General features: G+C 37.7%; 58 protein-coding genes (2 of these 58 cut by a window edge). 44 read left to right on the top strand and 14 right to left on the bottom strand.

What is annotated here, in order from left to right; translation table 11 throughout:
• The 9 genes from BV906_RS12440 to BV906_RS12400 form a co-directional block, all read left to right on the top strand.
• Positions 1–352 carry the 3' portion of a quaternary amine ABC transporter ATP-binding protein gene (locus BV906_RS12440; protein WP_087973894.1) on the top strand. It extends 848 nt beyond the left edge of the window, so 352 of the gene's 1200 nt are visible here — the last part of the coding sequence; its start codon lies beyond the left edge, outside the window; the stop codon is at positions 350–352.
• Complete coding sequence (locus BV906_RS12435) at positions 345–1202, top strand: ABC transporter permease (protein WP_087973892.1); 858 nt, start codon at positions 345–347, stop codon at positions 1200–1202. The genes BV906_RS12440 and BV906_RS12435 overlap by 8 nt, the downstream gene beginning before the upstream one ends.
• A gap of 154 nt (positions 1203–1356) precedes the next feature.
• Positions 1357–2280 (top strand): glycine betaine ABC transporter substrate-binding protein, encoded by a 924-nt coding sequence (locus tag BV906_RS12430; protein WP_087973890.1) that lies wholly within the window; start codon positions 1357–1359, stop codon positions 2278–2280.
• Between the two features lie 495 nt (positions 2281–2775).
• On the top strand, positions 2776–3477 hold the full coding sequence (yycF, locus tag BV906_RS12425) for a response regulator YycF (protein WP_087974082.1): 702 nt from the start codon (positions 2776–2778) through the stop codon (positions 3475–3477).
• A gap of 5 nt (positions 3478–3482) precedes the next feature.
• Entirely contained in the window at positions 3483–5318 is a 1836-nt protein-coding gene (walK, locus tag BV906_RS12420) for a cell wall metabolism sensor histidine kinase WalK (RefSeq protein ID WP_087973889.1), read from the top strand.
• Entirely contained in the window at positions 5315–6622 is a 1308-nt protein-coding gene (locus tag BV906_RS12415) for a YycH family regulatory protein (RefSeq protein ID WP_087973887.1), read from the top strand. Before walK ends, BV906_RS12415 begins: the two co-directional genes overlap by 4 nt.
• A gap of 2 nt (positions 6623–6624) precedes the next feature.
• Positions 6625–7554, top strand: coding sequence for a two-component system regulatory protein YycI (locus tag BV906_RS12410; RefSeq protein WP_087973885.1), 930 nt, complete (start codon positions 6625–6627; stop codon positions 7552–7554).
• Positions 7551–8336 carry an MBL fold metallo-hydrolase gene (locus tag BV906_RS12405; RefSeq protein WP_087973883.1) on the top strand — a complete coding sequence of 262 codons (786 nt, stop codon included), beginning with the start codon at positions 7551–7553 and terminating at the stop codon, positions 8334–8336. Before BV906_RS12410 ends, BV906_RS12405 begins: the two co-directional genes overlap by 4 nt.
• A gap of 155 nt (positions 8337–8491) precedes the next feature.
• Positions 8492–9691, top strand: coding sequence for a S1C family serine protease (locus tag BV906_RS12400; RefSeq protein ID WP_087973881.1), 1200 nt, complete (start codon positions 8492–8494; stop codon positions 9689–9691).
• 251 nt (positions 9692–9942) lie between these two features.
• On the opposite strand, the gene BV906_RS12395 is transcribed toward BV906_RS12400, so the two are convergent.
• Positions 9943–10314, bottom strand: a complete 372-nt coding sequence (locus BV906_RS12395) for a DoxX family protein (RefSeq protein WP_087974080.1) — start codon at positions 10312–10314, stop codon at positions 9943–9945.
• Between the two features lie 198 nt (positions 10315–10512).
• Here BV906_RS12395 and BV906_RS12390 point away from each other — a divergent pair, with 198 nt between their 5' ends.
• The 3 genes from BV906_RS12390 (at position 10513) to BV906_RS12380 (ending at position 13748) form a co-directional block, all read left to right on the top strand.
• Positions 10513–12228, top strand: a complete 1716-nt coding sequence (locus BV906_RS12390; RefSeq protein ID WP_087973879.1) for an ABC transporter ATP-binding protein — start codon at positions 10513–10515, stop codon at positions 12226–12228.
• Positions 12229–12243: 15 nt separating this feature from the next.
• Positions 12244–13008, top strand: a complete 765-nt coding sequence (gene aroD, locus BV906_RS12385; protein ID WP_087973877.1) for a type I 3-dehydroquinate dehydratase — start codon at positions 12244–12246, stop codon at positions 13006–13008.
• 386 nt (positions 13009–13394) lie between these two features.
• Entirely contained in the window at positions 13395–13748 is a 354-nt protein-coding gene (locus BV906_RS12380; protein WP_087973876.1) for a DUF3889 domain-containing protein, read from the top strand.
• Positions 13749–13799: 51 nt separating this feature from the next.
• Here BV906_RS12380 and BV906_RS12375 read toward each other — a convergent pair whose 3' ends face one another.
• A complete protein-coding gene (locus BV906_RS12375; protein ID WP_087973874.1) occupies positions 13800–14345 on the bottom strand; it encodes a GNAT family N-acetyltransferase in 546 nt (181 codons plus the stop codon).
• A gap of 665 nt (positions 14346–15010) precedes the next feature.
• Between BV906_RS12375 and BV906_RS12370 the strand changes: the two genes are divergently transcribed.
• From BV906_RS12370 to rlmH, 3 genes are all read left to right on the top strand, one after another.
• Entirely contained in the window at positions 15011–16180 is a 1170-nt protein-coding gene (locus BV906_RS12370; protein WP_087973873.1) for a TraB/GumN family protein, read from the top strand.
• A gap of 243 nt (positions 16181–16423) precedes the next feature.
• Positions 16424–17644, top strand: a complete 1221-nt coding sequence (locus BV906_RS12365; protein WP_087973871.1) for a hemolysin family protein — start codon at positions 16424–16426, stop codon at positions 17642–17644.
• An 86-nt stretch (positions 17645–17730) separates the two neighbouring features.
• Positions 17731–18210, top strand: coding sequence for a 23S rRNA (pseudouridine(1915)-N(3))-methyltransferase RlmH (rlmH, locus tag BV906_RS12360; RefSeq protein WP_087973869.1), 480 nt, complete (start codon positions 17731–17733; stop codon positions 18208–18210).
• A 606-nt stretch (positions 18211–18816) separates the two neighbouring features.
• On the opposite strand, the gene BV906_RS12355 is transcribed toward rlmH, so the two are convergent.
• Complete coding sequence (locus BV906_RS12355) at positions 18817–19143, bottom strand: DUF779 domain-containing protein (protein ID WP_087973868.1); 327 nt, start codon at positions 19141–19143, stop codon at positions 18817–18819.
• A 21-nt stretch (positions 19144–19164) separates the two neighbouring features.
• Entirely contained in the window at positions 19165–20685 is a 1521-nt protein-coding gene (gene exaC / locus BV906_RS12350; protein WP_087973866.1) for an acetaldehyde dehydrogenase ExaC, read from the bottom strand.
• A gap of 266 nt (positions 20686–20951) precedes the next feature.
• On the opposite strand from exaC, the gene BV906_RS12345 reads away from it, so the two are divergent.
• The 6 genes from BV906_RS12345 (at position 20952) to BV906_RS12320 (ending at position 26602) form a co-directional block, all read left to right on the top strand.
• Positions 20952–21731 (top strand): enoyl-CoA hydratase/isomerase family protein, encoded by a 780-nt coding sequence (locus BV906_RS12345; RefSeq protein ID WP_087973864.1) that lies wholly within the window; start codon positions 20952–20954, stop codon positions 21729–21731.
• Between the two features lie 350 nt (positions 21732–22081).
• Complete coding sequence (locus BV906_RS12340; RefSeq protein ID WP_087973863.1) at positions 22082–23422, top strand: cyclic 2,3-diphosphoglycerate synthase; 1341 nt, start codon at positions 22082–22084, stop codon at positions 23420–23422.
• A 223-nt stretch (positions 23423–23645) separates the two neighbouring features.
• On the top strand, positions 23646–24302 hold the full coding sequence (locus BV906_RS12335) for a LiaF transmembrane domain-containing protein (protein ID WP_087973862.1): 657 nt from the start codon (positions 23646–23648) through the stop codon (positions 24300–24302).
• A 257-nt stretch (positions 24303–24559) separates the two neighbouring features.
• A complete protein-coding gene (locus tag BV906_RS19505; RefSeq protein WP_087973860.1) occupies positions 24560–24742 on the top strand; it encodes a hypothetical protein in 183 nt (60 codons plus the stop codon).
• Positions 24727–25428, top strand: a complete 702-nt coding sequence (locus BV906_RS12325) for an SND2/TMEM208 family protein (RefSeq protein WP_087973859.1) — start codon at positions 24727–24729, stop codon at positions 25426–25428. Before BV906_RS19505 ends, BV906_RS12325 begins: the two co-directional genes overlap by 16 nt.
• Positions 25429–25660: 232 nt before the next feature.
• On the top strand, positions 25661–26602 hold the full coding sequence (locus BV906_RS12320; protein ID WP_342744387.1) for a tellurite resistance/C4-dicarboxylate transporter family protein: 942 nt from the start codon (positions 25661–25663) through the stop codon (positions 26600–26602).
• Positions 26603–26726: 124 nt separating this feature from the next.
• Here the strand turns inward: BV906_RS12320 and BV906_RS12315 are convergent, their stop codons facing one another.
• The gene (locus BV906_RS12315) at positions 26727–26951 is read right to left on the bottom strand and encodes a hexameric tyrosine-coordinated heme protein (RefSeq protein ID WP_176330340.1); all 225 of its coding nucleotides are present in this window, start codon (positions 26949–26951) and stop codon (positions 26727–26729) included.
• Between the two features lie 207 nt (positions 26952–27158).
• Between BV906_RS12315 and BV906_RS12310 the strand changes: the two genes are divergently transcribed.
• The 4 genes from BV906_RS12310 to BV906_RS19500 all read left to right on the top strand — a co-directional run bounded on the left by BV906_RS12310 (position 27159) and on the right by BV906_RS19500 (position 31280).
• Positions 27159–27881, top strand: coding sequence for a sulfite exporter TauE/SafE family protein (locus tag BV906_RS12310; RefSeq protein ID WP_087973856.1), 723 nt, complete (start codon positions 27159–27161; stop codon positions 27879–27881).
• A 176-nt stretch (positions 27882–28057) separates the two neighbouring features.
• Complete coding sequence (locus BV906_RS12305) at positions 28058–29503, top strand: DEAD/DEAH box helicase (RefSeq protein WP_087973854.1); 1446 nt, start codon at positions 28058–28060, stop codon at positions 29501–29503.
• A gap of 535 nt (positions 29504–30038) precedes the next feature.
• Positions 30039–31022, top strand: coding sequence for a N(5)-(carboxyethyl)ornithine synthase (locus BV906_RS12300; RefSeq protein WP_087973852.1), 984 nt, complete (start codon positions 30039–30041; stop codon positions 31020–31022).
• Positions 31023–31118: 96 nt separating this feature from the next.
• Positions 31119–31280 (top strand): hypothetical protein, encoded by a 162-nt coding sequence (locus BV906_RS19500; RefSeq protein WP_176330339.1) that lies wholly within the window; start codon positions 31119–31121, stop codon positions 31278–31280.
• 164 nt (positions 31281–31444) lie between these two features.
• On the opposite strand, the gene BV906_RS12295 is transcribed toward BV906_RS19500, so the two are convergent.
• Together BV906_RS12295 and BV906_RS12290 are read right to left on the bottom strand one after the other, a co-directional pair.
• Positions 31445–32005 carry a sugar O-acetyltransferase gene (locus BV906_RS12295; protein WP_087973850.1) on the bottom strand — a complete coding sequence of 187 codons (561 nt, stop codon included), beginning with the start codon at positions 32003–32005 and terminating at the stop codon, positions 31445–31447.
• A 354-nt stretch (positions 32006–32359) separates the two neighbouring features.
• Positions 32360–33166: a YitT family protein gene (locus tag BV906_RS12290; RefSeq protein WP_087973848.1), complete on the bottom strand. Its 807-nt coding sequence runs from the start codon at positions 33164–33166 to the stop codon at positions 32360–32362.
• Between the two features lie 248 nt (positions 33167–33414).
• On the opposite strand from BV906_RS12290, the gene BV906_RS12285 reads away from it, so the two are divergent.
• Positions 33415–33966, top strand: coding sequence for a hypothetical protein (locus BV906_RS12285; protein WP_087973846.1), 552 nt, complete (start codon positions 33415–33417; stop codon positions 33964–33966).
• A 64-nt stretch (positions 33967–34030) separates the two neighbouring features.
• Here BV906_RS12285 and BV906_RS12280 read toward each other — a convergent pair whose 3' ends face one another.
• The 5 genes from BV906_RS12280 to BV906_RS12260 form a co-directional block, all read right to left on the bottom strand.
• The gene (locus BV906_RS12280; RefSeq protein ID WP_087974078.1) at positions 34031–34750 is read right to left on the bottom strand and encodes a YebC/PmpR family DNA-binding transcriptional regulator; all 720 of its coding nucleotides are present in this window, start codon (positions 34748–34750) and stop codon (positions 34031–34033) included.
• A gap of 122 nt (positions 34751–34872) precedes the next feature.
• Entirely contained in the window at positions 34873–35883 is a 1011-nt protein-coding gene (locus tag BV906_RS12275) for a FecCD family ABC transporter permease (RefSeq protein WP_087973845.1), read from the bottom strand.
• On the bottom strand, positions 35880–36890 hold the full coding sequence (locus tag BV906_RS12270; RefSeq protein WP_087973843.1) for a FecCD family ABC transporter permease: 1011 nt from the start codon (positions 36888–36890) through the stop codon (positions 35880–35882). Before BV906_RS12270 ends, BV906_RS12275 begins: the two co-directional genes overlap by 4 nt.
• A 40-nt stretch (positions 36891–36930) precedes the next feature.
• Positions 36931–37857: an iron-hydroxamate ABC transporter substrate-binding protein gene (locus BV906_RS12265; RefSeq protein WP_087973841.1), complete on the bottom strand. Its 927-nt coding sequence runs from the start codon at positions 37855–37857 to the stop codon at positions 36931–36933.
• A complete protein-coding gene (locus BV906_RS12260; protein ID WP_087973840.1) occupies positions 37854–38654 on the bottom strand; it encodes an ABC transporter ATP-binding protein in 801 nt (266 codons plus the stop codon). The genes BV906_RS12265 and BV906_RS12260 overlap by 4 nt, the downstream gene beginning before the upstream one ends.
• A gap of 220 nt (positions 38655–38874) precedes the next feature.
• On the opposite strand from BV906_RS12260, the gene BV906_RS12255 reads away from it, so the two are divergent.
• A complete protein-coding gene (locus BV906_RS12255; protein ID WP_425435196.1) occupies positions 38875–39927 on the top strand; it encodes an NAD(P)/FAD-dependent oxidoreductase in 1053 nt (350 codons plus the stop codon).
• 229 nt (positions 39928–40156) lie between these two features.
• Here BV906_RS12255 and BV906_RS12250 read toward each other — a convergent pair whose 3' ends face one another.
• A complete protein-coding gene (locus tag BV906_RS12250; protein WP_087973838.1) occupies positions 40157–40375 on the bottom strand; it encodes a hypothetical protein in 219 nt (72 codons plus the stop codon).
• A 279-nt stretch (positions 40376–40654) separates the two neighbouring features.
• Here BV906_RS12250 and BV906_RS12245 point away from each other — a divergent pair, with 279 nt between their 5' ends.
• From BV906_RS12245 to BV906_RS12180, 14 genes are all read left to right on the top strand, one after another.
• Positions 40655–41377, top strand: coding sequence for a GntR family transcriptional regulator (locus BV906_RS12245; protein WP_342744386.1), 723 nt, complete (start codon positions 40655–40657; stop codon positions 41375–41377).
• Between the two features lie 149 nt (positions 41378–41526).
• A complete protein-coding gene (gene phnG, locus BV906_RS12240; RefSeq protein WP_087973834.1) occupies positions 41527–41949 on the top strand; it encodes a phosphonate C-P lyase system protein PhnG in 423 nt (140 codons plus the stop codon).
• A 25-nt stretch (positions 41950–41974) separates the two neighbouring features.
• A complete protein-coding gene (gene phnH / locus BV906_RS12235) occupies positions 41975–42571 on the top strand; it encodes a phosphonate C-P lyase system protein PhnH (RefSeq protein ID WP_087973832.1) in 597 nt (198 codons plus the stop codon).
• Entirely contained in the window at positions 42571–43686 is a 1116-nt protein-coding gene (locus tag BV906_RS12230; protein ID WP_087973831.1) for a carbon-phosphorus lyase complex subunit PhnI, read from the top strand. Before phnH ends, BV906_RS12230 begins: the two co-directional genes overlap by 1 nt.
• The gene (locus BV906_RS12225; RefSeq protein WP_087973829.1) at positions 43676–44542 is read left to right on the top strand and encodes an alpha-D-ribose 1-methylphosphonate 5-phosphate C-P-lyase PhnJ; all 867 of its coding nucleotides are present in this window, start codon (positions 43676–43678) and stop codon (positions 44540–44542) included. Before BV906_RS12230 ends, BV906_RS12225 begins: the two co-directional genes overlap by 11 nt.
• Complete coding sequence (locus BV906_RS12220; protein WP_087973827.1) at positions 44535–45377, top strand: ATP-binding cassette domain-containing protein; 843 nt, start codon at positions 44535–44537, stop codon at positions 45375–45377. The genes BV906_RS12225 and BV906_RS12220 overlap by 8 nt, the downstream gene beginning before the upstream one ends.
• Before the next feature lie 14 nt (positions 45378–45391).
• A complete protein-coding gene (gene phnM, locus BV906_RS12215) occupies positions 45392–46573 on the top strand; it encodes a phosphonate metabolism protein PhnM (RefSeq protein ID WP_087973825.1) in 1182 nt (393 codons plus the stop codon).
• Between the two features lie 15 nt (positions 46574–46588).
• Positions 46589–47308 carry a phosphonate C-P lyase system protein PhnL gene (gene phnL / locus BV906_RS12210; protein WP_087973824.1) on the top strand — a complete coding sequence of 240 codons (720 nt, stop codon included), beginning with the start codon at positions 46589–46591 and terminating at the stop codon, positions 47306–47308.
• Positions 47298–48119 (top strand): PHP domain-containing protein, encoded by an 822-nt coding sequence (locus BV906_RS12205; protein ID WP_087973822.1) that lies wholly within the window; start codon positions 47298–47300, stop codon positions 48117–48119. Before phnL ends, BV906_RS12205 begins: the two co-directional genes overlap by 11 nt.
• A 163-nt stretch (positions 48120–48282) precedes the next feature.
• Positions 48283–49326, top strand: coding sequence for a PhnD/SsuA/transferrin family substrate-binding protein (locus BV906_RS12200; RefSeq protein WP_425435195.1), 1044 nt, complete (start codon positions 48283–48285; stop codon positions 49324–49326).
• Between the two features lie 479 nt (positions 49327–49805).
• A complete protein-coding gene (gene phnC / locus BV906_RS12195; protein WP_087973819.1) occupies positions 49806–50570 on the top strand; it encodes a phosphonate ABC transporter ATP-binding protein in 765 nt (254 codons plus the stop codon).
• A 217-nt stretch (positions 50571–50787) separates the two neighbouring features.
• On the top strand, positions 50788–51573 hold the full coding sequence (gene phnE / locus BV906_RS12190) for a phosphonate ABC transporter, permease protein PhnE (protein WP_087973817.1): 786 nt from the start codon (positions 50788–50790) through the stop codon (positions 51571–51573).
• A complete protein-coding gene (locus BV906_RS12185; RefSeq protein WP_087973815.1) occupies positions 51573–52445 on the top strand; it encodes an ABC transporter permease subunit in 873 nt (290 codons plus the stop codon). Before phnE ends, BV906_RS12185 begins: the two co-directional genes overlap by 1 nt.
• Positions 52446–52721: 276 nt before the next feature.
• Positions 52722–53318: a YpjP family protein gene (locus BV906_RS12180; protein ID WP_087973814.1), complete on the top strand. Its 597-nt coding sequence runs from the start codon at positions 52722–52724 to the stop codon at positions 53316–53318.
• A 632-nt stretch (positions 53319–53950) separates the two neighbouring features.
• Here BV906_RS12180 and BV906_RS12175 read toward each other — a convergent pair.
• Entirely contained in the window at positions 53951–54661 is a 711-nt protein-coding gene (locus BV906_RS12175; RefSeq protein WP_087973812.1) for an NAD-dependent protein deacylase, read from the bottom strand.
• Positions 54662–54823: 162 nt separating this feature from the next.
• Here BV906_RS12175 and htpG point away from each other — a divergent pair, with 162 nt between their 5' ends.
• From htpG to BV906_RS12160, 3 genes are all read left to right on the top strand, one after another.
• Positions 54824–56701, top strand: coding sequence for a molecular chaperone HtpG (htpG, locus tag BV906_RS12170; RefSeq protein WP_087973810.1), 1878 nt, complete (start codon positions 54824–54826; stop codon positions 56699–56701).
• Between the two features lie 359 nt (positions 56702–57060).
• A complete protein-coding gene (gene spx, locus BV906_RS12165) occupies positions 57061–57471 on the top strand; it encodes a transcriptional regulator Spx (protein WP_087973808.1) in 411 nt (136 codons plus the stop codon).
• A 48-nt stretch (positions 57472–57519) separates the two neighbouring features.
• Positions 57520–57671, top strand: the start of a protein-coding gene (locus BV906_RS12160) for a hypothetical protein (protein WP_087973806.1). The gene runs 157 nt beyond the window's last position; the window shows 152 of its 309 coding nt (coding positions 1–152); it begins with the start codon at positions 57520–57522; its stop codon lies off the right edge, out of view.

Below are 57671 nucleotides of genomic sequence, written 5' to 3'. Positions count from 1 at the left end.
GACAGTGAATATAGATAAACATGGCCCACGAGTTGCTCTCGAACGTATGCGCGAAGAGGGAATCTCAAGTATCTTGGTAATTGACGGTAAACGTGATCTAAAAGGCTATGTTACAGCAGAGGATGCTTCAGCTGCACGTAAGAAAGAAAGTAGTAATTTACAGGATATTTTACGAACGGATATCCCTAAAGTTAATCCAGAAACAACGATGCATGATATTTTTGCCATTATTCACGACTCACAAACACCTGTCGCGGTCGTTGAAGATAATAAACTAAAAGGAATTATCGTTCGTGGAGCTGTAATTGCCGCTTTAGCTGGGGATGGCGAGGTGAATTTGGAAAATGCTTAATAACATGTTGGATTTTGTTCCAGTAATACCAATATCAGAAGCAACAGAGGCTGTGACTGATTGGTTAAAAGATACGTTTGCATTTCTATTTGATCCAATTAAGGAACACTTTGGGAATCTTATGGAATTCGTTGCTGAGGGTGTATTAATGAACATCCCACCTATTATTTTTATTATCCTAGTTGCCCTTATTGCATTTTTTGTCACTGGTAAGAAATTTGGACTCGCTGCATTTTCTATTGTGGGATTGTGGCTAATTTATAATCAAGGTCATTGGGAAGACTTGATGAATACAGTCACCCTCGTATTACTTGCTAGTTTGTTATCCGTCATTATCGGGGTGCCAATTGGGATATTAATGTCGAAAAGTAAGGTAGCTAATACAATTTTCGCACCAATATTAGACTTTATGCAAACCATGCCGGCATTTGTTTATTTAATCCCTGCCGTTGCATTTTTTGGAATTGGGATGGTACCAGGCGTTTTTGCATCACTTATTTTTGCAACACCTCCAACGGTACGTTTTACTAATTTAGGAATCAGACAAGTGTCGAATGACTTGGTTGAGGCTGCTGATGCATTTGGTAGTACAGGTGCACAGAAACTATTTAAGGTAGAGCTGCCAATGGCGAAAGCTACCATTATGGCTGGGATTAACCAGACGGTAATGCTTGCATTATCCATGGTTGTTATCGCATCGATGATTGGTGCACCAGGTCTAGGTAAAGAGGTTCTATCTTCCTTACAACGTGCAAGCGTAGGGCCGGGCTTTGTTGCAGGAATAGGAATTGTTATCCTAGCGATTATTATCGATCGAATTACACAAAATATAAATCGCAAGGAAGCTTAATTAATTGTTGGCTATCTTTTCATTATGAAAAGTTTCCATATAAGTGTGTGTTCAAAAAGGAGGATAAAAAGGACCGAGAAATTCGATGCGTCATTTTTACCGGACTTCTTGAACAACCTCTATAAAAATTTTAAGAAAAGGGAGTCGATATTTTATGTTGAAATTTAACTGGAAACGTCTAGGATTAGTATCCGGACTTTCACTAGCATTGTTTGCAGCAGGTTGTGGAGCTGCGGAGGAAGAAGAAACCGATACTGGGTCAACAGATACAAGTGAAGATACAGAACAATCTTCATCCGTGGAAGGTCAGGAAATTGAATTGGCTTATGTGGAGTGGGATACAGAGGTTGCATCCACAAATGTCATTGGTAAGGTTTTAGAAGACTTAGGTTTTGATGTTAAGTTAACAGCACTTGACAATGCTGTTATGTGGGAAGCAGTTGCAAATAGTGAGGCAGATGGTATGGTTGCGGCTTGGTTACCGGGAACTCACGCTGCACAGTTTGAAGAATACGGAGATCAAGTTGTTGATTTAGGTCCAAACTTAGAAGGTGCGGCTATTGGCTTAGTTGTTCCAAGCTATATGGATGTTGACTCAATTGCTGATTTAGAAGGACAAGCTGATCAAACCGTTACTGGTATTGAGCCAGGTGCAGGTGTGGTTGCGGCATCCGAGCAAGCACTAGAAGATTATGAAAACCTTGAAGGCTGGGAAGTACAAACTTCTTCCAGTGGTGCTATGGCAACAGCATTAGGTGAAGCATATGAAAACAAAGAAGATATTGTTGTTACTGGTTGGTCTCCACATTGGAAATTCCAAGCATATGACTTGAAATACCTAGAGGACCCAGAAGGTACATTTGGTGAAGCAGAAACAATTAATACAATGGTTCGTGAAGGATTGGAAGAAGATATGCCAGAAGCGTACCAAGTTCTGGATAACTTTAACTGGACTCCTGCAGATCTTGAATCTATAATGTTTGATATTAATGAAGGAACAGATATAGAGGAAGCTGCAGCAACATGGGTGGAAGAAAATTCCGATAAAGTAGCTGAATGGACAGAAGGAATCGAATAATAAAGATTATAATAAAACAGGCTGGTTCATCTTACAGCCTGTTTTATTTTTATTCAGGTATAATAGGTTTTGATAGTATAATTAAATCAGAAACTTTAAACGAAAGAGGCTGTCTGCATGACAGCCTCTTTCGTAATAACATGATTATTCGACAAAATTCGGGAAGTGACAACATTCAAAAGTGGAGGCGACCGGTTAGGAGCGATTAGACTGCGCCCCACAGGACGTGGGGTGGTTCAACGTAGCCACGTGATGTGGCGTTCTTGTTGAATATTCCCTCTTAGGAGATAAAGGAAACACGGCGAACGGAGTGAGTCGATGTTGACTTATCGAACGGAGGTGTCAGGAAGTCACGAGCTCCTGGGAGCCGGAACTAGCCGAAACTCATATAGTTGCATCAATATAAACAGAATTCGACAAAATTCGGGAAGTGACAGGCACCACCAAAGTGCGGTAGAATAGGAAGTAGTAATGGATGAAAAGGATGTGGCAATTTTGAGTCAAAAAATACTAGTAGTAGATGATGAACAGCCAATTGCAGATATATTGAAATTCAACTTAGAAAAAGAAGGATATCAGGTAATCGTTGCCAATGATGGCGATACAGCTATTGAAATTGCAGAATCGGAACGACCTGATTTAATTTTATTAGATATTATGCTTCCAGGTAAGGATGGAAATGAAGTTCTTAGGGAAGTAAGAAAGACACAAACAATGCCAATCATCATGCTTACGGCAAAAGATTCAGAGATTGATAAAGTGTTGGGCCTTGAACTTGGTTCAGATGATTATGTGACAAAGCCCTTCAGCAATCGTGAACTGATTGCCCGTGTCAAAGCTAATTTACGCAGGCAACAGGTGCCGGATGACACAGTGAAAGCAACGAAAGATATCGTTATTGGAGACTTGACGGTTCACCCTGATGCATATGTTGTTTCAAGAAAAGGTGTTCAGATTGAATTGACACATCGTGAATTTGAATTATTGCATTATTTAGCCCGTCATATCGGACAGGTGATGACAAGGGAACATTTGCTTGAAACGGTATGGGGTTATGATTATTTTGGAGATGTGCGTACCGTTGACGTTACCGTTCGCAGACTTCGTGAAAAAATTGAGGAGAGTCCAAGCAATCCGATATGGATCGTTACAAGACGTGGTGTCGGCTATTATTTGCGTAATCCCGAACAGGAGTAGTTGTGATGAATAAAGTTGGTTTTTTTCGTTCCATTCAATTAAAGTTTATTATCATTTATATTCTGCTATTGCTTCTTGCTGTTCAGGTTATTGGATCTTTTTTCACGCAAAGGCTGGAGGAAGAACTCCTTAATAACTTTAAAGTATCGATAAATGATCGAGTGGAACTGCTGAGCTATAACCTGGAACAGGCTTTTGATAGAGAGCGAAGCGAAGAGGATGATGGCCCGACTTTAGAGGAAGAAATTCAACAAATCGTGCAAGATATCAATACAGATAATATAGCTACAACAGTGAATGTAATTAGTAACCAGAGCCGAATTATCGGAACAAATAAAATCAACCAACAGGATGAGATTGGAAAAAAGATTACGCAACCATTGGTCCAACAGGCGTTATTTTTTGATTCACCACAAAAGCAGGAATTCTGGGATCAGGAAGCCGAAAGTCGTGTATGGGTACATGTAGAACCATTAATTGACTCAGAGGGTATAGCGGTTGGAGTGATTTCTTTTCAATCCTCATTGGATGCGGTCTATGGTCAGGTGGAAGATATTAATAGAATCTTTTTACAAGGGTCCATTCTGGCAATCAGTATTTCAGCAATCATCGGAATCCTTGTGGCACGAACCATTACAAAGCCAATCATGGAGATGAGAGAACAAGCCCAGGTAATGGCAAACGGCGATTTCACCCAAAAAGTAAATATTTATGGGAAAGATGAGATTGGTCAGTTGGCGGAAACATTTAATGACCTGAATAGCCGATTAAAACACTCCTATGCAACAATTGAGGAGGAGCGGCGAAAGCTTAGTTCGGTTCTATCCAATATGTCTGATGGGGTTATCGCAACCGATAACTCAGGTTCTATCACATTAATGAATGATGCAGCAGGAAGGCTGGTTGGGGAGAATCCAGAAGAGGTTATCGGTGACTACTTACTTGATTTACTACAGCTGGATAGAAAAGAAGTCGATTTGACGGAACTACCGGAAAGTGGATCCATGATTATCGATTTCAGTGAGGATGACACTCCATTCTTAGTAAGGTCTAACTTTTCGACTGTTTTGGATGATGAAGATAAAATAACCGGATTTATAACCGTTATTAGTGATGTTACAGAACAAGAGAAAATAGAGCAGGAACGTCGTGACTTCGTTTCCAATGTTTCACATGAATTACGTACTCCACTAACAACTATGAAAAGTTATATTGAAGCGTTGACGGAAGGTGCATGGGAAGATAAGGAAATCGCCCCAAGATTTCTTCAAGTTACCCAAAACGAGACAGATCGAATGATTCGCATGGTTAACGACCTGCTTCAACTTTCCAAAATGGATTCAGATGAATTGCCACTGCATAAGGAGCGTACTGATTTTGTACGTTACTTCCATCAAGTAATCGATCGTTTTGAAATGAATTCACCGGAAGAGATAACGTTAATCAGAGAAATACCAAAAGGAAAGTCTCTTGTGTGGATGGATAAAGATAAAATGACACAGGTTCTAGATAATATTATTTCCAATGCCATCAAATATTCCCCAGAAGGTGGGGAAATTCGCATGAAGCTAGACATAAAGAGTCATTTCTTGCTTGTAAGCATTCAGGATCAAGGTATGGGTATTGCTTATGATAAATTGGAAAAAATATTCGAGCGATTTTACCGGGCTGATAGAGCAAGAACAAGGAAACTTGGAGGAACAGGATTAGGTCTTGCGATTACGAAAGAAATGGTGGAAGCTCACCATGGGAAAATATGGGCAAGAAGTAAAGAAGGTAAAGGGACAACGATTCTCTTTACACTACCGCTGATGAGTAAGAAGCGGAGGGATATGAAATGAAATGGGAAACGGCAAAAACCTTCATATTAATTATTCTTATAGGTACTAGTTTAGTACTTACATTTGGAATGCGGAATTACCAACCAGATGTAACGAATCTAAGTGATGAATCGATCGGTGAAATAAATTTGGGTGGTACAAGGGATGAATCGAAGCGAACGATAGTCCGACCTAGTGAGATTATTTTTAAATCACATGGCAACTTCTTTGGCTTCGCAAAACCAAAGGGACGCGAACAAATGTATGAACAAATGTATTCCTGGACATTCACTAATTTTGCAACACAAATTGCAAGTGAGAGAAACCCCGATAATCATGAAATAGAAGTTATTTTCCCTGATGCGATTCCATTGGAGTTATTTGGCAGTATCATGTCCTTTAATGAAGAGGATATTTTCTTTCCAGAGTGGTCATTTAAACGGTTATTTATTACATTCACGGATACAAAATCAATGGATATTGAATTTATTTCTACGAGTGGGAATGAAAAAGCGACAGCCACGGTAAATAACCCGACTGATTATGAACAAATGTGGACAATGATGACAAGCTTGGAAACCGATAGGTTTGTAGATTATACGGTAATGAATACTGGAAGAGAGAACATTTACATTCCTTCAGGCGAAATGGAACTAAAAAAAGAAGCTATTTCATTTGAAATGATTGATCCTTCTGATATGAGAGATATTTTATTTCCAAATCCAGCAGTTGTCATGGAATCCACCATCGCAACAAGTGGATTGACATACTTTACTGACAGCCGCCAAATAAGAATGGGAGCTAATAATTTGGGGATGGAATATGTCAATCCTTTTACGGAGAATTCAGATCGTCCGCTTACTGTTGTTAGTCTTTTGGATAGTAGTATTTCAAATCTAAACGAGAATGGCAGCTGGACAGGTGACTTTAAATTAACAGATTTAAATGTCTATCAAAATTTCGTGAGGTATCGATTGCATTATGGTGGATATCCAGTATTTAATTCTGCAAATCCGGACTTATCGGTTATTGAACAGAAGTGGAACAGTCAACAACTAGAAGAATACCGTCGTCCACTTTTTCGTTTAATAAACTCTCTGCAACATTCCGATGTTAATTTGATATCGGCGGAAAGTTTGATTACTAAATTAAAAAACCATCAGAGTTATACATTAGATAAAATTCAGGATATAAGGATTGGCTATCGTTTGAATGTGAATTCAGAAAAAAATGCTATTGAACTAGAGCCGGCCTGGCATGTGAAATATGATGGGAATTGGCGGGTGCCTTTATTTAGTGAAATGAGTCAAAGAGGGGGAGATTGAGGATGCAATGGGGTCATATTAAAACATTATTTATTCTCAGTTTCCTCGTATTAAATATCTATTTGCTAGTTCAATTCGTGGAAAGACAGCAGAATTCAGCGGAAATGGGTGTCTTGGAGAGTAGTAATGAGAATGTAAGCTATGAAGAGTTATTTGAACAGGAAAATATTACAATCAGTGCAGAATTAAGTCAGGATTTGTCTGAAACTAATTATATTAATGTATCTGAGAAGAAGTTTACCGATGAAGAAGTTGGTCAATTAAACAATATTGATGGTCTTGATGCAACATTGATTGACGATAATTTTATCCTCGCCCAATTTGAAAGGCCTTTATCATTGCCAGCAAATCTAACTAAAGATAATATATCGGATCTTGTTGCGCCATACCTGTTATATCCTGAGCAGTATACGTATTGGGTTTGGGATGAAGAATCGAATATATTCATGTTTTTCCAACAAAAGGACAATAAACCTATCTATTTTAATCAGAATGCATTGTTGCTATTTTATGTAAATGATAATGATGAAATTACGCATTATACACAAACAATGCTTGGGGATGCTGAACAACAAGGGAATACCGAAGAAATTATATCACCAATAAAGGCGATTGGTTCACTTTATGACCGTGGATCGTTAACGCAAGATGAAAATGTATCAGATGTCTCCTTGGGATACCTCTCCCGTATCGAATCACAAGTCTTTGCACCAACATGGAAGGTTACTATTAATGAGGATGAGATTTACTTTGTGAACGCGATTGAGGGCCTCGTTTATTCAGAGGAGGAGTCGGTTTTTATCCAAAAAGCGATTATTAATAACTTGGATATCATTAGACTTTTACCAGAAGAAAATGATATGAAAGCACCTGCAGTAGTAGTTTTAAATCAAAAGCTTGATAGTGAGGAAAATCGGAGTGAGTTAGAATGACATTACGTTTTAGTGTTTTGGCATCAGGAAGTACAGGCAATGCCTTTTATATTGAATCAGATGAGCAGAAATTCTTAGTGGATGCTGGATTAAGTGGGAAACAGCTGGATTATTTGTTCAGTCAGGTTCAGGTAGATCCTGCTAAACTATCAGGGATTTTAGTGACCCATGAGCATAGTGACCATATTAAAGGATTAGGCATTATTGCAAGGAAGTATAATCTTCCAATCTTTGCAAATGAAAAAACATGGAAAGCAATGGAAAAATCATTAGGAAAACTTTCTTTGGATCAGAAATTCTATTTTGGGATGGAGGAAGTTAAGACATTTACAGATATGGATATAGAGTCTTTCGGTGTGTCCCATGATGCTGCTGAACCAATGTTCTATACGTTCCACCATGATGGAAAGAAAGTAGCTCTTGTTACAGACCTTGGCTATGTATCAGAACGCATCAAAAAAACGGTGGAAGATGCAGATGCGTATATCTTTGAAGCGAATCATGATGTGGGCATGCTTCGTATGGGGCGTTACCCATGGAGTGTAAAACGCAGAATACTTGGTGACTCTGGACATGTATCCAATGAAGACTGTGGACTAGCCCTGTCGGAGATTATAAGTAATCGTACAAAGCGCATTTACCTTGCACATTTAAGCCTTGATAATAATATGAAAGACCTTGCACGCATGTCTGTGGAGAATGTTCTACGTGAGCGAGGAATTGAAATCGAGCTACATGATACAGATCCAAAGAATTCAACGGCATTGTATGAAGTTGGATAGTGTATTGCTGTTAATAATTTTCAGTTTAAGGTAATACTAATGTATATCATATAGAAGTGCGTGTTCAAAATGGAGGATGAAAAGGACCACTAAAGAAATTCGAAGGTTCATTTTGACCGAACTTTTTGAACAACCTCTAGAAGGAGACCTTAGACATGGGATACTATGATCAGAACTACAGGAGGCCACATAAACAAAGAGGAAGATGGTTAATTCCTTTAATGATGGGAATAGCAATAGGTGGTTTATTGGTATTCATTGTTATGCCAGAGCTGTTTCAAACGGACAGGGATACAGCTTCCTTAGGTGATAATGATACACAAGAGACTCATACAAATGATGATGGGTCTATTAACCAGGTAGTACAAGTTGATGTTACAACACAGCTAACAGAAATCATTGAAGAAGTAACGCCATCTGTTGTTGGGATTACAAATATTCAGCAGCGTAACGACTTTTGGGATCAACAAGAAGGCGTTGAAGCAGGTACAGGGTCAGGTGTCATTTACAAAAATGACGATGGAACGGCATTTGTCGTAACCAATCACCATGTAATCCAAGGAGCGGATACGGTAGAAGTCGTGTTATCCAACGATACCCATATCGAGGCGGAGATTGTTGGAAGTGATTTATTCTCTGATTTGGCAGTATTGCGGATGGATGGATCGAAGGTAGATAAGATTATTGAAGTTGGTTCCTCAGCAACTATAAAAGTAGGTGAACCTGCGATTGCGATTGGTAATCCACTGGGGCTGTATTTATCTAGTACGGTAACCCAAGGAGTTATCAGTGGAACCGAAAGAACGATTCCACAGGACTTTAATCAGGATGGACGTGCTGATTGGCAAGCAGAAGTTATCCAGACGGACGCAGCTATTAACCCAGGTAATAGTGGTGGTGCACTGATAAATATTTATGGACAGCTAATTGGTATTAATTCCATGAAAATCAATCAGGAAGCAGTCGAAGGAATCGGATTTGCAATACCAATCGATTCTGCAATACCAATCATTGAAGAACTGGAATCCACAGGTGAGGTTATACGTCCTTATTTAGGTGTTGAAATTTATTCCCTTGATGAGGTTCCACAAACGGAGTGGAAGAGCACATTGAATCTTCCTTCAGAAGTGGAAGGTGGCGTCTATGTTTGGACTGTTGAAGATTTATCACCTGCAGATCATGCGGGTATCAAACGGTTGGATGTGATTACCGAACTGGATGGAAAACAGGTTATGAATATGATCGACCTCAGGAAAATATTATACCAAGAAAAGAATATTGGTGATGAAGTCGAAGTTGTGTATTACCGAAATGGTGAAAGAAATGTAACAACAATTGCGCTTGGAACCCAATAAGGGTAAACTCCCGTAAAGGGAGTTTGCATTAATTTATGCGTAAATAGTTATCAACAGTTTTCAATACTTATGCACAAAACGTGGATAAGTTTCTAGAGTGAATCAATATATGGAATAGAAAAGACGTTCCATAACAAAATAAGTACGAACACCTGTGCATATGTGGATAAAATTGTGGATAACCATAAGTTATACATAATATTTGGATGTTATACACGAGTTATCAACATGTTTATAATCCATCTTGTTAATTAAGTTATTATTTTAGCTCTCCTAACGTTTTGCCAAAGAAGCAGCAATAGAATTATCATGACAATATCCAATCGCGCACCCATAGCGAAGGAGAGAAGTCCCTCCGTCCACAAAATTGGTAGTTTGGAGAAATAAAGTGCACCGAGCATAATTAACAGGAGTGGTGGTACAGCTATCTTCATATACATCCTTCCTATAATCAACATCCCACAAGCGAGTTCCACAATTGCCACTAAAAATAAAGTCTGCTCGGGAAAAGGCAGTCCAAGACCAAAGAACACCCCTTTAAAATCAGCATTAACCAATTTCATTATTCCTGCAGTAACAAATACATAGCCAATAGCATAGCAAATCCATTTTGTTGTCTCCATTCTATTCAATGATTAACCTCCCTGATTCATCCTTTGTACTAATCTATGTTTCATTGTGGACAATCTTTCCTGTAAAGAGGATATTCAAAAATCCCGATAAAAATCACACATCAAGTTTCGCATGAATCTCTTAATTGCTAATGTGGATAATTAACTCTATAATTTTCTTTAGACTAAGAATTAAAGGGAGTGCGATTATTGATTCGGCGATTTTTTTCCTATTATAAGCCGCATAAGCGGTTATTTATTATTGATTTCTCTGCAGCATTAATCGTTGCACTGCTTGAATTGGCATTTCCATTAGCTGTGCAATGGTTTATTGATGAACTGTTACCTGGCGATGACTGGAATCTAATTGTTACTGTTGCGGTACTGTTGTTGCTTGTTTATATCGTTAGCACCTATTTACAGTATGTGGTCACCTATATCGGTCATAAGCTTGGAGTAAACATAGAAACCGATATGCGCAAGGACCTATTTCAACATGTACAAATGCAATCATTCCGATTTTTTGATAACACAAAGACCGGACATATTATGAGTCGAATTACGAACGATCTGTTTGATTTAGGAGAACTTGCACATCACGGTCCAGAAGACTTTTTCATTTCAATCATGACATTTCTTGGGGCTTTCATAATTATGTTTACAATAAATCCTACATTGGCATTAATAATTTTGATTGCTGTTCCTATCCTGATTTTCCTGATAACCTTTGGCAATATCCGAATGAATAAATCATGGAAAACGATGTATGAGAAAATTGCCGGTGTAAATGCCCGGGTCGAGGATGCTGTTTCAGGTGTAAGGGTTGTACAGTCCTTTACTAATGAGCCCTTTGAGTTGGAGCGTTTCTCGAAGGATAATAAAAGCTTCCAAAAAGCGAAGATTGGTGCATATAAAGTAATGGCAATTGTTCATTCTAATATTTATTTGCTCATGCGTTTAATTACATTACTTGTCCTTGTTGCTGGAGCATGGCTGAACTTTAATGGCCGTTTGTCTTATGGTGAACTTGTTAGTTTTATATTGTTTGTGAATGTATTGACGAATCCAATTAATAAGATTACTGCCTTATTGGAAATGTACCCAAAGGGAATGGCAGGGTTTAAACGATTTACGGAATTGATGGATGTGAACCCTGATGTACAGGACCGTAAAGATGCGGAGGACATGAAGAATGTATTGGGCGATATCACATTTAATAACGTAACGTTTGGCTATGAGACATCCCATGAGCCTGTATTAAAGTCAATCAGTTTTGATATCCATGCAGGTGAAACAGTCGCTTTTGTCGGTCCATCAGGTGCTGGAAAGACGACCATATCTTCTCTGATTCCACGTTTTTATGATGTGAATGATGGCAGTATTAAAATTGATGGAATCGATATTCGTGATATAAAGAAAGAATCGCTACGCAGTCAGATTGGTGTTGTCCAACAGGATGTTTTCTTATTTACAGGGACATTGCGTGAAAATATTGCTTATGGGAAACTCGATGCTACTAACGAAGAAATTGAGCGTGCGGCAAAACAGGCCCATATGGAAGAATTTATTAAAGAATTGCCAGATGGATATGAAACACAGGTTGGTGAGCGTGGATTGAAATTGTCAGGAGGACAGAAGCAACGTATTGCAATTGCACGTATGTTCTTAAAAAACCCACCAATCCTAATTCTCGATGAAGCAACATCTGCACTCGATACCGAAACAGAAATGATTATCCAACAGGCACTAAATGAACTTGCAAAGAATCGTACAACGCTTGTGATAGCCCACCGTCTTGCAACAATTAAAAACGCAGATCGGATTATGGTAGTCACAAAGAATGGAATTGAAGAGGAAGGCAGTCATAAAGAACTGCTGGAGCGTAACGGTATATTTGCACAATTGCATAATGTACAGATGAGTTAATGGAGGGGTCAAATAATGAATCATACTGTTAAGGTTAAAGATGTTGTCATTGGGGAAGGAATACCGAAGATTTGTGTGCCACTGGTCAGTAAAACACTTGAACAATTAAAAAAAGAAGTAATTTTTCTAAAGCAGGTAGAGTATGATGTCCTGGAATGGCGTGTTGACTTTTTCGAACAAGTAGAAGATATAGAGAAAGTGAAGGTAGCATTGGATGCAATTCGCGATATTTTACCTGAAGCTCCCCTTATCTTCACCTTCCGCAGTGCTAAAGAAGGTGGGGAAAAAGAGATAAGCTACAGCTACTATATGGAATTAAATCGGATCATTTCCGAAACGGGCAAGGTTGATCTGATTGATGTGGAATTGTTTAATGAAGAGAAAGATATACGGGCATTAATTGAAACAGCGCATCAACATCAGACGTTTGTAATTATTTCCAACCATGATTTTCATCAAACACCTGAAAAGAAGGAGATTATTTCGAGGTTGAAACGGGCACAGGAATTAGGTGGAGACATACCGAAGATTGCCGTTATGCCGACATGCCCTAAAGATGTACTGACATTAATGGATGCGACAAGAATTATGAAGGAGGAACATGCTGATCGTCCAATTATTACGATGTCCATGTCCGGACAAGGCGTGATCAGTCGTTTAGCTGGAGAGGTCTTCGGTTCCGCATTAACATTCGGTGCTGTAGGGCAAGCGTCTGCACCGGGACAAGTATCGGTTGTCGAATTGCGCGGGGCTCTGGAACTGTTACACCATAATTTATAAATAACTTCTGTGGGTAACTTTTAAGTATTCAGGATACTTTCATTAAATTAGGAGAGTTATCCCCTATTTCTGTTAATAAGCCTGTTGATATGTTAGAAAATTAACAAAATGGCATCAAATTGCAAAAAGAAGTATTCGACAAATTTCCCATCATTTGTCGATATTTCCCGGGAAATGTTAAACCTCCTCAAAATAAATGAGGAGGTTTAATTGTTGTTGGATTTAATAAAATTGCTCGATTTACACATCCTAATAACAAAAGCGGAAGTGCGCAATTAGCGACGTATGAGCCCGATCGAGCCGATGATGACTTATCGGTACAGAGGTTAGGGAAGTTCAATACGTTTAAGCGCTGTAGCTGGACGTAGCTAAAGGAGGTTGAAAACTTGAGAAAAATTTATTTATCTATCGCTATTGCTATTGTACTGATCCTTGTCTCGAATACCTTCACATCTGTACAAAATCAAAACAATGTAACAGCGCAAACAGAGGAAGGGATTCCATCCTATGCGAAGTGGGGGCAACTTGCTGTAAAGGAAACGAAATCAAAGTACCCGAAAGCGAAAGTGATTGATTATCTGCATATTGGTAAAGAAACAACTCCTGATGCTAGAGCGGTAGAGAAGTTTAAGTTATGGTTAAAGGAAGAAAGTAGAGAGTTTGGAGTCATTATTGACATTGAATATGATATGGAGACAGATGAACTGATAAATATAACCTTTGAAGAAACGGATCAGTAGCTCCTGTTACTTATCCGTTTCTTCGCTTAAGGGAAAATTACCATCTCCAAATTAAAATCTGTACCAATCACTTGCGAGCATGCCATACACAACATGATCTACAAAATGATCAGACAACCATTCTGCCTGTCTGATTTGCCCTTCTTTACTGAAACCAAGACGTTCGGGTATCGACCTGCTTTTCTTGTTTTCATATGCTGCCCGAATGTCCACCCGGTTGAGCTTTAACTGAGAGAAGGCATAGTCGATTAGTGCTTTAACAGCATTTGTCATGATGCCGCGCCCTTGGTAATCTGGGGAAAGCCAATAACCGATATAACCAATATTGTTTGCCCAGTCCAATTGATTAAAACCAATCACTCCAACTAATTTCTCTTTAAAGAAAATCCCGGTAGTAAAACCAGTTTTAAATTCAGCGGCTTTTAATGTTTGATCAATAAAAGCCAATGTATCTTCAGGCTTGATGGTCGTGTCTATCCATGGCAACCACTCACGAAGGTAATCGCGAGCATAATCGGTTAATTCAAATAGCTCATTCGCATCCTGCAGTTTCAATTGTTTTAATTTTACATTCTCATCCACTTCATAGATGAACATGGATTATCCCACCTATTCAAATCTTTTTGATTTCAATTTAAATCATCATACCATAAAAGTAGTCTGCAAAAATAAGTAGCTTTTGTCTTTTTATGGCCATTTCCGTGACCCGCCCAAAATCCCTTTTTACTTGCAAATTAAAAGTTTATTCTTAATCATTATTTTACATAATACGGAATAAAAATGAGTATTTCTATGATTATATAGTTTATATTATTAGACGTAACTTTGAGGAAGCAGCAAATAATTGGGTAGAAGAGAATCAAGATAAAGTAAATAAATGGACAGAAGGAGAAGAGACGGTAGGTGGAGAAGAAATCGAACTAGTATTAACCCCTTGGGATTCAGAACGTGCTTCTGGTGAAGTAATGAGACTTGTATCAGAGCAACAAGAGTATGCAGTGCATGACTATCATCCAGCAGTGGTGTTCCAATCAATAGCTAACGGTCATCGCTTGCTCCATTATGTTTAAGTAACTCCCTGTTCAATCTCATTGTCCATTAGCCTATTAAGGGGTTTTATTCTGGCACGTCTTCCATATTAGTATCCAATTCCTCGCTGTATTTTAAAATTTAATTTCTATTTTATGCCATTCTAGTTTATGATTAAGATAGCTTGTATTAGAATAAGAATACTGATGTAGTTTATAAAGGAAGGTTTAACTATGACCGAAGAAAATATTACCCGATTACATATGAATAATAAAGAGTATATCCTGATTGGAACAGCACATGTTTCCAAGCATAGTGCAGAGCAAGTAAAAGAAGTTATCGAGGCAGAACAGCCGGATTCTGTTTGTATTGAACTTGATGAGGGACGGTATCAATCTATTTCAGAAGGTAATAAATGGAAGGATACCGATATTTTTGAAATAATAAAAGGCAAAAAAGCAACACTATTATTGATGAACTTGGCAATATCATCCTTCCAGAAACGGATGGCGAAACAGTTTGGTATTAATGCTGGACAGGAAATGATTCAAGGTATAGAGTCAGCGAAGGAAAATAATGCTGAGTTGGTTTTGGCTGACAGAGATATTCAAGTCACTTTCTCCCGTATATGGGGAAATATTGGATTGAAAGGCAAAACAATGCTCTTAATGCAAGTAATTGGCAGTATCTTCAGCAATGATAAGATATCTGAAGATGAATTGGAAAAGATGAAAGAGCAGGATACGATTAACGCGATGCTTCAAGAATTTACGGATCACTTTCCTAAATTAAAAACGCCACTTATTGATGAGCGGGACCAGTACCTCTCACAGAAAATAAAGAATGCACCTGGAGAAAAAGTTGTAGCGATCCTTGGTGCAGCACATGTTCCAGGAATAACAAAGGAAATCCATAGAGAACATGATTTAAAGCGGCTTACGCAACGTCCAAAAAAATCTAAAGCTCCAAAAGTTATTGGATGGACAATTCCAGTTTTAATTCTTGCCATTATTGCTTATACATTCTATATGAATCCCTCTGCAGGTCTACAACAAACTATTAGCTGGGTACTATGGAATGGTTCTATGTCAGCAATCGGAGCAATCGTAGCACTTGCACATCCACTAGCAATCGTAACTGCATTTGTGGCAGCGCCAATAACGTCATTGAATCCACTGCTTGCTGCGGGCTGGTTCGCTGGATTTGCACAAGCCTATATTAAGAAGCCAAATGTCGGCGACTTTGAAAGCTTATCGGATGACGTACACACCGTAAAGGGATTTTGGAGAAATAAAGTTACTCGGGTATTGCTTGTCGTCATTTTTGCAAACTTAGGAAGCTCTTTAGGCACATTAATAGGTGGCATTGATGTCATTCGGGTATTTATCGAGAATCTATCCTAAAAAATTAAGAAAGTCACTTTCACATCATGAAAGTGCTTTTCTGTAGGTTGCTTTTTGGATACTTACTGTAAACATACTTATATTTCGGATTATGGAGTAATCAAATACACCATGATGCCAATTTTAGAATGAAAAAAGTTGCAAATGTAATCAGATACAGAGACATAATACTTTTTTATTAGAGATAAATAAGTTATAGTTAACTCAACTATTTTGTGTATATGTAAGGGGAGGAATTTACTCGTGATCATTGCGATCATCGTATTACTATTTGTTTCATTCTTCTTTTCTGGAAGTGAAACAGCATTAACAGCTACAAATAAAATGAGACTTCAATCAAAGGCCAACAATAATGATGAAAAAGCCAGGAAAATTTTAGACCTGGTTTCAAAGCCAAGTGAGTTTATTACGGCCATATTAATTGGAAATAATATTTCCAATATATTACTGCCAACACTTGTTACCATGTTGGCACTTGAATACGGATGGAATGTCGCCATAGCTTCCGCTGTTTTAACAGTTGCGATTATTATATTTTCTGAGGTAATCCCAAAGTCCATTGCAGCGAGTTTTCCAGATCGGATTTCATATCTCGTTTATCCGATCATTAAAATTGTTGTAACAATATTGAAACCGATTACGATATTCCTAAATGGATTAACGGGATTGATTACAAAGGCACTTTCCAAGGGCCAACCAAACAATACATCGATTTCCAAGGAAGAACTAAGAGCAATTGTAGATATTGCTGACTCAGAAGGCACATTTAAAGATGATGAATCCAACCGTATCAAAGGGGTCCTCGATTTTTATAATATGAATGTAAAGGACGTACTTAACACACCACGTGTAGAAATTGTTTCACTTCCTAGTACGGCAACTTATGAAGAAGTGAGAGACACGGTTCTTCAAAATCCATTTACAAGGTATCCGATCTACGAAGATGATATTGATAATATTGTAGGTGTTTTCCATTCTAAATACCTGATTGCCTGGACTGTTGAAATTGGAAAGTCACTTAAGTACTACAGTGATACAGATCCATTGACAGTATATGAATTCCACTCGATTGAATACGTCTTCCGCAAGATGACAAAAGAGAAAAAACATATGGCAATCGTGTTGGATGAATATGGTGGAACAGAAGGTATCTTGACGCACGAAGATATTATTGAAGCAATGATTGGTTTGGAAATAGAGGACGAAATGGACATCGATACGGATGCCCTCGTCGAAAATCTTACAGAAACTGAAATTGTTTGTGATGGTAAGATCACCCTCCATCGGTTGAATTCCATTTTCAACACCGATATACCTGAAGAAGAAGACGTTCTTGCAGGGTTTCTCTTAAAGGAATTTAATGAGTTTCCTAAAGATGGCGATGTCATTGAATGGGAAAACCTTACATTTAGGATTTTAGAGGTTGAGGGTAGGTCGATTAAGCAGGTACAGATAATTAAATAATATATAAAAAATCCCATTTGTCATTTGATAGATGGGATTTTTGCCAAGCTTTATGAAAATGGAATATGCAAAGGATTGATAAACTTATGAAGATAACTATCGTTTCAGTCGGAAAATTAAAGGAGAAATATTTAAAGCAAGGCATTCAGGAATATATGAAGCGGCTAACTGCCTATGCAAAGGTGGATATTATCGAAGTTGCCGATGAAAAGGCACCAGAAAATATGAGTGAAGCCCAAATGCAGGAAGTTAAAAGGAAAGAAGGAGAACGCATTCTTTCTCATATTAATGACGATACATACGTTATAACGCTGGAGATTAATGGGAAGATGTTGAGCTCAGAGCAGCTTGCCGCCAAGATGGATGAGCTCGCAACCTATGGGAAAAGCAAACTTGCCTTTGTGATCGGTGGTTCATTGGGCATAAGTGAAGACGTACAGAAGCGAAGTGATATAGCGCTGTCCTTTTCTAAGATGACATTTCCACATCAAGTGATGAGGCTTATTTTGTTGGAGCAGGTTTATCGGGGTTTTCGGATTATTCGAGGGGAACCGTACCATAAGTGAGGGTAAAACCGAAAGGAATAAATAGCAACCACTTTTTTTAGGTGGCTGTTATTTATTCCTTTATTAAAGTTAGGTTATTTATTTTGTGATACTCGGGAAATTAGTTTTGTGCAGATGAAGAAAAAAGTTTTCCAAATAGCTGTTTATTCTTGATAAATAGAACTTTCTACATAATAAATTCGCTACTTCAAGACTTTTTAGGTAATGGAGAGCTACTAAAATTATTTATTAACTCTTGGATGGTCAAAGCAGAAATAACTGTTCCTTCGCGAATGTTATGGATATCTTGAAGGTCCTCTGGTTAAAAGCTATTAGCTATAAAATTAGATATTCTAATCGTTTCAGTTACCGCATATACATTGGCTGTTTTCGAAATAGTAGCGCAGTTTGAAAAGATTTAGTTGTTTTATTCATATCCTTAGCTGGCTGTAAGTGTGAAAATATAAAGAGAAAAGGGATGTCTTAAGAGCCATGTAACATGACTCTTAAGACATCCCTTTATTTATAAAGAAATTATTTATTGTCACAATTGTTTTCTTAGTTTAAACAGCTGTAAGAAGTTATTGTCACGAACTTTTGCTTAAAGAACTCACATTCTTTCCATTGTTAAGCAGGCGAGTACGCAAAAATAAAATGCTTCTCCTCCACACTATCAAGTGAAAACTCCGGCCCTTGTCCATCTGAAGCATCCAATATTAATTTTGTTTGCTTCCAATACTCATATTGGCTTCTATGCATATAGAAGGGTGTTCCGCCTATTGAGCCAAGATTGACGTCAGCACCACCAACCTTAAAGTCATCTGCCCGATAACACATTGGCGCAAAACCATCACAACAGCCGCCAGATTGGTAAAATAGGATGGACCCGTGTCGATTTTTAATTAATTCTATTAAACTTAATGCTTCATCGGTTGCAACAACACGCTCGGTCATGGGCAAAATTCTCCTTTCAGTTTAGAAGAATCCTTGAGGGTTTTTATCGTAACTTACTAATAAGTTTTTCGTTTGTTGGTAATGGTCTAGCATCATCGCATGATTTTCACGTCCGACACCCGATAATTTATAGCCACCGAATGCAGCACCAGCAGGGTATTTATGGTAAGTATTCGTCCATACACGACCAGCTTGAATAGCACGTCCGGCACGATAAGCGGTATCACCAATACGCGACCATACGCCGGCACCTAGGCCATAAAGAGTATCATTTGCGATTTCGATTGCTTCATCAAAGTCTTTGAATGTTGTAAGAGCGAGTACTGGTCCAAAGATCTCTTCCTGGAAGATACGCATTTTGTTATTACCTTTAAATATTGTTGGTTGAATGTAGTTACCATTTTCCAAATCGCCACCAAGATGGTTTTCACCGCCACCAATTAAACATTCCGCTCCTTCTTCATTACCTAGCTTGATATAAGAAAGGATTTTCTCCTGTTGTTGCGTAGATGCTTGAGCACCCATCATCACTTCAGTATCTAATGGGTTACCTACTCTGATGGCTTTTACTCTTTCTAATGCACGTTCCATGAATTTATCGTAAATGGATTCTTGGACTAAGGCACGAGATGGGGCAGTACAAACTTCACCAGAGTTTAATGCGAACATGACGAAACCTTCAATTGCTTTATCCAGATATTCATCGTCTTTGTCCATCACATCCTCAAAAAATACGTTTGGTGATTTACCACCAAGTTCAAGTGTTACCGGAATGATGTTTTCTGTTGCGTATTGCATAATTTGGCGACCAACCGCAGTGGAACCAGTGAAAGCAATTTTAGCAATACGCGGGTTCGTAGCAAGTGGCTTACCGACTTCAACACCGTAACCATTAACAATATTAAGTACACCTGCAGGAAGCAAGTCTTCAATTAACTCCACAAGAACCATAATCGATGCTGGTGTTTGTTCAGCAGGCTTCAATACAATGCAATTACCTGCAGCTAGTGCTGGTGCAAGTTTCCATGAAGCCATTAAAATTGGGAAGTTCCATGGAATAATTTGCCCGACAACCCCAAGTGGCTCCTGGAAGTGATATGCAACGGTATCATTGTCTAGTTGCGTAGTACGGCCTTCTTGAGCGCGAATGATACTAGCAAAATAACGGAAGTGATCGATTGCTAATGGAATATCAGCATTTAGTGTTTCGCGAACCGCTTTCCCATTATCCCAAGTTTCTGCTACGGCAAGAGTTTCTAAGTTTTCTTCTAAACGATCAGCAATTTTATTTAAGACTCGTGCGCGTTCAGCTGCAGACGTTTTCCCCCAAGCATCTTTTGCAGCATATGCAGCATCCAATGCTAATTCAATATCTTCCTCCGAAGAACGGGCAGCTTTTGTAAAGACTTCACCAGTTACCGGCGTTTTATTATCAAAGTATTCACCTTTAATCGGTGAAACCCATTTGCCACCGATAAAGTTGTCATATCTTTCTTTAAAATGAATAAGGGCTCCATCAGTATTTGGATTTGCATAAATCATAATGTATTGCCTCCCATTTTTATTGGTTAAAAGCATTCCAATGTTTCCGCTTACATTTAAGTGGGTACATTAGGTAAAAACATTTTTCTATATACTAGTATACTGCCTATCTATTTAAAAGTACAAAGATTTGAATTATAAGAAAGGTCTAATATCAATTTTTATCGCCTAAGTTTAAAAAATGTGTAAATTATCTAAATATAATTACAAACATATGGTAATCTTAGTATAATTAATACAACAAATAATACTTAGGAGGGGAAAAAATGGATTATCAATATTTACTAAGTGATATCGAAAATAAAGTAGCTGTTGTAACAATAAGTAATGCGCCTGGGAATAAATTGAATACACAGGTCTATCAAGAAATCACCCAATTAATGGGCGAATTGGAGGAAAACCACAACGTTCATGTGATTGTGCTCACCGGTGCTGGTGATGAAGCATTTGTAGCTGGAGCAGATATTAATGAAATCTTAGAAATGGATACAGTTGGAATGATGGATTTAACTAAGATTACAAGAATTGCTTTTTCAAAAATTGAAAATTTGAACAAACCCGTAATCGCTGCAATTAATGGAGTGGCATTTGGTGGCGGCTTTGAACTGGCTTTATCGTGCGATCTGCGTATTGCCTCTGAAAAAGCTCAATTTTCTTTTCCTGAAATCAATTTAGGAGTTATACCAGGAGGTGGTGGTACACAACGCATCCAAAAAGTAGTTGGGCAAGGCGTCGCAAACGAATTATTGTATTTTGGGGAGGCAATCGCTGCTGACAGAGCCTATCAATTACAGATTGTAAACAAAGTCGTTGCCCCGCAAGAACTGTTGTCCACAACAAAAGCATGGGCTGAAAAGTTAGCACAGAAAGCACCTGTTGCATTAAGATTGCTTAAATCAGCTGTACGTACAGGATCTAATATGGATCCTGAGTCAGCCTTAACGGTTGAAGGCGCATTTTTTGATGGTGTCTTTGCGACAGAAGATCGAAAAGAAGCCATGACTGCATTTGTCGAGAATAGGAAGGCTCATTTTGTTGGTAGATAAATTTTATATCCACGATTTTTCTAAGTTATGAATGGTCTGACTCTCCATAGCGTCATGCCAAGTTGTTATTTTGTTAGTTTATCTTCTTTTAATGGTTCATTATTCAATCATACCATGGGCTGCTGGACATTGGTAAAGATTCATCGAAGCAAACCTAAAGGTACTAGGACAATCAGATTCATATTTGATTGTCCTTTTTGTATAGGAGAAACCGTTTATAGGTTGAAAGAATATCATAATTATTAACCTATAATCCTAATATAATATCTCAATTTTTAAAAATATTATTGTATAAATATACATTTTGGGTTATAATTATAATATTCATTGTAATTATAGGAGAGAGTGCTATGGAGAGAAAAAATATAATAATAATAGGTGCGGCAGGAAGAGATTTCCACAATTTTAATACGTATTATCGCGATAATGAGGCATATAATGTTGTTGCTTTTACAGCAGCACAGATTCCAGATATCGATGGGCGTAAATATCCAAGTGAACTGGCGGGCGAATTCTATCCAAATGGGATCCCGATTTATTCACAGGACGGGTTACCAGAGTTGATTAAAGAGTTACATGTAAATGAATGTGTTTTTGCGTTTAGTGATATTAGTTATGAAGAGGTAATGGGCGTTGGAGCGATAGTGAATGCAGCTGGTGCTAATTTTACATTGCTAGGTCCAAACAGCACGATGTTAAAAAGCAATAAGCCTGTTATTTCTGTTTGCGCGGTGCGGACTGGAACCGGAAAAAGCCAAACATCAAGGAAAATTATTGAAACATTACTACAGCATGATTTAAAAGTCATTGCAGTGAGACATCCGATGCCTTACGGAGATTTAAACGCACAACGCGTTCAGCGCTTTGCGACAGTTGAGGATTTAAAGAAACATCATTGTACAATCGAAGAAATGGAAGAATATGAACCGCATGTGTCACGTGGAAATATTGTATATGCTGGCGTAGATTATGCAGATATTTTGACAGCAGCTGAAAATGACCCAGATGGCTGTGACGTTATTTTATGGGACGGGGGGAATAATGACTTTTCATTTTTCGAGCCTGATCTAGCTGTTACCGTTTTGGATCCACATCGCCCAGGACATGAGCTGAAATACTATCCTGGTGAAGTATGCTTAAGAACAACCGATGTTGCCATTATTAACAAAGTAGATAGTGCAGCAGAGGAAGCTGTGCAAATTGTAGAAAATAATATAAAATCCGCAAGTCCAAATAGCACGATTATAAAAGCGGAGTCAACGATTACAGTCGATCATCCGGAACTTATTGCTGGGAAACGTGTCTTAGTCGTTGAAGATGGTCCGACACTTACACATGGAGAGATGAAACTTGGAGCAGGTACAGTTGCAGCAGAACGTTTGGGTGCTGCAGAAATCATTGACCCACGTCCATTTGCAGTCGGTACACTAGCAGATACATTCAATAAATACAAACATGTTGAAAACGTCCTTCCAGCGATGGGTTACGGTGAAAAGCAATTGAAAGATCTTGAAGAGACGATTAATAATGCTGACTGTGATGCCGTGATTATTGGGACACCAATCGATTTAAATCGTGTCATTTCAATAAACAAACCGAGTACACGTGTATACTATGATTTAGATGAACTGGACGGTCCGAACTTAAGCGATATTTTAAAGGATTTCATCGGTGAACATCAACTCGTGTGATAAACACCCGGTGCTATTTAAACAATAAGAAAAGACTAGTAACATTAGTTACTCGTCTTTTTTTATTTTATCGTTAAAGAAAGTCTTAACAAAACTAATTGACATACAGCTTAATTACCTGAATAGTATAATTAGTATGAAATTCAGCATTTCTAATAAATAATAATTACTTCATTAAAAATTTTCTCAATCATCATCTAAATGATCTTAGGGGTGGATATCCATGTCTGGAAGAGTCTGGTTAGGTCTGTTTTTTCTTTTGTTTGGTTCTGGATTTCTTTTGCATCAAGCTGATATCATTGACTTAGGGCAATTATTGTCTGCTTGGTGGCCGCTTCTATTAATTATTATCGGTATTATTCAGTTAATTAATCGTACACATTCTACTGCATTCCCAGGTTTCGTATTTTTATTAATTGGTGTCTTTTTTTTCGTAAATCAATGGTTTGATTTGAATTTACTCTCTTATTTATGGCCGCTTATTTTTATTTTTATTGGTATTTTTATTATTTTTACCCGTGTCAAACGTGGAAGTCCATCTCATACAGGTGAGAGTCTTAATACATTTGTCCTTTTTTCAGGTGCAGAAATTAAGAGTCAATCGAAAAACTTTCAAGGTGGAAGTGTGATGACGATACTCGGAGGTGCGGAAATAGACCTTCGTGGTGCGGTCATTGCTGAGGGAGCTTCGCTAGACTTCACTTCTGTCTTGGGTGGGGTGAGCATCATTGTTCCAGAGAATGTTCAAGTTGACATATCTGGTGTCCCAATATTAGGTGGTTGGGAAGATAAGACAAGGAACCATAGAGAAAATGAAGAAGTTGTCGTATTGAAACTTAATTGTCTTACGATACTCGGTGGGGCAGAGATTAAGAATTAAGAGCATCCATAAGTTTAGATGGTAGATAATCCCTCATATGCAGGCCAAGCATGATGAGGGTGTTTTTTTTTGATAAATAAACATTGAACGGTTAGCAAGATTTTTAGCCTAACAAAGCAGCTGAGAGTGGACGGTATTGGTAGAAAACTATTGTGATTTATAAAGTTAAATGATGTGATATGAAGTGTATCAATTACACAGGAAAAATACGGAAGCCAGGTCATTATTGACGTGTTGTTATCAAGTGTTATCGAACAGTGCAGGTTGAGTTAGGTGTTTATGATAGTAATACCAATATGTGGGGTTACTTTGAAGGAGAGAGGAAAGTAGCGGACTCTAGTTTTATTACAGCAAACATAGTTATCAATGAATCATTGAAAAACGAAGAGTTAAGTTTTAAAAAAAGAATTAATGGGGTGGAAGAGTGGATAAAGATTTGAATCAGGAAAAACCTAATACGGAAGAAGCAAGTATGCAGGAGATTGTGAATAGTGTTGAAATCAAATCGGACTCTGTTAAAAAGGACAATAAAATAAACTTTAATTTCGGTAAAATTTTGAATGAGGCGAAGGGGATTTTGAAAGATGCTGTTATTAGACCGCACTCTGTGGTGAATTCAAATCATACCGTAAGTATTGAAACAAGTGTTTTAATACTGGTATTGCTTTCGTTGATCATCGGTCTTTGTAGTTTTCTTTTTTATAAATTTGGATTTGATAGTCTATTAAGCATGTTTATGGATATTGGAATTATATTTGTTATTACAAATACTCTTTCATGGATTGTGACATTTGCCATTGGATATGCATCATTATACATTTTCCTAGCCTATTTAGGAAATCGAAAAATGTCCCATCGTGAATTGTTAACGAAATATGCGATTGTAAACATTCCTTTTACCGTTATTTTTGGCCTTGTAATTTTATTCTTTGGATTTTTAATGGTAGATCTATTCGTAATTACATATGTGTTTGCACTAATGCTATACGGCGTTATTCATATTTATCTTTTCCTTGCACATATGGATAAGCCAAAGTATGATCTGTATTGGCTGATGGCTGGATACTTGCTATTGCTGACAGTTTTGACTTATCAGCTGAATGGTATTGATTTTGGAGCCTTCTAATCTAATCCGTGAGGTATAGAGAGTGATGATAGGGTGGAAATAGCTAAATATCCTAGTGAACAGCTAATCTGATATAATAGGTATCGAATCATTTTAGTATGTGAACATTAGGGGATGGGCAATATGTTTAGCTTTTTAAAAAAGCAATCTGAGAATCTCTTCTCAGGTTACTTTGCACTCGTCATGGCTACAGGTGCATTATCGATAGGATTTTTTACTTGGTGAAGAATTTATTTCCAATGTTTTATTATGGATCAATGTAATTTCTTATATCAGTTTATGGATACTTACGCTTACCCGGTTGTTTTTCTTTTTTCCAAAAATAAAAAAAGATATAACAAGTCATACACTTGGACCAGGTTTTTTTACATTAATCGCTGGGACTAGTGTATTTGGCAGCCAAGTAACCATTGTTGCCAATAATTACTCAATAGCTTTTGTTTTATGGATACTAGCAATTCTTCTTTGGATAGTGGTCATGTATACCTTTTTCACAGCTGTAACAGTGCGAAAGAATAAGCCTACCATCGCAGAAGGTATTAATGGGGCGTGGTTAATTGCTGCTGTAGCAACTCAATCCATTTCCGTATTAGGGACGCTTTTGATACCATATGTAGAAAGTGGGCGGATTGTCATCTTGTTTTTTACATTATGTATGTTCTTTTTGGGTTGTATGTTATATCTGAATATCATTACACTTATTTTTTACAGATTTACGTTTGTAGAGCTAAAACATGATGCGCTTACTCCTCCCTATTGGATTAATATGGGGGCAGTTGCCATTACTACATTGGCAGGGTCGACACTTATATTACATGCTGAATATTGGCCCTTGCTCCAGGAAATAACGCCCTTTTTAAAAGGATTTACATTATTTTTCTGGATCACTGGTACATGGTGGATCCCATTATTATTTATTTTTATGATCTGGCGCCATATTTACCATCGCTATCCATTAACATATGACCCGCAATTTTGGGGTATGGTGTTCCCGTTAGCCATGTATACGACTAGTACACTCCAGTTATCTAAGGCTTTAGAGGTTCCGTTTTTAATAGTGATTCCTAAGTTTATGGTGTTTATTGCAATAGCTGCATGGCTAATCGTATTTATTCAACTTATCCACCGAATATATTTAAATGTCATAAATCATTTTAATCCACGTCATTTATAAATCAACTCGGGAAAAATGGCTTTATTATTTTATTAACTTTTAAACAAGAGTGGTTAACGATTAAACCACTCTTGTTCAACGATATATTCGTGTTGTTATGCAGAAGGCTTGATAAAAGAATTGTTTACTTCCAATAATTATTTGCGGCAGCAACCGTTTGGAAGTGTGTTGCTACAACATGTGAAGTGGCTATTAAACTGTCGGCGTTTTCTGCATAAATATACCTTAACCTCTCCCTAATTTCTGGGGATGGCTGTGTATATGCTACAGCATTTCTAGCTAGCATGATAGCAAGCTCAAACCCTTGTTGAGGTGTGTCTGTTTTTAAACTTGTAAGCCAATCTGACATCATATCATCTCCTTTAATAAGGATATTAGATTGTTTAAAAAAATACCAACCGTCTGACTTTTCACTATGAGATTCGAAAGCATAGGTGTACAAGCTGGCGATAGGGTTATCTTGACAATGATGGATTCGTAATTAAAAATTGATTGAGAGTAGTTGAGGTTAAAAGAAGTTCTAAAACTGGGTTTCAGTTTTGAGAGCAGGTGTTGTATGGAAATAGTATTGTTTATGATGATTATATTGGTTGCTTCTATTCTCCAAACGAGTACTGGTTTTGGTTTTTCGATTTTGGCCACTCCTTTTCTTCTTTTGCTATTTGAGCCGGTAGAGGCAATACAGATTAACTTAGCTTTATCATTGGTTATATCCACTGCTTTAATAAAAAAAGTAAGAAAGGATGTTGATTTTGGCATCCTTAAAAGGTTAATAGTTGGGAGTTCTGTCGGCCTTCTAATTGGTATCATTATCTTCTTATTGATAGATATAAATAAGCTGAAACTGATTGTTAGTATTATCATTCTGGCTTTAACTTGTATGCTGATACTTAGGTTCAGAATAAAACAGAGTTGGAAGAGAGACCTGGTTGTAGGCGGCCTCTCCGGTTCCCTCACAACGAGTATAGGCATGCCAGGTCCACCCTTACTATTATACTTTTCAGGAACGGATACACAAAAGGAAAAATTACGTGGGACAACACTTGCATTTTATTTGTTTATTTATTTTGTAAGTTTAATCATCCAAGTAATCTTTGCGGGAACGAATAAAACAGTCTGGACCTCAAGTATAATTGCTTTACCATTGGTATTATTAGGCTTATACATAGGACAGCTATTATTTGAACGTATTAACCAACATACGTTTCGCAAATTTGCCTATATTATTTTACTTTTTACTGGAATATATTTGCTGATTGACAGTTTAGGATTGATATAGGAAGTGAATTACAAATGTATCATAGGTTCGCAATATGTATTCAGAGGCTGACCTTCTTTGTTAATATAAAGGAAAGAGATTCAATTAGAGTGGTTTTTTAATGATAATAACTTGTATAATGTCATAATACCCATGGAAACAATAAGGGAAAATACTTAAAAAAATGAGGCTAAATAATGAGCGTGAAGCGTTTTAAGGATTATAAATTAAGTGATGAAATAATAAAGGCTTTAACAGAATTGGAATACAAAAATCCTACAGAGGTTCAAAGTAAAGTCATTCCGCTTGCGTTGGATAAGAAGGACCTTGTAGTAAAATCACAAACAGGAAGCGGTAAGACCGCATCCTTCGGGGTTCCGATTTGTGAATTGGTCGATTGGAAGGAAAATAAACCACAGGCATTAATCCTCACACCAACGAGAGAGCTGGCTGTTCAAGTAAAAGAGGATTTTACAAACATAGGCAGATTTAAGCGTATAAAAGCAACTGCAGTTTATGGGAAGCAACCTATTGCCATTCAAAAGACGGAATTAAAGCAGAAAACGCATGTTGTGGTTGGAACTCCAGGACGGGTGACAGATCATATTGATAGAGGAACACTTGTCCTAGATAAAATCGATTATCTCGTTATTGATGAAGCTGATGAAATGTTAAATATGGGATTCATCGAACAAGTAGAAGCCATTATAAAAGAGTTGCCCGGGAATCGAGTGACAATGCTATTTTCGGCAACTCTTCCTGAGGCTGTGAAAAGCTTAAGCCGAAAGTATATGAAAGCACCTACGGATATTGAGATTAAAGCAACAGGACTAACGACAGAGAGAATCGATCATTTACTCTATGAAGTTCCTGAAGACGATAAATTTATGAGACTTACGGATATTACTGTTGTTGAAAATCCAGATAGTTGTATTATTTTTTGCCGAACGAAGGATCGTGTTGATACTGTGTCAGATCAATTGAAACGAAAAGGTTATAGCAGTGATAAAATCCATGGTGGGATGGAACAGGATGATCGGATTGTCGTTATGAACCGCTTTAGAAAAGGTGAATTCCGCTATTTAGTTGCAACAGACGTAGCTGCAAGAGGAATTGATATTGATAACATCACGCATGTTATCAATTATGACCTGCCATTAGAGAAGGAAAGCTATGTTCATCGTACGGGAAGAACAGGACGTGCAGGACAAAAAGGAAAGGCTCTAACCTTTGTTACACCATATGAAAATCGCTTTTTAAGAGAGATTGAAGACTATATTGGTTTTACAATCCCAAAAGTTTCTCCGCCCTCCAAAGAGGAAGTTCACAGAAGCAGGTCAGCTTTTCAGGAAAAAATGAAAATGTACCCGGAAGTCAAAAAATCCAAAAGTGAGCAATTAAACAAACAAATTATGAAGCTCTATTTTAATGGCGGAAAGAAAAAGAAAATTAGGGCGGTTGATTTCGTAGGGACAATAGCTAAAATTGATGGCGTAGAAGCTGGTGATATAGGAATTATTACAATCATGGATACGTCTACGTATGTAGAAATACTGAATGGCAAAGGTCCGTTGGTTTTGAAAACAATGAAGGATACAAAAGTGAAGGGTAAGTTGCTGAAAGTATTTGAGGCTGAAAAGTGATGACGGGATATTTGTAACTGCCAAATGTATCACAGGTCCGCTTTATATATTTTTTTCCTAAAAGAACTAGGTCAAGGAATGGGATACAACTCTCATACCTTGACCTAGTTTTTATATGTGTTCAGGGAATAAGAGTGTGGTGACAACTAATCGGAATCATAACCTGGTCCCAGAATATATATTTCCCATTCACCAACGCGATATAGATATTGTACAAAACAATAAGTATGACATAAAAACGTGAAATCACCAAGTGTGTTATACTAAATAAGAAGAAGTTAATTATCGCCCTATTCCGCAAATTCTTCATTTCACCGCTACAATCCTTGATACAAGCCCCCAAAAGCTTGATTGGTTGCTCCAAAAGATGAACTTTACGGTAATATCGCTGCTTGCTCTGCAAGCAAGGGTGTTATTTTATGATGGGAGGATTTAATTAAATGTAAGAACTGCAATCATTTTCATCCTAGCTCATGCATGGAAAGTTAGAAAATCTATATGGATTTTTGCTTTGAAAATAATTGGAGGGATTTATTTGATTAGAACAGTAGGTTTTCCACTAAATAGTAAAGAAAATGAACTAAGACAGGCAATGATACTTCAAGATATTGCTAAAATGAATCATAAGGACAAGTTATTTTTTGAAAAAGGGTATGGTGCATCGTTTGCTGTATCGGATGAGAGGTTAATCAAACTAGGCGTCCATGTTGTTAGCAGGGAGAAGGTTTTAGAGCAAGACATCATCTGTGACCCGAAAGCTGGGGATGCAGGCTATATTGAGAACCTTCAAGAAGGAAAAATTGTATTTGGTTGGATTCATGCAGTACAAAATAAGAAACTAACCGATACCTTTTTATCAAAACGATTGACTGGCATTGCTTGGGAAGATATGAATGAAGAAGGAAGACATGTCTTTTTGAGAAATAACGAGATTGCCGGAGAAGCAGCAATCATGCATGCATTTAGCTGTTATGGGAAAATGCCGTATGATACAAAAGTTGCCGTTTTAGGTAGGGGGAATGTGGCACGTGGTGCATATAAAATATTAATTGGACTAGGTGCAGAAGTAACCGTTTATGATAGGCGGACAGAGGATTTATTTCGAAAAGAAGCAGGAAAGTACGATGTGCTTGTAAATGCAATTACATGGGATGTGACTCGCACAGACCATGTTATTTATAAAGAGGATTTAAAGAAAATGAAACAAGATGCAATGATTATTGATATAAGTTGTGATGAGGGAATGGGAATTGAAACGAGCAAACCGACAACGATTGAAGAGCCGATATATTATGTGGGTGGTGTCCTTCATTATGCGGTCGATCATACGCCAAGTATTTTTTACAAAACGGCTTCCAAATCAATTAGTGAAGAGGTATCGAAGTATTTACCAATAATTATGATGGGTCAGGAAAAGAAAAATGATATATTACGTCCAGCAATTATTCTGGATAATGGACGCATTTATGATCATAAGATCTTAGAGAATCAAGAACGAAGCGATGTAATAAAGATATAGAATAAATTTGAATGAAGAAGGCTCAGTCTTTATGACGCTGAGCCTTTTTATTAGGGCTTTTATACACTATAAACATTCAGATTATTGTGTTAAATTATGATAGTAAATATATTTTTCCCGCTAACCTTGATTAATGCAGGTATTGCACAAGGGAAAAATCGAAGCGGACTGAACTGGTTTCTTGCGTCGCTATTTCTCGGACCGATTGCAACTTTGTTATTGGTGATTTTTGAGAAATTACCATATTCGGATGGGTAGTTCGTTGTGTAATTTAACATCTCTCCAAAGTTAATTAAGGAGTGGAAAACAACCCAAGTAAGGAACTCTCACTTGGGCCGGTAAAGTTATGATAGAAGTTGATTAGGGTTTTTAATCTAAATTTCGAATAAAGTGAATCCATATTACGAAATAAAAAGGATAGCTTATATTTCAATTTGCTTAATTATATTAGCTGGATTACCGCCAACTACAACGTTATCCGGTACATCTTTAGTAACTACAGCGCCTGACGCAATAACAACATTATCTCCTACCGTTACTCCTGGATTTATTATTGCACTTCCTCCAATCCATACGTTGTTTCCAAAGGTAATCGGTTTTGCATATTCTTTACCAGAATTACGTTCAATTGGATGAAGTGGATGTGTTGCTGTATAGATTTGAACACCGGGAGCAAGCATACAATTATCTCCAAAGCGCACTTCGCATACGTCTAGAATGGTGCAGTCAAAGTTTGCATAAAAGTTTTCTCCGACAAATGTATTATAGCCATAATCAAATCTTATATTTGGCTCCATGGATAGGTTTACTCCAGTTGATCCTAGTAATCCCTTTAATAACTTCGTCCGTCTTTCTCCTTCACTTTCTAAAGTTTGATTATATATTCTAACTTTAAGTCTCGCTTCCTCGCGTTCCTTTAATAATACAGGGTCAGATGGGTCATACATTTCTCCAGCCAACATTTTTTCTTTTTGACTTTCCATTTTATAACCTACTTTCAAGTATATTCAAGCACAATTCCTTTCATTCTTCGATTTAATAAAAGTAAATATTGAATAAATAGGGTTTATATTAAGTTCTCTTAATTGAGATGATATTACTATTCTTTGTGATATGGGGGATTTTTATAAACAGAAGGAATTCCAATACTAGGGAAAAAGAAAGTCACCCTGCGCCAGCAATTAGTGGCAAAGGGTGGTTCGCGAAAAATAATAGGTAATCTATCTATATTCATTATAAACATACTAAATTATTACAAGTTTCCAGAAATACAAAAAGATGAGTGAGGATTGGTGCTCCCTAATTTAATTGATTGAATAGGCTAGTCTATCCCTTCTTTAATTTCTAGCAAATTCACCGTCAACTTCAACTGTTTCAAATATATTAATAAACGCTTTTTCATCATGAGAACGAACAACATTTTTAATATGCAATGTTTCATAACGTGTAACGACCATCATGATAATTTGTTTAGTCTCGTTCGTATAACCACCATAACCTTCTGTAATCGTAATGCCCCGGTATATAGATTGAAGCAATTCTTCACGAATGGCCTCACCCTTGGTTGTCACAATCTGCATCGTTAATTTAATATGGTTCGTGTGGACTTTGTCAATCATTTTCCCTGTTAAATAAATTGATAATAGTGTATATAAAGCGATGTCCCAGCTGAAAATAGCACCAGAAATAAGAACAATAATGCCGTTCATGCCAGTAAGAAGGAGGCCAACACTCATATTACTTGTTCGGGAAATGAAAATAGCTATAATATCTAAACCGCCTGAAGTACCGGAAAACTTCATAATGGTTCCTATTCCAATTCCGCTTATTACCCCTCCAAAAATCGCTGATAACAGGATATTGTCTGTTACATTCACTACAGGCAAGAGGTATAAGAAGAAAGAGAGTGCGATAACACATACTAGTGTATTGATTGTAATTTCTTTTCCAAGCTTAAAATAGCCAAAAATAAGGATTGGTAAATTAAAAAGAAAGTTCAATAATCCAGTATCAAATGGGGTAAGTAATCCGACTAAAATGGCAATCCCACTAATTCCACTACTAAGAATTTCAAAAGGTACTAGAAAAAAGTTAAAGGCAAATGCAATAACTAGGGAGCCGATAATGACCATGATGTTTTTCATCTGTAGATAACCTCCTGAAAAAATATGTAGACATCCTGATGTAAGAGGAATTTTAAAGGTATTATTTAAATATCTTATCTGAAAAAAACTATTATGTCAGCAATTATATTATTAAAAGAAAGTTCATAATCATCCCTAATACCTGTCATTAGTATTGACATATTCATAGCAGCTGATGAATCAAACGCCAAATTAATCTCTGTATGATATATTTTAATTAAACAGTTATTATAAAAAGGACGGATATTATGGATAAAACAGTTCAAACTCATTTTGATAATCTTGATTCTAAAGATAAAAACGAACAATATGAGGCCTTTAATCATATCATTAAGGCAATTGAGCATGAGGTGGACTGGGCATATGTGGTATGGGATGAATTAGTGGCAGGGCTGTCTTCAGCTGATAACCATAGGCGTTCACGATATGCTCAGTTTCTATCAGGCCTTGCAAAAAGTGATCCGGATAAACGGATTATCAATAATTTCCCTGCCCTTTGGCAAGTGACCAAGGATGAGAAATTTGTAACGGCAAGGCACGCTTTGCAATCGATTTGGAAAGTAGGTTTAGCTGGACCGGAGCAAAAAGAGATGGTGATCAACCATTTAAATGATCGTTTTAAGAATTGTAAAGACGAAAAGAACTATACATTAATCAGATTCGATATTATTCAAGATTTGCGAAACTTATATAATGAGGTTAAAGATGAAAAGATAAAACGGTTAGCATTGGAATTGATTAAGATAGAAGGGGATCCTAAGTATCAGAAGAAGTATGCGAAAGTATGGAAGGATGCTTAGGTGCGTAGAAAAGAAGCCAACATTTTCCTGCAAAAGGTAAATGTTGGCTTTTCACTATACTTTATCAATCATCTAAGTCAACGTTATGGTATACCTGTTGAACATCTTCCAAGTCTTCCAGCGCCTCAATCATTTTTTCAAACTGTTCCTGATCATCAGCGGAAAGGGTAAGATCATTTTGTGCCAGCATCATAAGTTCCGCAACTGTGAATTCCGTAATCCCAATCGTTTTAAATGCTTCCTGAGTTGCATGGAATTGCTCGGGTACCGTGTACACGATAATCGTTCCATCTTCTTCCATAATGTCACGGACCTCTACATCAGCTTCCATTAATAATTCAAGCACGTCATTCTCTGTTTGCCCTTCTAGACCAAAGACAGCAACATGATCAAACATATAGGCAACAGACCCGCTAACACCCATGTTACCGTCGTTTTTGCCAAACGCAGAACGAACTTCAGATGCTGTCCGATTAACATTATTTGTTAGTGTATCGACAATTACCATCGATCCACTTGGTCCAAAGCCTTCATAGCGATTCTCATCATAATTTTCCTCTGAACCGCCTTTTGCCTTTTCAATGGCACGATCGATAATATGCTTGGGAACGCTATATGTCTTTGCTCGTTCCAGAACGACCTTTAAAGCCTGGTTACCCTCTGGATCTGGTTCACCCTGTTTTGCAGCAACATAAATCTCTCGTCCAAATTTTGCATATATCCTGCTTGTATTCGCATCCTTTGAAGCTTTCTTTTCCTTAATATTATTCCATTTACGTCCCATACTCTTCACTCTCTTTCCACCTGACTCTATCTAAAACTATAAAACTTTAGAAGTCATATTACTAGTTTTTTTAATAATATAATGAAATTTAGATGTTAGGATTAAATAGGGAGAAATAAAATTCATCTGTCTTTCAATAATAAATAGATGAAATAGGGTGCACCAATCAGTGCGACGACAATCCCTGCTGGTATACCATCCGGATCCATGATATTTCTCCCTACTGTATCTGCAACTAATAATAACCAACCACCTAAGAGAATGGCTACAGGTATAAACAATTGATTACGTGGTCCTACTAATGCTTTTGCAATATGAGGAGCCATCAGTCCAATAAATGCGATTCCCCCAGTTACGGATACTGCTGAGGAGGCAAGTGCCACAGCTGTAATTAAAAGGAAGATACGCTCTTTTTCAATGGCGATTCCAACACCAATTGCCACAGATTCACTTAAGCCGAGTAAATTCAATCGATTAGCTTTGTAAAGTGAAAAGGGAATGAGAATAATTAGCCATGGGAGGATTGCCCAAATAAATGGCCAATCCGCTCCCCAAATGTTCCCAGCCAGCCATTTGGCAATAAAATCCACCTTTTCCCGTTCCTGCGAGGAAATGAGTACCATCATAATTCCGGATAATGCCATGGAGAACCCTACACCAACAAGAATCATGCGGGTTGGCTGTAATCCCGTATTTTTTTCATAAGAAAAAAGATAGATGAAAAGAGCTGTTATAATTGCTCCTGCAAAAGCAACCAATGGTAGCATATAGACAAACGAGCCTGCCTGTATGGGATAAAATAAAAAGAATACGGCTACAGCAACTCCGGCACCTGAGTTGATACCAATAATCCCTGGATCAGCAAGGTCGTTTCTTGTCAGGCTCTGAAGAATTGCTCCGGACAAGGCGAGTGCCATCCCTGCAAGTATTGTAATAATAACCCGTGGTAAACGAACAGAGAATAAAATAAATGATTCTTTAAATGAACCTTCCCCTAATAAGGTAGGAAGAATACGGTTATAATCTAAAGCAGCAACACCGAATCCAATCCCAATTGAAGCCGTAAAAATGATCAGAATAATTAAGAGGCATAATAGAACTCGCTGTTTTTTTAACCATTTAGGATGTATCATATGAATGCTTTACCCCCTCTGCGCACAATCAATAGAAAGAAGGGTAAACCCATGATCGAAACAATGGCAGCTACTGGTGTTTCCCAGGGTGCATTTATTGTCCGCCCGAGTGTATCAGCAATCAACATCAATATACCTCCAGCAAATGCCGACATTGGAATAATATAACGATAGTCTGTACCTACAATGGTCCGAATAATATGGGGTACCATTAATCCAATAAAAGTCATATTTCCGACTAAGGCGACTGTTGATCCTGCCAAGAGTATAATCATGATAAAAAGAACAGCTTTGATGAGAACGATTCGTTGCCCTAATCCGACTGCGACTTCCTCATTTAAGCTTAAAATCGTAAGCTGTCTTGAAAGCATCATAGAAATCAGGATACTCAAGGTAATAAAAGGAATAACAAGTTGAAGATGGCCCCAGTTTGTACCTATCAGTCCTCCGGCAGTCCACATCGATACATCTTTGGAGACTTTAAAATAAATTCCGATGCCTTCTGCAATTGCCTGCAGGAAAGCTGATACGGCTGCACCAGCAAGCACGATTTTAAAAGGGGAAAAGCCATTGCGTGCAGAAGTACCGATAAAAAATACCATTAAGGCTCCTATTGCAGCACCGATAAAGCATGCTATCATCGTCCCAAAATAATTTGCCGTTGGAATAAATACAATTGTAATTGCCAATGCTGCATTCGCACCGGATGTGAGTCCAAGTAAGCCGGGGTCTGCAAGTGGATTCCTTGTCATCCCTTGCATAATGGCACCCGCAACTGCCAGTGCAGCTCCAACAAATGCAGCCCCTACTTCACGAGGGAGGCGAATTTCACGGATGATAGAAATATCACTACCTGATGTGGTAGAAAAAAGTGCATTCCATACATCATGGATACTAATATCAGCTGCACCAAAAGCGATCGAAGCGATAAACATTCCTATAAAAACCAACAAAATGATTATCAGTTTAAAAATAAATGGGGTTGTTCGCTGTAAATGTTTTTTCATAGATTACCATCTTTTCTATGCTCTAGTATTCTTTCCCTAATCATTCACCAAGGAATGCGTCTTTAAAAAATTGCAGCTGATAATCCAATGTAAGAGGATCATTAAAGTAAAACTCGTAGCCATTAACTGTAAATACACGATCGTTAGCTACAGCTGGTATATTTTTATATGTTTCTGTTTCGGTAAATGAATTGTCCATTTCATCAAATTTGCTGAATATCATGTAGTCACCAACGAATTCTGGAAGGACTTCCGCAGACAGAGCATAATATCCTGCTTCCTGTGCTGCATCTACCACTTTTTCAGGCATTTTTAAATCCATTTCCTGATAAAGAATCTCCGTACCACGTCCCCAGTTGTCGCCATATACATATAGTTGTTTATCGTAGCTCTCAATTACCGAGACCGTTGTATCTTCACCAATTTCCGCACGGATTTTATCTCCGGCTTCTTGTGCCCGTTGTTTGAAATCAGTAACCCAGTTATTGGCTTCTTCTTCTTTATTTAGAAGCTTACCGATCTCAAGATGCTGTGTTAAATAGTCCACTGCGCCATAAGTAAAAGTTACTGTAGGAGCAATTTCATTTAATTTATCCAGATTATTGATGTTTGAAAGCCCAATAATCAGATCTGGTTCTAATTCAATAATTTTCTCCAGACTCTCATCAGTAACCTCTTCTACGGCACTTAATTCGTCTTCCCATTGAGGGTTCATTTTAGCCCAGGAATCAACCCCAACAAGGTTTACATCCAAAGCCAACACATTACCTGCAAAGGACGAAAGAACGACAACCCGCTGTGGATCGGCAGGAACTTCAATCGGTCCGTTTTCAGATTCATAGATAATGGTTTCCGATGTGCTTCCTTCTGTTGAAGCATTCTTATTGCTCTCGGAAGCTTTCGGATCATTATTGCAGCCTGTTAGCAATACAAACAGTAGTAGGATAAGTATTAATCGCCTTTTCATTTTCCGATCTCCTTCTTTTTTAAATTATATGTGATACACATTGGTCTATTTGTTCGTGGGTCTTTTCCTATTTCAGCATCGATTTGAAAAACTTCTTCCAGCACCTCGTGAGTAAGAACCTTTTCAGCATCTCCTGCTTTCACAATCTCCCCATCTTTTAAAGCAATAATGGAATCAGCAAAACGGGCTGCTTGATTCAAATCATGAAGCACCATGACAATCGTTCTCCCTTGTTCCCTGTTCAACTTTTGTAAAAGTTCTAAAACTTCCAGCTGATGTGCCATATCTAAATAGGTAGTAGGTTCATCAAGGAAAATAATATCGGTTTCCTGTGCTAATGCCATAGCAATCCATGCGCGTTGGCGTTGTCCCCCTGACAAGGATTCCACTGGACGAAATTTAAATTCCGCAGTTCCGGTGACATCTAGTGCCCAATCAATAACCTCATAATCCTTCTGTTTCAAACGGCCAAATCCACTTTGATATGGAAAACGACCGTAGGAGACTAGTTCACCAACAGTTAGACCGTTTGCACTTTCCGTTGTCTGAGGCAGGATTGCCATTTTTTTTGCAAGGAGTTTTGTATTTTGTTTTAATATATCCTCTCCATCTAAAACAATTGATCCGGATTGATGTGAAATAATTCTTGTAATCGCTTTTAATAATGTTGACTTGCCACAGCCGTTTGCCCCAATGATGGTTGTAATCTTTTTATCTGGAATCGTAACACTAAGATTTTTTACAATTAATTGCTCACCATAACCGATGTTGATATTATCCGTCTGTAGACGAGACATACAGAACCCTCATTTCTTAGTTGCGCTTATGCAGAAAGAAAGTTTTATATTTTCCTATCTGCCAAAGTAACCAATGATAATGATTATCATTATCATAAGATACACTAAACTATAGGGTTATTTATTTAATTTGTCAATACATAAATGATGCTGTAAACGCTTGACAAAAATAAACTATTAAATGAGAATGATAATCAATCGCGGTGTTTTAAAGGAGTGAATGTTTGTGAAGCAAGATGAAATATTTGATATAACGGTGATTGGTGGAGGTCCTGCAGGGCTATATTCAGCTTTTTACAGTGGTTTACGGGAAATGAAGACTAAAATTATTGAATACCAGCCAATGCTTGGTGGAAAGGTGCATGTCTATCCGGAGAAAATGATCTGGGACATCGGTGGATTAACTCCAATTCAAGGTTCGAAATTAATTGATCAAATTGTTGAGCAAGGTCTAACATTTAATCCTTCTGTTTGCCTCAATGAAAAAATTGAATCCATCAATAAAAACGAGGAAGGGATATACGTTTTAACAGCAGCTTCTGGAAACGTGCATTTCTCAAAAACAGTGATTGTAGCTGTTGGTAGCGGTATTTTAAATCCGCAAAGGCTGATGATAGAGGGTGCTGAAAGATTTGAAGTAACAAATTTAAACTACACAGTAAAATCAATGCAACGGTTTAAAGATAAAACGGTAATCATCTCTGGGGGTGGTGATTCGGCGGTTGATTGGGCAAATGAATTAGTAAACATTGCAAAAAACGTTTATCTTACTTATCGAAAAGATGTTTTGTCAGGCCATGAAGCAGAAGTTACTCGACTCAACAATAGTTCAGCAGTCTGTTATTTCAATTGCTCCATTACAAAATTAATATCGAAGAATAATGAATTAATCGAACACGTCGAACTTACAAATAATAAAACAAAAGAAGTTGTTTTACTGCCTATCGATGAGGTTATTATTAATCATGGCTATGAACGTGATACATCTTTCTTGAACAATAGTCCACTAAATATAGAAATCGCTAATGGTTATTATATAACTGGTAGTGCCAGCAGCGAGTCCTCGGTTCCTGGCTTATATGCTGCCGGTGATATTCTGCATCATGATGGCAAGCTGAATTTAATAGCAGGAGCATTTCAAGATGCTGCAAATGCAGTTAATAAGGCAAAGCAGTTTATCCAACCGGATGCCGAAAAAGTCGGAATGGTCTCTTCACATAATGAAATTTTTAAAAAGCGCAATAAAGATATAATAAAACAATTGATCAACTAAATTCCAAATGTACGTGTACTTTTAATTAGCAGCGGAAGATATTCTGCATGTTAAAGACAAACTTCAATTAATTGTAGGTGCATTCCAGGATGCTGCAAATGAGTTATTGGGGAAAAGCAATTTATATAGGAGAAAGCCCGAAAAGAAATGACATAGTCCCATAAAATAAATAAAAAATCCAAACAGAAGCCTTCACGTGAAGTGAAGGCTTCTTAAGTAAACTATACGCTTATTCTGCTTCTTCCTCTTCCTCTTCATCCGGTTCTGCTGGGTCTTCAGTTTCCGGATCTTCAGTTGTTGGATCTCCGGATGCAGGTTCTTCAGTTGCCGGTTCTTCAGTCGCTGGATCCTCTGTTACTGGCTCTTCTTCTTCAGCTCCACAGCCTACCAAAATGCCTGCAGAAAGAAGAGCAATCATCATGCCTACTGTTAACTTTTTCAGTTTCAACCTAATCACCTCTCCTAAAAAATTTGACTCTTCTACAGTATAAAGCAACTTTTTTAACTTAGTGTTAAGTTATTGTGTAAATATTTAAACAAATCACATTAATCCGTTACTTTTGTTCTACTAAACATTTAATAATCTATGATAGAGATTATTTTGTACTATCACTACAGGGAAAATGGCCCGTAACCTGAATACCTATATTTTTCCTAATTATCTTAGATATAATATAATCGAAAGAGTCATACTTTAAATAGTGAGATTAAACGAGTAAGGGAGTAGATTTTTATTTCAGCTGAAAAAGAAGCCATAATTGTTGATGATATTCTACGCTGTATTGCGACGGGAGAATTAAAACCTGGTGCAAAGCTTCCTTCTGAAAATGAACTTGCAATGCATTATCATGTACCGAGAATAACAGTAAGGAATGCATTTACTAAATTAGAGGAACGAGGTTATATCTACTCAAATCAGGGAAAAGGGAGATATTTAAAAGAAGGATCTATGCAAATTCAATTGCATTTAACTGATAAAATCAGTTTCACAGAAAAGATGAAGAAATTAGGCTATGATGTGGAAACAAGGAATATTTATTGTGAAAAAATTAAATTTGACCCTGACATTTATCAGATTTTACATGCGAATGAAGAGAATAGCATCTATAAGGTTGGAAGGCTACGCTATATAAATGGTGAACCGATCGCGATACATTATTCATTTGTAAGTGAATCGAAATTTCCAATGATTAAGGAAGACGGTCCGACAATTGAATCGATGTTTGCGTATTACCGAAAGCTTGGACATAAAGACTTTTCAAGCAGTAAAACATTGCTAAGCATTAATTTTCCGACCTCTGATGAGCAGCAAATGCTTGGTTGTAAAAGTATGGTTCCCCTCATTGTCGTGGAGAGTAATTGTATGGATGGACATTCAAAAGAATTACTGGAACATACTAAGGTTTTATACCGAAGTGATAGGTTTAAATATGATATAACAATGGACTAGATTGTTAACAGGTTAGGAATCCGTATTGGTTTCCTACCTGTTTTTTTATGTCAATTGTTAAGCTGATTTACAAATATCATACAGAAACTTAAAACATGGGAACTTGGCGACAAGTTAAGCTAGTTATATAAAGGAGGTTACATCGAATAATGAAGAGGCGCAGAAGAACAGAAATTCTGATTCAAGGTGATCCCTTATTGGCTGAAAACCTTGCTGAATCCATTATAACTACATACGAATGTCAGGAAATTATTCCCCCGCAATATGGACTTACGATGGTCAAAATGCGTGAGTCTGCGAAGAATTCTTTATTTTATATTGGTGAGGTCCTTGTGACGGAGGCAAAGGTGGAAATTAAGGGCAATCTCGGAATTGGAATTGTCGCAGGTATACAGGAAGAACTTGCTAAATATTTAGCGATTATAGATGCGGCATATAAAGCCGATTTACCCGAAACAGTAGAATGGGAGCCCAGACTTTTGGAAGCTGAACGAAACATCACTCGGGAGCGGGCTAAGAAACAAGCGGAACTATTTGAAACGAAGGTGGACTTTCAAACAATGGACGTCTAAATAAATACAGAGAGGAGAGAAAAGTATGGCGATTGATCAAGTACATGATTTACAGGCGGTTTATCGGGAATTATTGCATAGTATGTCACGCCCGGGTTCGATTTCATTCATTCAGGAAACCGTCGAAAGGGCGGGTCACAATCTGCCTTGTTATGATGCAACATTCATTTGTGCGATGACACTTCTTGATGCAGAGGTTACATTTCATATCCTTTCAAAGAATAACCAGGATCTAATTGAGAAAATCTCTGAATACACACTGGCAAGCTATGCTCCGGCTAGTGAAGCTGACTTTATCATTATATTACGTGAGGATACGGAAGCAGAGATTATCGATTGTATGGAGCAATGTAAAATTGGTAATTTAATAGATCCTCAAAAATCTTCAACATGGATTATAGAAAGCACACCACTATCAAATGAAAGGGGCCGCCTATTATCGGGTCCGGGAATTAAAACGACATCAACACTAAAGGCGAGCTTTACAGAAGCTTTGTGGCAAACAAGAAATGAGTGCACGAAGGAATATCCATTAGGAATTGACATGATTTTTACAGACGAAAAAGCACAGCTTGTCTGTGTGCCCCGAACGACGAAGATAGAAATGACGGAGGTGGACTAATGGGCTATGTTGCAGTAAAGGGTGGAACAAATGCAATTGAGGCCTCCATTAAGCGGTTAAAGTATGAACGCTTAAAAGGTGAGGAAATAATCGAAATCAACACCATTCTGTCTTCCATGAGAAGTATGGTTGACCAAGTTATGTCTGAAAGTAGTTTGTATTCACCATATCTCGCCGCACTGGCGATTAAACAGGCAGAGGGAAGCATGGAAGAAGCAGTGTTCCTTATGCGCGCACATCGTTCTACATTACCAAGACTCTATTACAGCCAAACGGTTGAATCTGAGGAAATGCTTGTTGAGAGGCGTATTTCAGCCAGTTTTAAAGATATACCGGGTGGCCAATTATTAGGTGCAACAAAAGACTATACACATCGATTACTCGATTTTGATTTAATAGAAGAAAATGCAGAAGGTAATCAACAGTGGTTGGATGACTATTTAAAAGAATTAGAAACAATCGAAGCAGCGGAAAGTGTTACATATTTTCCTAAGGTGGTCGACTATCTGCGTGAGGAAGGTTTATTTGAAAACTATGAAGCCGATAATACACCGCCAACAGATATAACGAAACAGAGTTTACATTTTCCTGCATCTCGTAGTGCAAGATTACAAGTGCTAACACGGGGGCAAACAGGCGCAGTGACGTCCCTTGGTTATGCATCCTTAAGAGGTTATGGACAAGTACATCCTACCGTTGGTGAAGTTCGTGTCGGGTCATTGCCAATTTATGTATCTCATCCAAATGAAGCGGAACAGAATATGGAGGATGAATTTTACATTGGTGATATTACCATAACAGAAGTGGAATCATTCGTTCCAGTTACAGTCAAAAATGAAAACAATGAACAGGAGTTGGAATTTGAAATTGGCTATGGCGTCTGTTATGGGCAAAACGAAACAAAGGCAATTGCAATGAGTATTCTAGATCAATGTTTGGAAGACCCAGAGTCGAACTTTCCCACACATGACGAGGAGTTTGTTTTATTGCACATCGATTCGGTTGAATCAACAGGTTTTATGTCCCATTTAAAATTACCACATTATGTTACATTCCAATCGAAATTGGATAGTGTCCGTCAAGTAAAGAAAGGGGGACATATAAATGAAGACTAAAACGCAATTTGCATTTTTCGATGAAGGATCCAAAAAGGAAATAAGGCGTGCCATTTTAAAAGCTGTTTGCATCCCAGGATATCAGGTTCCATTTGCCTCCAGGGAAATGCCAATCGCACGTGGTTGGGGAACAGGAGGATTACAGATTACACTGTCGATTATCGGTAAGAGCGATGTGCTAAAAGTCATTGACCAAGGTGCAGATGAATCTGTTAATGCAGTGAGCATTAAGAAACTAGTTCATTCGACGACAGGAGTAGAACTGGTAGAACGCACACAAGATGCAACGATCATTCAATCGCGGCACCGTATTCCAGAGGTGCCGTTAACGAAAGAACAAATTCTCGTTTTACAAGTTCCAGAACCGGAGCCACTTCGGAAGGTAGAGGCTAGAGAATTCATGACAAAAATCCTCCATTCAGAGAATGATTATAGTGGTGCATGGTTAATGCTTTTTGAACAAATTATGAAATATGGAAGAACGGCTACTGGAGCGGACCACCCAGTATATGTGAATAATCGTTATGTAATGGCACCTAGTCCAATTCCAAGATTTGATAATCCAAAAATGCATCAGTCGGAAGCATTAATTCTTCTTGGTGCAGGCAGAGAAAAGAAAATATATGCCATACCACCTTTTACAGATGTGGAGTCACTGGCATTTGATGACTATCCATTTACAGTTGAATCGTTTGAAGGCAAGCACTGCCACTTATGTGGTGCAACAGACGTCTTTTTGGATGAATTGGCAGATAATCAAACAGGTGAAAGCCTTTTTCAATGTAATGATACGAGCTATTGTATGGATCGGTTAAATGCGGTAGAAAAAGTTGAGGTGGAAGGCAGCTATGTATGAAGAACCAATACTACGTGTGCGAAATTTAGAAAAACAATTTGGAGATGGATGCAAGCATTGCATGCAAGGAGCTATAAGAAATTTAGAGAAAAATTATTGTCCGGCCTGTGGCACTGTTTATGCTTGCCAAGATATATCGTTTGATTTATTTCCCGGAGAAATATTAGGAATAGTTGGTGAAAGCGGCAGTGGTAAATCTACCATGATGCAATGCTTATATTTTGATGCAGATGTAACGTCAGGTGAAGTTTATATCAATGGTGAACCCGACTTAAAAGACCAGAATATATTTGAATTGTCCAGGCAGCAAAAGCGCTATATAAGAAACCATCAATATGGCATGGTATACCAAAACCCTGTACATGGGTTGAAAATGAATTTTTCCTCCGTTGGAAATATTGCAGAGAAGTTGATTGAAGCAGGAAATCGCAATGTATCTGAAATGGAAGCAACGAGTAAAGTGTTGTTGGAAAGCGTACATATCCCCTTGTTTCGAATGAAAGAAGAGCCTCGGAATTTTTCCGGTGGTATGCAGCAAAGGGTTCAAATTGCCAAGGCACTGTCGAACAATCCACCAATTCTCTTTTTAGATGAAGTGACGACAGGTCTGGATCTATCTGTCCAGGCGAGTGTACTGGATTTAATCAAAAGACTGCAACGGGAATTAGGCATCAGTATGATTGTTGTTTCCCATGATTTAGCAGTTATACGTATGCTTGCAGATCGTACTATTGTTATGTTGAATGGTTCCATCATTGAAGAAGGTTTGACAGACCAAATCTTGGAGGACCCACAACATGCTTACACGCAACAATTAGTCTATTCACTATTATAGGAGGAAAAGTCACGGTGTATATCATTCATAATGGAAAAATTATAGCAGAAGAGAAAATTTTAGATAATCATGCGATTGTCGTTGCAGGTGAGGTTATCCAGGAAATTATTCCCCAATGGAGGATATCTGATTATCCAAACGCAAAGCTGATTGATGCAAAGGGTGGTTATATTTCACCTGGTTTTATAGATATTCATTCTGATTATATTGAGGGAATCGTCTCGCCACGACCGACAAGCATGATGGATATCAATATTAGTTTAAGAGAGGCAGAAAAAATATTAATCAGTCATGGAATTACAACGATGTTTCATTCGCTTTCTTTTTATCGGGAAGACGTGTTTACACATAAGCCGATGCGCTATCCGAAGAATGTTCAGCGTTTAGTAGATGCGATTGATGCAACACATAACGAATTGCATCTGATCCGCCATCGCTTGCATGCCCGGTTTGAAATAGACAATATTGACGAGGTTGACCGCCTTATTGAAAATATTGAAAATGATAAGGTCCATTTACTATCATTTATGGATCATACGCCAGGACAAGGACAGTATAGAGATTTAGAAGTATATCGGGATACTTTAAAAGGTTATCGCGACCTGACCGACAGCGATGTTCAAACGATTATTGCAGAACGCCAAAGCTCGACATTTATGACCATTGAAAAAATAAAAGATGTTGCAGAAATTGCACTTGCTAAAGGGATTGCTGTTGCATCACATGATGATGACAATATAAGCAAATTAGACTTGGTAAAATCATTTGGAACGACGATTAGCGAGTTTCCAATTACGTTAGAAGTTGCTAAAAAAGCCAAAGAAATGGGACTACAAACAATTGCCGGAGCTCCAAATGTGCTGTTAGGCGGGTCACATTCAGGGAATTTATCCGCAGCTGAAGCAATTAAACACGATTGTGTTGATATTCTGTGCAGTGACTACTATCCAGCAGCATTATTACATGCAATATTCGAGCTAAATGAAAAGTATGGGAATGATTTGCACCGTATGTTTATGATGGTCACGTTAAACCCGGCAAAAGCAGTAAGAATGGACGATGAAATAGGCTCGATAAAGCGTGGTAAAAAAGCTGATTTACTCATTATAGAACGAATGGACGATGGCTATCCAATGCTTACGACAACAATGGTAAATGGGGCGGTTATTACCACGACAAATTATCGAATTAAATAAAGAGGGGGTAACCTAATGCCAATGCTTGAAGTAGTTGATTTTGGTAAGCGATTTACGATTCATCATTTAAATAAAACGATGCATGCTGTTGAGCATATTGATTTCTCGCTGGGAAGGGGGAAATTCATTGGTATTGTAGGAAAAAGTGGCAGTGGAAAATCAACCATTTTGAAGAGTATCTATCGTACCTATTTACCTGATACTGGTCAGATCTTCTTTAATTCTGAACGTTTTGGCAGCATCGATTTATGTAACGCTTCGGAAAGAGAAATATTATATTTACGTAAATATGAAATTGGTTATGTATCTCAGTTTTTAAATGTAATGCCTAGAACTACATCAAGGCAACTTGTCGAAAAGGCACTACTTGAAATGGGTACAACTGAAAAGGTCGCACGAATGGAAGCGGAACAAGCATTAAACCATTTTGAAATTGATCAAAAACTATGGGATACCTATCCGAATACATTTTCCGGCGGGGAAAAATTACGCTTGAATATAGCGATGGCTACAGTAAAAAAGCCGCGGCTGTTATTGCTCGATGAACCAACGGCAAGTTTGGATCAACAGTCAAAAATAAAAGTTCGTGAAATCATTGAAAAATTAAAAGCGGATGGGACAACATTAGTCGGTATTTTCCATGATATTGAATTTATGGAAGGACTTTGTGATAAGGTCTTCGATATGAAAACGAGACAATTGATTTGGGAAGCTGGTATTTCGAATGAAAGCTGACTTACATGTTCATAGTACCTATTCAGATGGCGCAAGTTCAGTCCTGGAAGTGATGAGCCTAGCAAAACAAAACGGTGTGACACATATTAGCTTTGTAGATCATGATACGGTCCAGGGACTCGAGGAAATACGACGACAAGGCGATATACATGGAATTGAAGTTATACCAGGAATAGAAATTTCAGCATATGACTTTAAAAGGAATCGAAAGGTCCATGTGCTTGGATACAACTATCATCCAGATGCAGTGAATATCAAAGCGCTTTGTGAGCCAATACTGGAACGCCGGAATAAGCATTCCCTATGGCAGATCGAACAGATAAGAGCAGCCGGATATATGCTTGAGACGCAAGAAATCATGGAATCTGCAAAACCAAGTATGGCAGTTTATAAGCAGCATATTATGCAGCATCTGACGAAGGAATCTTTTTCTTCTGAGAAGTATCAAACGCTTTATAAACAACTGTTTAAACAGAAAGGCGTGGCAGCAGGTGATATTAAGTATGTAGACGTTTTTGATGCTGTAAATGCTATTGTAGCTGATGGCGGGTTGGCGGTTGTTGCCCATCCAGGTCAGCTGGACTCCTATGATATAATTCCGGAACTTGTTGACATTGGACTTAGCGGTATTGAGCGTAATCATATGGACCATGATCTAGAGGATATGCAGAGAGTGGAGTCATTAGCTATAAAGTACCGTCTTTTCATGACAGGTGGAACAGATTATCATGGTTCCTTTGGAACAGCTATTTCTATTGGGGATATTACCAGTCCAGATATGCAAATGTTTTGTGAATATAAACTTTCTTAATTTACTGTTAAGACATTGTAAATATCCGATTTTCCCCAAAAAATTATGTTTAAATGGTACATGTCTGGGTAAGCTATACGATTTAATTTATTGCTTCCTTCAATCGGTCACCCGGAGAAAGGTAAGTAGGCAAGTCTAAATAAAAAAGTGAAAAGGAGATTTGATGATGAAAAGGAATAACTTTTTAGTTGGAATGCTTTTCGTATTTGCTTTAATGTTAGCTGCTTGTTCAAGTGGGAATGCTGAGGGTGGAAGTGCAGAAGTAGATGAAGTTATAGACATTGTTTGGTATCCAAATGAATCTGGTAATGATATGAAGTCTTCTCGTGATGAAATTGGAAGTGTCATTGAAGAAGCAACGGGTAAGGAAGTAGAACATCATTTAACGACAGATTATGCAATTGCGATTGAAACATTGGTTAATAATAATGCAGATTTGGCATTTATGGGGGCACAAGGATATATCGAAGCTAAAAATGGCAATGATGCGATCACGCCTTTAGTCGTACCATCGGGAGAATCAGGTACATTAGATGATGCTGTATATCATAGCTGGTTAGCAGTGAATGTCGAGAACCAAGAGGATTTCAAAGTAGACGGTGAATTTTCAGTTGATACAATCGCAGATAAAAGCTTTTCGTTTGTATCAAACAGCTCAACATCTGGATTTAAAGTGCCATCATCAAGTATCCTAGCTCATTTTTCTGAACAAGAGGAGTATGCAGATTTAACAGAGGAAGACTTAATGGAAGGTGGGCCATTATTCTCCCAGGTATTATTTGGTGGTTCTCACCAAGGATCAGCCGTTAACTTACTTAATGGTACTGCAGATGTAGCAGCATTTTGTGATACTTGTGTAGAGAATTATGTAGAAGTTGCTGAAGGTGATGTGAATACAATAGGTGCTGTTTACAAAGTTAAGGACGATGCAGCAGAACCATTCAACACCGTAACAGGTAGCGAATTTACATTAATGAGTGTAACTCCAGTACTTAATGCACCTTTTGCAGCGAATTTAGATGTTTTAGGTCAGGAAGACTTTGATACGTTGCAAGAATTATTTACTTCGGATGAAGTTGCAAACAATGAGGAAATCTTTGTACCTGAAGATTCAGGAAATCCGGGATTATTCCACAAATCAGCAGATGAAAGATTTGTAGAAGTTGAAGACGAATGGTTTAACCCGATTCGTGAGCTTTCCAACTAAACGAGTAGAATAGTAACGATAAACACTGAGCTTTGTAGAGTATGCATGTACGAATAGTGCATGCATACTTTAATCTTTTAAAAAGGCTGTTTTCGCATGGATTGTTGTTATCTACCCCGTTGTCGAGATAAACAACTTCGGCGACCGCACTGGGAAATACACTACGCTTTTCGCGGGGGCTGGTGAGCCAACTTGCGCTAAAGCGCTACGTTGTCTCACCGATGCTTCTCGTCCCGCAGAAGTCTACGTGTGTTTCCCAGAGTTGGTTAGAGGGTTACAGGACAATGACTATACTTGCTAATAGCTGAAAAAGCATCTTATAGCCTCACCAGTCCGGGTGAGCGGAGGGCGGTGACTCCTGCGAAAAGCACGTACTTATAGTTATCATTTACCTCGCAGTTTATAGAAACAGCGAAGTTAAATAAGCAATAAAATTTAATCAAAGAGCCTTTAAATAAATAAAAAGGGAGCCAATTAACATGACGTTGTTACAAGTTGAAGGACTTGGGAAATCCTATGAATCGGAAACCCAAGTATTAAAGAATGTTAATTTTGAAGTGAAAACAGGTGAATTTGTTTCCATTATTGGCCCATCAGGCGCAGGTAAGTCCACGCTTTTACGTTGTATTAATCGAATGGTTGAAATCAATGAGGGCAGGGTCCTTTTTAATAATCTTGACGTAGGTACATTAAAGAAAAAAGAACTGCGAAAATTGCGTACCGATATTGGAATGGTTTTCCAGCATTATAATCTAGTACCACGCTTAACGGTAATCGAGAATGTACTTCATGGTAGATTTGGTTATAAAACGACAATGCAAGGTATATTAGGCAGATTCACAGAGGAAGAAAAGGAACATGCATTTTTCCTGCTTCAAAAACTTGGTATTGAAGATCATGCTTATAAACGCTGTGATCAATTAAGTGGTGGGCAACAGCAACGAGTTGGAATTTGCCGGGCACTTATACAAGATCCGAAACTGATCCTTTGTGACGAACCGATTGCTTCTCTTGACCCAAACTCCTCAAAGGTTATCATGGACCACTTAAAGTCCATTACTACAGAGATGGGTATTACATGCCTGGTGAACTTACATCAAGTGGAAGTAGCTCAAGATTACTCTGACAGAATCATTGGTTTGAAACAAGGTGAAATTGTTTTTGACGGAATGGGCCGATTGCTTCGTGAAGAACAGATTAATCATATTTACGGAACAGAGCTGAGGGAATTAATAACAGTATAAATGCGGGTTCAAAAAGGGAGGGTAAAAAGGAGAGGTCAGCTCATTTCTCAGGCGTCTTGGGACTGCGGTTACTCGTCCCACCGAAAACATTGGGACTGCGGTTACTCGCTCCGTCGAAAAGCTTAGTTATAGCTCCGACACTAGCACGTCCTGTGGATCGAAGTTCGACGCTTCCTTTTACCGTACTTTTGAACAACCTCTATAAGGAGCTATTAACGTGAATGATAAAAAGATGAGACAGAGCAGATGGATCCCTATGATTTCCCTAATAATTATAATCGTCATTACGTATGCATCAGCGACAATTACCGAGTTTAATTTTATAGAAGGTCTTGCAACCATTCCGCAAGCATTGAGCTGGATTGTTGCAAATTTGTTTATTACCCAGGAATCATTAGAGAAATTACCTACAATATTAGTTAAATTAAACGAAACTATTTTTATGTCCATCGCAGCAACAACGCTTGCAGCAGTTGTTTCCTTATTTTTAGGTTTAATGGGATCGAAAACGACAAAGGTTAATAATGTTTTTAGTGTTATCGCCAGGTTTATTGCCTCCTTTTCAAGGAATATTCCAGTTGTGGCATGGTCACTTATTTTGCTGATTTCATTCGGTCAAAATTCAATAACAGGATTTCTGGCATTATTTGTTGGGACACTAGGTTTCCTAACGAGGGCTTTTATTGAATCGATTGATGAGGCAAGTGTAAGTTCAGTGGAAGCATTACGAGCAACTGGAGCGAACTATTTCCATATTGTTAACAAGGCAGTTATCCCACAAAGCCTGCCACAAATGCTTAGCTGGATTCTATTCATGATTGAAACAAATATACGGAGTGCAACATTGGTTGGAATTTTAACAGGTACTGGAATTGGATATGTATTTGACCTGTATTATAAAACGTTAAACTATAATGCTGTTGCACTCGTTACTTTTACAATTGTCATCGCCGTCATTGTTATTGATTTGATTTCAAACCGAATACGGAAGGTGATTCTATAATGGAGACAACAGAAACAATAAAAACAATCGATACAGCGTACATAAAAAGAACAAAGAATGGCCGAATAAATATACGTTCGGGAAATAAAATTGACCTGGTGATTAAGTGGACAATTTTCATGCTGACGGTTTTATCAATAATGGCTTTTTTCTTCTTTGATTATACTGGATTACAGCTGGTACGAGCGATCACGGAAACTGCTTATAATTTAAGAGTCATGTTTCTGGAACCGACTTTGAATCATTTCAGTTGGGGAGAAGCATTTCACCAAATTGGTATTACGGTTGGTTTGGGTGTTTTAGCAACAATTATTGGAGGAATTATTGCCCTCTTCTTATCCTTTATGGCTGCAGAAAATCTATCCAAACCATGGATTTCCAAAACAGTGCGAGTAGTTGTAGCCTTTATTCGTGCCGTACCGACAGTATTATGGGTACTAATTTTTGCGATAGCAGCTGGACTCGGAAGTGAAGCGGCTATACTTGGGATGTTGTTTCACTCGATAGCTTATCTAGTTAAAGCCTTCTCAGAGGCTTTTGAGGAAGTCGATCCAGGTATTTTGGAAGCAATGCGGGCAACTGGATCCAACTGGTGGCATATTGTCACACATGGCGTACTACCCTCCACATTTACCTATTTATTATCATGGACTTTTTTGCGGTTTGAAATTAACTTCGGCGTTGCTGTTGCAATGGGAGCAGCAGCAGGTGCAGGTGGGATAGGATTTGAATTATTTATGGCATCAGGATTCTATTTCGATCTTCGAGAGGTTGGATTTATCACTTATGCAATCCTCATTATTGCGATTGTTTTGGAGGTTATATCAACCAGGCTGAAAGATCGTTTCTTCCCGTCATCTGTAAGTAATTGATAAAGGAAATGAATGAAGCCTTCATGCTATGTGGAGGCTTCTAAAAAGAATACAGTTTAATCTCCCCGAAAAAAATGGAAATAAGGCATTCCTCATTCGTTAATTATTCCATAGAACGATAACAAAATTTGATGAATTTTTGTAGATTCAAAATCGACAAATTTTTATAGTGGATAAATTATGTAAATTTTTAGTAAAGGTCAAAAATAAGATAGACATATTTTTCTAGCGTGGTAAAATTTAATTAAGAATGCTACATGAGAAGGTGAAAATCCGATGAAACTTTGGATGAGAAAAATAGCGGTTGTTTTTATTACGATTTTAACATTAGGTTTGTATACGCCGACAACTCTATTAGAAGTAGATGCAGAAGACAGCAATGATAATGTTTCTTCAAAAGCAGCTGTAAATGAAGCTGTTTCCGATTCGATGGAAGCAAAACAGATTGACTTTGACATCGATTATAGTAAAGACTATGTGATTAATCAACTTACTGAAAAAGCAAAAGAACAAACAATTACTAAATTTGGCCCTAAAATTGCCAGCCAAGTGGAAGATGAATTTACGGCAGTCATTTTACCGAATATCGAAGCAGTAATCCATACAATAGTGGAAGAAAACGCGGAAACTGATTATACATATTTCGCGATTACAGAACAACCTGCAAAAGGGTATGGTGAAAGAATCTTTAACGTGTATGATCATCAAAAAGAAGAGGATGTCGCAACGTTTCATGTCCGACGTGATAACCGCCCATTGGAAGGGCACTATTTTAATTTCCACTATCATTTAAGTAGTGAAGGATTTAAAGAGCACCATGATATTGGAGAAATCTATTGGGATAAAAACACACCACCGAAATGGATGGCCTAATAAGCTAGAGCTGTTTTCTGATAGATTGGGACTGCATCAAGGGTTCGTCCACCGAAAAGATAGTTGCTATTGCCACAAAAGATATAAACTGCGAAGTAACTGCTGGTTGATTTCTATAAGGTATGTAGAAACTTCGGCGACCGCTCTGGGGAATATACTTTGCGCACCTTAGGGCGGCTGGTGAGCCTCTTCATGCTAACGCATTTCAGAGTCTCATCTATGCCTTTCCTCCTGCAGGAGTCTTCGTATATTTCCCAGAGCTGGTTTGGAGTTTATAAACTATTAACTGCATTAGTGATTGTTATAAAAATCTCATCATAAAGCTTCAAAAGTCCGGGTGAGCGGAGGGTGGTGACTCCTGCGGGAACAGTACGTGTCCGAAGACCAGAAGAGTGGTTTTCTCTTCGGGGCTGAGGCCGTGCCCGAGGAATGCATCCGCCCGCAGCGATCCCGGACGGCGGCAATAGCATAATTTTTTGTGAATAAGCTTAAAGTTATGTCGCAGTTTTCCGTGCGAGTATTATAAAGCAACAGTTCTTTTCGATGGGGCGAGTAACCGCATCCCAAACATTAATCAAAGAGCCTAAGCTAAAGACAAAAGAATCTCCTTTAGATTAAGAGATTCCTTTGCTTCATATTGAGATATTTAATTCCTGCAGTAGCTCACCTATTTTTCTATCGTTTACAACCTGATCTGCATAAAGGTCCATTTCCGTTTTTTCCTGATTGACAATAACTAATTTCGCTCCACTTTCCTTGGCAATTAGAGGAAACTGATTTGCTGGAGTTACGCTTAATGAGGAGCCCAACACGATAAATAAATCAGCTTTTTGTGCTTCGGAAAGTGCAAGTTGAAACGCTTCTTCTGGCAATGTTTCCCCAAATAATACGATGGATGGGCGAAGAACCCCACCACAATTACAGTGATATTCTTTTTTAACATATTCGTTACTGTCATAAATTTTCCCGCAACGTTGGCAGTGTAATTCTTGTAATGTACCATGAAGCTCTGCAACACGATTACTACCTGCCAACTGGTGAAAACCATCCACATTTTGTGTGATAATTGACTGGATGTTGCTTTGCTTTTCCCATTCAGCCAAGATGTAATGTCCTTTATGTGGAAGATATTCCTTCACACCGAGTACGCGCTCACGATAAAATTCTATGAATTCGTTTACGTTAGTATTCAATGCATCTGTACTTGCTATTTCACTCGGGTCCTTTTGCCGCCATAATCCTTGATTGGAAGAGCGGAAGTCAGGAAGTCCACTCTCTGTCGACATTCCTGCACCGGTGAAAACAACCGTATAGTTAGCTTCATCTAACCACTTTTTTAGCATATGATTCCCTCCAGAGCGTTTTATAAGTTTCATTATACATTCATATCCATCGGTCCGGCTATTATAATTGACAGTTAAAAGTGAATATGTTATTAAAAGTATAGGGTTAGCACTCTGCTATCGAGAGTGCTAAAAGATAGATTTTATGAAGGAGAGAAAATAATGGGTAAAAGAAAATTTAAAGCAGAATCCCAAAAACTTTTGGATATGGTTATTAACTCGATTTATTCGCAACGAGAAGTATTCTTGAGAGAACTTATTTCCAATGCGAGTGATGCAATTGATAAGATTTACTATAAAGCATTAACAGATGATAATTTAACATTCAATCAAGACAGCTATTACATAAAGATTGATGCAAATAAAGATAATCGGACATTAAAGATTACTGATACTGGTATTGGAATGACGAAGGAAGATTTGGAAAGTAATCTTGGAGTTATTGCCAAAAGTGGTTCCCATACGTTTAAATCAGAAAATGAGATTAAAGATGGCCATGATATCATTGGGCAGTTTGGTGTAGGTTTCTATGCTGCATTTATGGTAGCGGATAAAGTCACCGTAATCAGCAGATCTATCGATAGTGATGAAGCGTTCATTTGGGAATCAAAAGGTTCTGATGGCTATACGATCAAACCTGCTGAAAAAGAAGAAGTTGGTACAGAAATCACATTGGAAATCAAAGAGAACCAAAAAGAAGAGAATTATGATGAGTTTTTGGAGCAATACCGTCTAAAACAAATCATTAAGAAATACTCCGATTTTATTCGCTATCCAATTAAAATGGATATAACCGAAAGCAAGCTTAAAGAGGGCAGTGAAGATGAATATGAAGATATCATCGAAGAACAAACGATCAATACAATGGTTCCAATCTGGAAAAAGAATAAGAGTGAGCTGACAGATGAGGATTATGAGAACTTCTATCATGAAAAACATTACGGCTTTGATAAACCATTAAAACATATTCATATTAATGTGGATGGTGCAGTGCGTTATAATGCTATTCTTTACATTCCAGAAAATGCGCCACATAACTATTACACAAGAGAATTTGAGAAAGGGCTTGAGCTATATTCCAACGGTGTATTAATTATGGATAAATGTGCTGATTTGCTTCCAGATTACTTCAGTTTCGTTAAGGGGATGGTAGACTCTGAGGACCTTTCGCTAAATATTTCCCGAGAAATGCTGCAACAAGATAGACAACTAAAAATAATCGCTAAAAGTATCAATAAGAAAATTAAAACTCAATTGCTCAGCGTCCTAAGGGATGATAGAGAAAAATACGAAATATTTTATAAGTCTTTTGGTCAGCAATTGAAATTCGGTGTTTACAGTGATTATGGACAAAATAAAGATCTGCTGCAGGATTTACTCCTGTTTTATTCTTCCAAAGAGAAGAAGTTCGTCACACTGGAGGAATATGTTTCCAGAATGCCTGAAGATCAAAAATATATTTATTATGCATCGGGCGAATCGAATGAGCGTATTGCAAAACTTCCACAAACCGAAATGGTTGCAGATAAAGGATATGAAATTCTTTACTTCACCGATGAAATTGATGAGTTTGCAATTAGGATGCTAATGAACTATAACGAAAAAGAGTTCAAATCCGTATCAAGTGGTGACCTAGGTTTTGAAGATGATCATCAAGATACAACGGAAGAAGAGGCAAATGAAAACCAAGATTTGTTTGAAGCAATGAAAGGAATTCTAACTGATAAAGTGAAAGACGTACGTGCATCCAAGCGATTAAAATCTCACCCGGTTGTGTTAACTGCAGACGGGGAAATTTCCCTTGAAATGGAAAAGATTATTAATGCGATGCCTGATGACCAACATATTCAGGCTGATAAAGTACTGGAAATTAACGTAAACCATGACGTATTCCAGACATTAAAGAACTTACTAGAGAAGGATGAAAATAAGTTGAAATTGTACACAAATATTTTGTACAATCAGGCGTTGCTTATTGAGGGGCTGCCAATCAATGATCCTGTGGAATTCACAAATGATATTTGCAAGGTAATGGTTTAAACGGTTTAACATGCTCCTGCTTTTTTGCAGGGGCTTTTCCTGCAATTGTAAAAGTAGCGATTAGTAACTTTCCTGATTCAATTAATAAAAAAATAGTGTGTTAAGGATTAAAGTTTTAAAGAATAGGGAAGAACAATAAAGAATGATTATGTACCCTGAATATTTCAGTCATAAATTAGACAAATTTCAATGATAAAAGTGACACCTTGTCATGAAACATATTGACATATGACATTGTGTTATTTATCATTAGAATTACAGAGATGACGATGTGTCACATTGAGATGTAGTAAACAAAGTATTACAGGGAATATCTTTAAACAAATTCAAAAATTAACTTTGAAAACGGGGTATGATATATGACAGTAACTATTTATGGAGCTGCCTGTTCGTCCACAAGAAAAGCTAAACAGTGGTTTACCAAACATAATATTAATTATGTCGTAAGAAATGTGACGAGAGATGTATTAACGGTTCATGAACTTCAAAGTATCTTACGAATGACCGTTGAGGGGACAGATGAAATTATCTCTACAAGGTCAAAAGTGTATAAAGATTTGAATCTTGATATTGAATCATTGCCACTACAAGAGCTACTCGAATTAATTCAGGAGTATCCAAGACTACTAAGAAGTCCAATTATTGTCGATTCTAAGAGACTCCAGGTAGGCTACCATGAAGATGATATTCGTCAGTTTCTTCCTAGAAAGACTCGTGAACATCAATGGCTGCAATGGAGAATGAATCACCTTAGCCTTGCAGAGAGCTAAAAGATACGAAATAAAAGGAAGCACGGTGTCATGTAATGGAGGGTTATGATGAATTTGATAGCAGAGCAGGCGTATGTAAAGATTGTTCGGGAAGTAAGCAGTCTGGATCAAATAGATATTGAACAGAAGCGAATGATTTATTTATATGATGAAAAAATTGTGACCCAGCATAGAGAGTTTTTAATAGAAAATGTTCTGGA

The organism is Oceanobacillus rekensis (assembly GCF_002153375.1).
Classification (GTDB): domain Bacteria; phylum Bacillota; class Bacilli; order Bacillales; family Amphibacillaceae; genus Oceanobacillus; species Oceanobacillus rekensis.
The sequence above is the reverse complement of the archived record's forward strand: the minus strand, read 5'-3'. Positions and strand labels throughout refer to the sequence as shown.

Coding starts and splice junctions, on each gene's coding strand:
- BV906_RS12435 (WP_087973892.1), top strand. CDS start 345: ATGCTTAATAACATGTTGGATTTTGTTCCAGTAATACCAATATCAGAA.
- BV906_RS12430 (WP_087973890.1), top strand. CDS start 1,357: ATGTTGAAATTTAACTGGAAACGTCTAGGATTAGTATCCGGACTTTCA.
- walK (WP_087973889.1), top strand. CDS start 3,483: ATGAATAAAGTTGGTTTTTTTCGTTCCATTCAATTAAAGTTTATTATC.
- BV906_RS12415 (WP_087973887.1), top strand. CDS start 5,315: ATGAAATGGGAAACGGCAAAAACCTTCATATTAATTATTCTTATAGGT.
- BV906_RS12410 (WP_087973885.1), top strand. CDS start 6,625: ATGCAATGGGGTCATATTAAAACATTATTTATTCTCAGTTTCCTCGTA.
- BV906_RS12405 (WP_087973883.1), top strand. CDS start 7,551: ATGACATTACGTTTTAGTGTTTTGGCATCAGGAAGTACAGGCAATGCC.
- BV906_RS12400 (WP_087973881.1), top strand. CDS start 8,492: ATGGGATACTATGATCAGAACTACAGGAGGCCACATAAACAAAGAGGA.
- BV906_RS12395 (WP_087974080.1), bottom strand. CDS start 10,314: ATGGAGACAACAAAATGGATTTGCTATGCTATTGGCTATGTATTTGTT.
- aroD (WP_087973877.1), top strand. CDS start 12,244: ATGAATCATACTGTTAAGGTTAAAGATGTTGTCATTGGGGAAGGAATA.
- BV906_RS12375 (WP_087973874.1), bottom strand. CDS start 14,345: ATGTTCATCTATGAAGTGGATGAGAATGTAAAATTAAAACAATTGAAA.
- BV906_RS12370 (WP_087973873.1), top strand. CDS start 15,011: ATGACCGAAGAAAATATTACCCGATTACATATGAATAATAAAGAGTAT.
- rlmH (WP_087973869.1), top strand. CDS start 17,731: ATGAAGATAACTATCGTTTCAGTCGGAAAATTAAAGGAGAAATATTTA.
- BV906_RS12355 (WP_087973868.1), bottom strand. CDS start 19,143: ATGACCGAGCGTGTTGTTGCAACCGATGAAGCATTAAGTTTAATAGAA.
- exaC (WP_087973866.1), bottom strand. CDS start 20,685: ATGATTTATGCAAATCCAAATACTGATGGAGCCCTTATTCATTTTAAA.
- BV906_RS12345 (WP_087973864.1), top strand. CDS start 20,952: ATGGATTATCAATATTTACTAAGTGATATCGAAAATAAAGTAGCTGTT.
- BV906_RS12340 (WP_087973863.1), top strand. CDS start 22,082: ATGGAGAGAAAAAATATAATAATAATAGGTGCGGCAGGAAGAGATTTC.
- BV906_RS12335 (WP_087973862.1), top strand. CDS start 23,646: ATGTCTGGAAGAGTCTGGTTAGGTCTGTTTTTTCTTTTGTTTGGTTCT.
- BV906_RS12315 (WP_176330340.1), bottom strand. CDS start 26,951: ATGTCAGATTGGCTTACAAGTTTAAAAACAGACACACCTCAACAAGGG.
- BV906_RS12310 (WP_087973856.1), top strand. CDS start 27,159: ATGGAAATAGTATTGTTTATGATGATTATATTGGTTGCTTCTATTCTC.
- BV906_RS12305 (WP_087973854.1), top strand. CDS start 28,058: ATGAGCGTGAAGCGTTTTAAGGATTATAAATTAAGTGATGAAATAATA.
- BV906_RS19500 (WP_176330339.1), top strand. CDS start 31,119: ATGATAGTAAATATATTTTTCCCGCTAACCTTGATTAATGCAGGTATT.
- BV906_RS12295 (WP_087973850.1), bottom strand. CDS start 32,005: ATGGAAAGTCAAAAAGAAAAAATGTTGGCTGGAGAAATGTATGACCCA.
- BV906_RS12290 (WP_087973848.1), bottom strand. CDS start 33,166: ATGAAAAACATCATGGTCATTATCGGCTCCCTAGTTATTGCATTTGCC.
- BV906_RS12285 (WP_087973846.1), top strand. CDS start 33,415: ATGGATAAAACAGTTCAAACTCATTTTGATAATCTTGATTCTAAAGAT.
- BV906_RS12280 (WP_087974078.1), bottom strand. CDS start 34,750: ATGGGACGTAAATGGAATAATATTAAGGAAAAGAAAGCTTCAAAGGAT.
- BV906_RS12275 (WP_087973845.1), bottom strand. CDS start 35,883: ATGATACATCCTAAATGGTTAAAAAAACAGCGAGTTCTATTATGCCTC.
- BV906_RS12270 (WP_087973843.1), bottom strand. CDS start 36,890: ATGAAAAAACATTTACAGCGAACAACCCCATTTATTTTTAAACTGATA.
- BV906_RS12265 (WP_087973841.1), bottom strand. CDS start 37,857: ATGAAAAGGCGATTAATACTTATCCTACTACTGTTTGTATTGCTAACA.
- BV906_RS12260 (WP_087973840.1), bottom strand. CDS start 38,654: ATGTCTCGTCTACAGACGGATAATATCAACATCGGTTATGGTGAGCAA.
- BV906_RS12255 (WP_425435196.1), top strand. CDS start 38,875: ATGTTTGTGAAGCAAGATGAAATATTTGATATAACGGTGATTGGTGGA.
- phnG (WP_087973834.1), top strand. CDS start 41,527: ATGAAGAGGCGCAGAAGAACAGAAATTCTGATTCAAGGTGATCCCTTA.
- phnH (WP_087973832.1), top strand. CDS start 41,975: ATGGCGATTGATCAAGTACATGATTTACAGGCGGTTTATCGGGAATTA.
- BV906_RS12230 (WP_087973831.1), top strand. CDS start 42,571: ATGGGCTATGTTGCAGTAAAGGGTGGAACAAATGCAATTGAGGCCTCC.
- BV906_RS12225 (WP_087973829.1), top strand. CDS start 43,676: ATGAAGACTAAAACGCAATTTGCATTTTTCGATGAAGGATCCAAAAAG.
- BV906_RS12220 (WP_087973827.1), top strand. CDS start 44,535: ATGTATGAAGAACCAATACTACGTGTGCGAAATTTAGAAAAACAATTT.
- phnL (WP_087973824.1), top strand. CDS start 46,589: ATGCCAATGCTTGAAGTAGTTGATTTTGGTAAGCGATTTACGATTCAT.
- BV906_RS12205 (WP_087973822.1), top strand. CDS start 47,298: ATGAAAGCTGACTTACATGTTCATAGTACCTATTCAGATGGCGCAAGT.
- BV906_RS12200 (WP_425435195.1), top strand. CDS start 48,283: ATGATGAAAAGGAATAACTTTTTAGTTGGAATGCTTTTCGTATTTGCT.
- phnC (WP_087973819.1), top strand. CDS start 49,806: ATGACGTTGTTACAAGTTGAAGGACTTGGGAAATCCTATGAATCGGAA.
- BV906_RS12185 (WP_087973815.1), top strand. CDS start 51,573: ATGGAGACAACAGAAACAATAAAAACAATCGATACAGCGTACATAAAA.
- BV906_RS12180 (WP_087973814.1), top strand. CDS start 52,722: ATGAAACTTTGGATGAGAAAAATAGCGGTTGTTTTTATTACGATTTTA.
- BV906_RS12175 (WP_087973812.1), bottom strand. CDS start 54,661: ATGCTAAAAAAGTGGTTAGATGAAGCTAACTATACGGTTGTTTTCACC.
- htpG (WP_087973810.1), top strand. CDS start 54,824: ATGGGTAAAAGAAAATTTAAAGCAGAATCCCAAAAACTTTTGGATATG.
- spx (WP_087973808.1), top strand. CDS start 57,061: ATGACAGTAACTATTTATGGAGCTGCCTGTTCGTCCACAAGAAAAGCT.